The sequence below is a fragment of the Sphaerisporangium sp. NPDC051017 genome (genome assembly GCF_040683095.1).
GTDB lineage: Bacteria > Actinomycetota > Actinomycetes > Streptosporangiales > Streptosporangiaceae > Sphaerisporangium.
On sequence record NZ_JBFBCI010000062.1, the window covers coordinates 1 to 50,053 of the forward strand.

40 protein-coding genes and 1 riboswitch are annotated in these 50,053 nt (G+C 70.0%); of the genes, 23 read left to right on the forward strand and 17 right to left on the reverse strand.

The annotated features are described in order from the left end of the window. Positions 1-33 precede the first annotated feature (33 nt). Positions 34-4,116: a DEAD/DEAH box helicase gene (locus AB0M95_RS33495; RefSeq protein ID WP_363773408.1), complete on the reverse strand. Its 4,083-nt coding sequence runs from the start codon at positions 4,114-4,116 to the stop codon at positions 34-36. Between the two features lie 554 nt (positions 4,117-4,670). On the opposite strand from AB0M95_RS33495, the gene AB0M95_RS33500 reads away from it, so the two are divergent. Next, complete coding sequence (locus AB0M95_RS33500) at positions 4,671-5,198, forward strand: hypothetical protein (RefSeq protein ID WP_363773509.1); 528 nt, start codon at positions 4,671-4,673, stop codon at positions 5,196-5,198. A 124-nt stretch (positions 5,199-5,322) separates the two neighbouring features. Here the strand turns inward: AB0M95_RS33500 and AB0M95_RS33505 are convergent, their stop codons facing one another. Further along, positions 5,323-6,690 carry a helix-turn-helix transcriptional regulator gene (locus tag AB0M95_RS33505; RefSeq protein ID WP_363773411.1) on the reverse strand — a complete coding sequence of 456 codons (1,368 nt, stop codon included), beginning with the start codon at positions 6,688-6,690 and terminating at the stop codon, positions 5,323-5,325. Positions 6,691-7,093: 403 nt separating this feature from the next. Here AB0M95_RS33505 and AB0M95_RS33510 point away from each other — a divergent pair, with 403 nt between their 5' ends. Beyond that, positions 7,094-9,619 (forward strand): DUF262 domain-containing protein, encoded by a 2,526-nt coding sequence (locus tag AB0M95_RS33510; RefSeq protein ID WP_363773414.1) that lies wholly within the window; start codon positions 7,094-7,096, stop codon positions 9,617-9,619. 19 nt (positions 9,620-9,638) lie between these two features. On the opposite strand, the gene AB0M95_RS33515 is transcribed toward AB0M95_RS33510, so the two are convergent. Further along, positions 9,639-10,400 (reverse strand): NUDIX domain-containing protein, encoded by a 762-nt coding sequence (locus AB0M95_RS33515; RefSeq protein WP_363773416.1) that lies wholly within the window; start codon positions 10,398-10,400, stop codon positions 9,639-9,641. Positions 10,401-10,512: 112 nt separating this feature from the next. Here AB0M95_RS33515 and AB0M95_RS33520 point away from each other — a divergent pair, with 112 nt between their 5' ends. Genes AB0M95_RS33520 through AB0M95_RS33530 form a run of 3 tightly spaced genes read left to right on the forward strand, consistent with a single transcriptional unit; the run spans position 10,513 to position 13,870 of the window. Next, positions 10,513-12,225 carry a hypothetical protein gene (locus AB0M95_RS33520; protein WP_363773419.1) on the forward strand — a complete coding sequence of 571 codons (1,713 nt, stop codon included), beginning with the start codon at positions 10,513-10,515 and terminating at the stop codon, positions 12,223-12,225. A gap of 23 nt (positions 12,226-12,248) precedes the next feature. After that, positions 12,249-13,160: a hypothetical protein gene (locus AB0M95_RS33525; RefSeq protein WP_363773422.1), complete on the forward strand. Its 912-nt coding sequence runs from the start codon at positions 12,249-12,251 to the stop codon at positions 13,158-13,160. 38 nt (positions 13,161-13,198) lie between these two features. Continuing rightward, entirely contained in the window at positions 13,199-13,870 is a 672-nt protein-coding gene (locus AB0M95_RS33530) for a hypothetical protein (protein ID WP_363773425.1), read from the forward strand. A 140-nt stretch (positions 13,871-14,010) separates the two neighbouring features. Here the strand turns inward: AB0M95_RS33530 and AB0M95_RS33535 are convergent, their stop codons facing one another. The 3 genes from AB0M95_RS33535 to AB0M95_RS33545 all read right to left on the reverse strand — a co-directional run bounded on the left by AB0M95_RS33535 (position 14,011) and on the right by AB0M95_RS33545 (position 15,372). Beyond that, on the reverse strand, positions 14,011-14,322 hold the full coding sequence (locus AB0M95_RS33535) for a hypothetical protein (protein ID WP_363773428.1): 312 nt from the start codon (positions 14,320-14,322) through the stop codon (positions 14,011-14,013). Between the two features lie 241 nt (positions 14,323-14,563). Then, complete coding sequence (locus AB0M95_RS33540; protein ID WP_363773431.1) at positions 14,564-14,719, reverse strand: hypothetical protein; 156 nt, start codon at positions 14,717-14,719, stop codon at positions 14,564-14,566. A 188-nt stretch (positions 14,720-14,907) separates the two neighbouring features. Then, a complete protein-coding gene (locus AB0M95_RS33545) occupies positions 14,908-15,372 on the reverse strand; it encodes a hypothetical protein (protein WP_363773434.1) in 465 nt (154 codons plus the stop codon). A 261-nt stretch (positions 15,373-15,633) separates the two neighbouring features. Here AB0M95_RS33545 and AB0M95_RS33550 point away from each other — a divergent pair, with 261 nt between their 5' ends. Beyond that, positions 15,634-16,929, forward strand: coding sequence for a SpoIIE family protein phosphatase (locus AB0M95_RS33550; protein WP_363773512.1), 1,296 nt, complete (start codon positions 15,634-15,636; stop codon positions 16,927-16,929). Further along, a complete protein-coding gene (locus AB0M95_RS33555) occupies positions 16,929-17,963 on the forward strand; it encodes a cobalamin B12-binding domain-containing protein (RefSeq protein WP_363773437.1) in 1,035 nt (344 codons plus the stop codon). Before AB0M95_RS33550 ends, AB0M95_RS33555 begins: the two co-directional genes overlap by 1 nt. Before the next feature lie 440 nt (positions 17,964-18,403). On the opposite strand, the gene AB0M95_RS33560 is transcribed toward AB0M95_RS33555, so the two are convergent. The 7 genes from AB0M95_RS33560 to AB0M95_RS33590 all read right to left on the reverse strand — a co-directional run bounded on the left by AB0M95_RS33560 (position 18,404) and on the right by AB0M95_RS33590 (position 25,870). Continuing rightward, complete coding sequence (locus AB0M95_RS33560) at positions 18,404-18,715, reverse strand: hypothetical protein (protein WP_363773440.1); 312 nt, start codon at positions 18,713-18,715, stop codon at positions 18,404-18,406. Between the two features lie 483 nt (positions 18,716-19,198). Next, entirely contained in the window at positions 19,199-19,852 is a 654-nt protein-coding gene (locus AB0M95_RS33565; RefSeq protein ID WP_363773442.1) for an NYN domain-containing protein, read from the reverse strand. Between the two features lie 119 nt (positions 19,853-19,971). Further along, positions 19,972-20,355, reverse strand: a complete 384-nt coding sequence (locus AB0M95_RS33570) for a hypothetical protein (RefSeq protein WP_363773445.1) — start codon at positions 20,353-20,355, stop codon at positions 19,972-19,974. 243 nt (positions 20,356-20,598) lie between these two features. Next, a complete protein-coding gene (locus AB0M95_RS33575) occupies positions 20,599-22,476 on the reverse strand; it encodes a hypothetical protein (protein ID WP_363773448.1) in 1,878 nt (625 codons plus the stop codon). Positions 22,477-22,483: 7 nt separating this feature from the next. Beyond that, a complete protein-coding gene (locus AB0M95_RS33580; protein ID WP_363773451.1) occupies positions 22,484-24,130 on the reverse strand; it encodes a DEAD/DEAH box helicase in 1,647 nt (548 codons plus the stop codon). A gap of 217 nt (positions 24,131-24,347) precedes the next feature. Then, complete coding sequence (locus tag AB0M95_RS33585; RefSeq protein WP_363773454.1) at positions 24,348-24,704, reverse strand: nucleotide pyrophosphohydrolase; 357 nt, start codon at positions 24,702-24,704, stop codon at positions 24,348-24,350. Positions 24,705-24,724: 20 nt separating this feature from the next. Next, a complete protein-coding gene (locus AB0M95_RS33590) occupies positions 24,725-25,870 on the reverse strand; it encodes an ADP-ribosylglycohydrolase family protein (RefSeq protein WP_363773456.1) in 1,146 nt (381 codons plus the stop codon). Between the two features lie 271 nt (positions 25,871-26,141). Between AB0M95_RS33590 and AB0M95_RS33595 the strand changes: the two genes are divergently transcribed. Together AB0M95_RS33595 and AB0M95_RS33600 are read left to right on the forward strand one after the other, a co-directional pair. Next, positions 26,142-26,429, forward strand: a complete 288-nt coding sequence (locus AB0M95_RS33595) for a hypothetical protein (protein ID WP_363773458.1) — start codon at positions 26,142-26,144, stop codon at positions 26,427-26,429. 159 nt (positions 26,430-26,588) lie between these two features. Beyond that, complete coding sequence (locus tag AB0M95_RS33600; RefSeq protein WP_363773459.1) at positions 26,589-26,834, forward strand: hypothetical protein; 246 nt, start codon at positions 26,589-26,591, stop codon at positions 26,832-26,834. Between the two features lie 86 nt (positions 26,835-26,920). Here the strand turns inward: AB0M95_RS33600 and AB0M95_RS33605 are convergent, their stop codons facing one another. Continuing rightward, positions 26,921-30,355: an indolepyruvate ferredoxin oxidoreductase family protein gene (locus AB0M95_RS33605; RefSeq protein ID WP_363773461.1), complete on the reverse strand. Its 3,435-nt coding sequence runs from the start codon at positions 30,353-30,355 to the stop codon at positions 26,921-26,923. Positions 30,356-30,509: 154 nt separating this feature from the next. Between AB0M95_RS33605 and AB0M95_RS33610 the strand changes: the two genes are divergently transcribed. The 4 genes from AB0M95_RS33610 to AB0M95_RS33625 all read left to right on the forward strand — a co-directional run bounded on the left by AB0M95_RS33610 (position 30,510) and on the right by AB0M95_RS33625 (position 35,872). After that, positions 30,510-30,977, forward strand: coding sequence for an Lrp/AsnC family transcriptional regulator (locus AB0M95_RS33610; RefSeq protein WP_358526363.1), 468 nt, complete (start codon positions 30,510-30,512; stop codon positions 30,975-30,977). A gap of 159 nt (positions 30,978-31,136) precedes the next feature. After that, positions 31,137-31,307: riboswitch (M-box (ykoK) riboswitch) on the forward strand. Positions 31,308-31,558: 251 nt separating this feature from the next. Continuing rightward, entirely contained in the window at positions 31,559-31,744 is a 186-nt protein-coding gene (locus tag AB0M95_RS33615) for a hypothetical protein (protein WP_363773464.1), read from the forward strand. Positions 31,745-32,109: 365 nt separating this feature from the next. Then, positions 32,110-33,843: an ABC transporter ATP-binding protein gene (locus AB0M95_RS33620; protein ID WP_363773467.1), complete on the forward strand. Its 1,734-nt coding sequence runs from the start codon at positions 32,110-32,112 to the stop codon at positions 33,841-33,843. Positions 33,844-33,979: 136 nt separating this feature from the next. Then, positions 33,980-35,872: an ABC transporter ATP-binding protein gene (locus tag AB0M95_RS33625; protein ID WP_363773470.1), complete on the forward strand. Its 1,893-nt coding sequence runs from the start codon at positions 33,980-33,982 to the stop codon at positions 35,870-35,872. 369 nt (positions 35,873-36,241) lie between these two features. Here AB0M95_RS33625 and AB0M95_RS33630 read toward each other — a convergent pair whose 3' ends face one another. After that, positions 36,242-37,099: a hypothetical protein gene (locus AB0M95_RS33630; RefSeq protein WP_363773473.1), complete on the reverse strand. Its 858-nt coding sequence runs from the start codon at positions 37,097-37,099 to the stop codon at positions 36,242-36,244. Positions 37,100-37,643: 544 nt separating this feature from the next. Between AB0M95_RS33630 and AB0M95_RS33635 the strand changes: the two genes are divergently transcribed. The 3 genes from AB0M95_RS33635 to AB0M95_RS33645 all read left to right on the forward strand — a co-directional run bounded on the left by AB0M95_RS33635 (position 37,644) and on the right by AB0M95_RS33645 (position 40,979). Continuing rightward, positions 37,644-38,768 (forward strand): glycosyltransferase, encoded by a 1,125-nt coding sequence (locus AB0M95_RS33635; protein ID WP_363773475.1) that lies wholly within the window; start codon positions 37,644-37,646, stop codon positions 38,766-38,768. Next, positions 38,768-39,628 (forward strand): SGNH/GDSL hydrolase family protein, encoded by an 861-nt coding sequence (locus tag AB0M95_RS33640; protein WP_363773478.1) that lies wholly within the window; start codon positions 38,768-38,770, stop codon positions 39,626-39,628. Before AB0M95_RS33635 ends, AB0M95_RS33640 begins: the two co-directional genes overlap by 1 nt. Before the next feature lie 67 nt (positions 39,629-39,695). Further along, positions 39,696-40,979 carry a glycosyltransferase family 1 protein gene (locus tag AB0M95_RS33645; RefSeq protein WP_363773481.1) on the forward strand — a complete coding sequence of 428 codons (1,284 nt, stop codon included), beginning with the start codon at positions 39,696-39,698 and terminating at the stop codon, positions 40,977-40,979. Here the strand turns inward: AB0M95_RS33645 and AB0M95_RS33650 are convergent. Then, positions 40,915-41,763 (reverse strand): NAD(P)H-binding protein, encoded by an 849-nt coding sequence (locus AB0M95_RS33650; protein ID WP_363773484.1) that lies wholly within the window; start codon positions 41,761-41,763, stop codon positions 40,915-40,917. The genes AB0M95_RS33645 and AB0M95_RS33650 overlap by 65 nt on opposite strands. Before the next feature lie 244 nt (positions 41,764-42,007). Here AB0M95_RS33650 and lepB point away from each other — a divergent pair, with 244 nt between their 5' ends. Then, positions 42,008-42,868, forward strand: coding sequence for a signal peptidase I (lepB, locus tag AB0M95_RS33655; protein ID WP_363773486.1), 861 nt, complete (start codon positions 42,008-42,010; stop codon positions 42,866-42,868). A gap of 158 nt (positions 42,869-43,026) precedes the next feature. Here the strand turns inward: lepB and AB0M95_RS33660 are convergent, their stop codons facing one another. Next, positions 43,027-44,112: a hypothetical protein gene (locus tag AB0M95_RS33660; RefSeq protein ID WP_363773489.1), complete on the reverse strand. Its 1,086-nt coding sequence runs from the start codon at positions 44,110-44,112 to the stop codon at positions 43,027-43,029. 100 nt (positions 44,113-44,212) lie between these two features. On the opposite strand from AB0M95_RS33660, the gene AB0M95_RS33665 reads away from it, so the two are divergent. From AB0M95_RS33665 to AB0M95_RS33690, 6 genes are all read left to right on the forward strand, one after another. Next, positions 44,213-45,034, forward strand: a complete 822-nt coding sequence (locus AB0M95_RS33665; RefSeq protein ID WP_363773492.1) for an NAD(P)H-binding protein — start codon at positions 44,213-44,215, stop codon at positions 45,032-45,034. A 625-nt stretch (positions 45,035-45,659) separates the two neighbouring features. After that, positions 45,660-46,733 carry an NrtA/SsuA/CpmA family ABC transporter substrate-binding protein gene (locus AB0M95_RS33670; protein WP_363773494.1) on the forward strand — a complete coding sequence of 358 codons (1,074 nt, stop codon included), beginning with the start codon at positions 45,660-45,662 and terminating at the stop codon, positions 46,731-46,733. A gap of 4 nt (positions 46,734-46,737) precedes the next feature. Beyond that, positions 46,738-47,574: an ATP-binding cassette domain-containing protein gene (locus AB0M95_RS33675; protein ID WP_363773497.1), complete on the forward strand. Its 837-nt coding sequence runs from the start codon at positions 46,738-46,740 to the stop codon at positions 47,572-47,574. Continuing rightward, a complete protein-coding gene (locus tag AB0M95_RS33680) occupies positions 47,571-48,587 on the forward strand; it encodes an ABC transporter substrate-binding protein (protein WP_363773500.1) in 1,017 nt (338 codons plus the stop codon). Before AB0M95_RS33675 ends, AB0M95_RS33680 begins: the two co-directional genes overlap by 4 nt. Continuing rightward, positions 48,584-48,772, forward strand: a complete 189-nt coding sequence (locus tag AB0M95_RS33685; protein WP_363773503.1) for a hypothetical protein — start codon at positions 48,584-48,586, stop codon at positions 48,770-48,772. Before AB0M95_RS33680 ends, AB0M95_RS33685 begins: the two co-directional genes overlap by 4 nt. After that, a complete protein-coding gene (locus tag AB0M95_RS33690; protein ID WP_363773506.1) occupies positions 48,762-49,922 on the forward strand; it encodes an LLM class flavin-dependent oxidoreductase in 1,161 nt (386 codons plus the stop codon). The genes AB0M95_RS33685 and AB0M95_RS33690 overlap by 11 nt, the downstream gene beginning before the upstream one ends. The last annotated feature ends 131 nt before the right edge of the window (positions 49,923-50,053 follow it).

A 50,053-nucleotide genomic window follows, 5' to 3' on the forward strand; every position in this document is an offset into this window, starting at 1 on the left:
GCCATTCGAGGCTCTCGATGAGTACGCAGAGCTTCAGCTGGCCTCGTAAAGTACAATCACAAATTCCGCTGTCCGGAATGATCTCGGCCCCTCAGTGAGCAGCGAGCGGCGTAGGCAGGCCGGCGACAGCAGGTCGGGGCTGACCGAGTGGAACAGCCACATCTGGTCCTTGGCCCGGGAGGCCGCAACGTTGAACCTGCGCCGCCACTCGGTGCTCGTCAAGGCGGATCGCCTCTCGGCGACCACCATCGAGAGGAAGACCACGTCACGCTCGTCGCCTTGGAAGTCCGGGGGCGTGCCAACGCGCAGACGCCGCCTGCTCCACTCCCTGGTGTCCATACGGTCGAGCAGCATGTCGTGGATGAGGTTCACCTGGCCCGACCCCTGGAGCACGACGACCCCGAACGTCCTGCCGCCGTAGGCCGGATCTCCGGCGCACTGGAGGATGTTGGCGACGATGGCCTCGGCCTCCACCCGGTTGCGCAGGCGGGTGTCCGAGCCTTCGGTGTACGCCTCGGTGACCCGGACGACCTTGAGCGGCGGCAGCCGGTCGGCGCCGAACTGGCGAAGGGGCACCAGCGGTTCGCCCGAGTAGAACTGGCGGGACGAGTAGTCAATGATCTCCGGCATGCACCTGAAGTGCTCTTTGAGTGGCAGCACCGACCCGAACCGGATCGCCAGCAGGTCGAATAGGCTCGAGTTCGGGGTGAACGCGCCTCGCAGGTAGGCGGGCATGTCCGGCAGGTAGCTCGAAAGCTTGGCGAAGATCGGGTCCAGCTCGCCATGACTGATGGCCGAAGGCGCGCACTGCTTGTCGTCGCCCACCACGATGACCCGGGGCGCGAGCCACAGCAGGAACAGCGCTTCGATGCTCGCCTGGCTGGCCTCGTCCACGATCACCACGTCGAAGGAGTCGCGGACCGGCGGGATGGTCTCCAGAACCTGCCGCAGCGGCATGATCCAGGCCGGGACCGCGTCCCGCGCGTCGGCCATGGCGTCGCGGGCGTACCCGAGGTACCTGCCGGCGTGCTTGCCGGTTCCCTTGCCGAGCTTGGCCATGTGGTCCTGGTAGGCCTTCAGTGCCGTCGTCTGGCTCGCGTTCATCCTGCCGAGGGCGGCCTCCCATGCCTGCTCGGCCGCGAGTTCCGCGGTGATGCGCATGCCCTGCGCGGTCGCGGCCTCCAGGTCGGCCTCCAGCCGCTGCTCCAGGCCGGGCCGGCGTTGTTCGGTGAAGAACGTCTGCGCCTTGGCCCAGGCCCACGCGCGGTCCCAGGTGGAGAACTCGGGCCGCCAGCCTGCCTGCCGGAGGACATCCAGCAGCGCGGGGTGGGTGGCGCGGAGGAGTCCAGCCAGCTCGTCGCACCGCCGTTGGTCGGCGAGTTCGCGGTGGGCGCTGGCCAGCGCGTTGAGGCACAGCTGATAGGTGGTCGCGTCGCGCGCGGCCACCGCGCGGGCCGCCTCCGACAGCTCCGGTGCCGCGGCGCCGAGCGCGATCTCCTGGTGCAGCCGTGTGTGGAGGGCATCGAGCTCGGCCGTGGCCCGCTCGGCCTCGAGGATCAGCCGCACGGCGCGCAGACCAGAGGTGTAATCCGCCCAGGCCGAGGGCGTGCGCAGCGGCAGGTGGACGCCGGCACGGACGAGTTGCGCCGACGTCTCGGCCACCGCCACCCCGACCTGCCGGATCAGGCCGAGCTTGTCATACGCGTCGGTGAGCTGGGCCACCGCACGCTGAAGCGGGAGATCGGCGCGGACCTCCACGCCGACGAGCGACCAGCCGCGCGACAGCTCGTCGACGGCCGCGCGGCCCTCCAGATCGGCGATGACGAGCGCGAGCAGCTCGGGATTCGACGGCGAGACCCCATCGACCAGCGTGCCGTTCAGCCATGGTTCGGTCTGCTTCTGAACGGCGGGCCGGAAGGGGCCGCGTTTGAGCTGGTGGCCGGCGGCGAGGTGGTCGCGCAGGGCGCGGGCAGAGGGCAAGACGGCGGCGACACTCCCCATCACCTGCGGCGAGGGATAGTCGATCTTCCGGAAGCCGAGCACCTCGACCGCGCGCCGCGCGTCGGCGAGCCGTGCCGCGTGCGCGGCGAGCTGATCCCAGATCGCCGTCTCCCGTCGGGCCAAGACGTCCACCAGCGCGCGGACGAGCCAGTCCCCCGTGTCCCAGTCCTCGACGCTCTCCGGCAGCCCGAGCTCCCGCAGGAGCCGGGTCGCATCACCCGCCACCCGGTCCAGGTGAGCGAGCAACGGGACGTCGAGATCCTCCAGGCGCGCCGAAACCTGCGTCCGGGCCTCACGGGCGGAGGTCTGCGCCGCCTGTTCCGCCGCGATCAGTGCCCTCATCGTTTCCACCGCAGGGAGGGCGGTCGCGTCGGGGATCCGCTGGGCCGGCCGCGCACTTCGCTGAGGTGTCTCCGTCGCCAGCAGCTCGACCAACTCGGCCGCCTCGCCCACCGAGAATGGAGGGACCGCAGGCGCCGTGGCTGGCGGCGGCGGCATCCACGAGCAGTCCGCCTCCTCCTGACCCAGGCGTTCGACGATCGCAGTGAGCGTTCCCGAGTAGCCGGGCGCCACCTCCGGGTGCACATAGGTCTCCGACTCGCGCAGCGAGCGGACGCGCTCGGTGAGGTCGGCGATCCTGCGGCGCGCGGAGTCGAGCTGGTGCCGTTTCTCGGCGATGAGCCTCGCCTGCCGCCCCGGGTCGAAACCCGAGAAGCGGGCGGAAAGCGCCTTGATGCCGCCTTCCAATTCCGGGGAACCGCCCCGGCCGAGGTCGGTCATCGACACGCAAAGCTTGGCGATCTCCTCAGGGAGCTTGTCCCGGAGCACCCGCAGTGCTTGGGCTTTCTGGCTGGTGACCAGCACCCGCTGGCCTTGTGCGAGGAGCGCGGACAGCAGGTTGGCGATGCTGTGCGTCTTGCCCGTTCCCGGTGGTCCCTGGACGACCACGCCGTTGTCTCCGCGCAGTCGTTCCATGATCTTGCGCTGTTCTGGGTTGGCCGACAGCGGGAACAGCGGCTCGTCCCCGATCGATCCGCGAGAGGGGGTTGCGCGCTCGCGCAGGAACGCCATCCGCTCGGCGGGCTCGAGCGCGCTCACCAACTGCGCGAAGCCGAGGGGCGCCTGCGGATCCGGGCCGGTCAATGTGTCCATCATGGCGTCGTAGTAGGAGATCAGAGAGCCGCGGTCACGCCTGCGAAGCATCAGCGCGGGAGCGAGCCGTACCTCTGCCGGGCGGGTGGCCGCCGGCGACGGCTCCCACCCGGCTCGGTATTCAGCCGCCGTCTCCAGTCCGCGGTCGCACCACGACTTCAGTACGTCGACCATCGAGTCTTGTAGCCCGACGCCCTCTCCTTCCCGGACGCGTTGACGCAGGCGTTCGCTGCGATGAAAGGTCACCCCAGGAAGATCGGCGAGCAATTCGCGATCTTGGAGCACGGGGGCCGTTTCGCCGAGCACCACGTCGATACGTTCGGTGTCCGGATCCACGCGCAGATGGACGCGCGTGCGGATCAGATGATTCCGGACGCGGCTGCCGTCTGGAGCGATCCACGACAACAGGCCGACCCCGAGCACGAGTTCCAACTCGTCCTCCATCGGGCTGAGCTGGATGTGGACGGAGTACAGGTCACGGTGCCAGTCCTGCCGACGCCGCCGCTCACGCTCCTGCTCGGCCCATTCCTGCCATCGGGGCAGCCATCTCGTGAACGCCTCGATGACGTCGGGCCGATCCTCCTGCCGCTCCGGCCGGAGCCTCGGCTCCCCGTCGTCGCCGACCTCCGTCACCTTGCCTGGACCGTTTCCGGCCAGCAGCGGTGCTTCCAGTGCGGGATTGGCGACCTCGTCCTGCCGCAGCCATCCGCCGAGCACCTCAGGCGCGGCTGGAGGAAGCACGCTTCGCTCGTGCAGGACAGAGAGCAGCACATCGCCATGTCCGGCTGTCCGGCTGGCCTGGAGGGCCTTCGGCAGGTCGGCCAGCCACAGTACCCGGTCGTGGTCGCGCACATCTCGGACGGGAGGTCGCCGGGCCGTGGCGAGGTTACGGAGGAACTCCACCAGCCGGGTCGTGGCGCCCACGAGCTGCGGGTCACGGGCGCGGGACGCCGAGCTGTTCATGCGGATCCTCCTTCAGGTCGGTGCAGCACATGCCACCTGGGCCGGGATCACCCGGGCGGGGGAACTGCCTGGTCAGGCACTGCGGTGCACAGGTGTCGCGGCGCCCGAAGGTGCGGGAGCCGAGGTCTCGCCGGGAGGCGTCCGGCTCCCGGGACCAAAGGAGCAACGGACGTCCTTCGCCACGAGAATCTCGCTCCCTATCGGCTATGAGCACGCCACAAGAGAAAAGATCCTAGCCCTCAAGCACGAGGTGATGCACTAAAAGGTGCAACGGTTGAATCTCGTACCATTACGACCCGCGCCCGGCAGGCGGTGAGAACTGTCGGCCCCGGGCTTCGAGCGCATACCTTTTGTCGTAAAAACCCCTCAGCCTCAGGTAAACCTGCTGTCACAAAAGTGAGGCCGGCCGAGCGGGAAGCCACGCTGACCGTACCGGCACGTTGTGCGCCGAGCAGGGGTCGACATCATGCGGCACGCGATCGACCTGACCCTGCAGCCGGCCGAACTGCTCGATGCCGTCGAACGGCTTGCTGGATCAACTATTCGATACGGTGATGATCGTGAGCTCGTACCTGCTGATTCTCGGTGAACGTGAGGCCGTCGCCTGGGTGCTCCGGGAGGGCCGGATGGCCTTTCCTCCGACGAGCCGGAGCGAGGTGGGCAAGCTGAAGGTCGGGGACGAGCTCTTCATCCTCACCACGCGCGGTTGCTGGCACAACCCGACGCGGGATCGTACACGGGTGATCGGTACGGCGAAGGTCCTTTCTGATGTCGTGGCGTACGAGGAGCCCGTCACCATCGCGGGGCGTGACTTCACGCGCGGCTGCGAGATCAAGGTGGAGCAGCTCACGCCCTATCTCACCGGAGTCGAACTCGTACCGCTGGTGCCACAGCTTGAGACCTTTCCTGACAAGAGAGCCGGCGCATGGTCGATACGCCTACGACGGCCCCTGCTGGAGATCACCGAAGCCGATGCGCGTCTGCTTCGGGACGCGCTCAGCACCATGAGTGGTGAACCTGCCGATGTCCTTCCCGGCTACCTGGCGAATATCCGGCCGGTAGCACCGCAGACCCGGCGCTGAGCCGTACTCGCCCAGCAGGTCCTGCCGCTCGGGGAGGATTCATGCCCACTCGACCGCGACGCCCGGATATACGGGGCCCGAACGGCTTCGGCGTTGAACTTGTCGGGTTCCCTGAGAGCACCCGTCAGTTGGGGGCCGAGGCGCTGATGGCGGCGCGGTAGTCGCCGAGCGCGGGGAGGGCGGCGCGTTTTTCGAGGGGGACGGTATCGAGGACCATACGAGCGGTGTGCAGGATCATCTGTGAGCGGTAGGCGGGGTCGAGGCCGGCGATGACCTGCGTGGCGAGCTGCAGGGCTTCGTTGTGGCCGCCTTGCTTGCCGATGCCGATGGCTTCGTGCAGCCGGACGTTTGTTCCGTTTTGGTAGGCGGGAGACATGGCGAGAAGGCGGTCGCGGGCCTCGCGCCCGGCCTCCGGCGCGCCATCGTGGGAGAGCACCCACGAAATGGTGAACCACACTTCTGATGGTTGCCAGCCGTACTTCTCGCCCACGACATCGCGAGCGGCCAGTTCCTGGAGGTGACGCAGCCGGTCGCGGGCCTCCTGCTGTCTGCCCAGCACCGCGAACGCCTGCGCTTCTGCCGAAACGGCCTTGATGTGGCCGGTGGTGACCCGGTCACCGGCCAGGGATCGCGCGCTGCGTGCCAAGGTCAGGACGGCCTCGGGTGCACGTGGTGAATAGAGAGCGAACACGGCCTCGGTCCCGCGCACCCAGACCTTCATGTCCGTGTCGCCGGAGGAGTCGGCGGCGTGGCGAGCTGTGGTCCACCAGCGGCGGGCCGCCCCGTACTCGCCGAGCCGGGTGAGAACGTTCGCGTGCAGGGCGGACAGCCATGCCGCAGCCCGCTGTAGATCGGCGGCGCGCTCCGGCGGGATCCTCGCGATCACTTGCTGCAGGGCCGCCAGGTCCAGCACGAGGTCGTCGCGGACCGTCGCGGGGGGACGAGTCAGCACCGCGTGCAGATAATCCGCACAAGTGCGTTGCCAGTCATCGACGGTGAGACTGTCGGCTGTGTTCAGGACTCGTTCGAGCATCTGGCGGACGGGCTCCCCCGCGTTGAACAGGGGGCTTTGCGCGAACAGGCCGAGGCCGGCCAACTGGAAGAGCTGTCGGCGTTCCATATCATCTCCCTGGGGGAGTGCGCTGCTGCCGTATTCACGGTAACCGGCGATAGTGCGATTTGTCGCGGAGGCCAGTTCGTCGAGGGTGCAATGTCCGAGGCGTTGCACCACCGGCCACAGGACTTTCAACTGGCCTTCCGCGCGCAGCGCGTCGTCGATCGCCTGGATGCGAACCCCGGACTCCGGGAGGTTTTGGCCCCGCTCGATGGCTCCGAGCATCGAGGGTGAATAGCCGGTCCTGGCCGCGAGTTGGGCGACGGTCAGCGGCTCGCCGACCCGCAGTTCGTACGAATCGCGCAGATCGCGGATGAGTGCCCCGAAATAGTGGGCCATCGACTTGTAGCGGTCGGTGCTCTTGCGTGGTGCGGGCATGCCTTGCTCACCTCCGGGGGTGACCGAATCGCCAGCCGATCGGCGAAGTGGATCGGCTCTTGCTCCGGGTCCTGACGGGATACCAGCCTGTTGGTAACTCTAAATGATGGAGCGATTGCAGAGCGCTAGTTCTGAAAGTTCGCCTCGATCCGATCAGGAGTGCGATCCATGCCGCATTCCGTGGGCGCTGGCGCATGTCGCAATCTCGATGAAGTCCCGCCATGAGGCATATTCCTGTTATGTGAGATATGCGTGACTGGTATTGAGTTCTCACGTTTGGCGGCATGTGGCGTGCCGGGTGGGCGGATCCGGATAGGTTTTCTGTGCTATCCATTTACGTGGGGGAGTCGCTCATGCAAAGATCGTTGGCCTTGTTCGGTAGTGGCATTGCGAAGGGGTCGGTGTGAAGGCCAACGAGACGACGCTGCGAGGGATCATCGCTGGGGAGCAGCAACTGCTCGTGCCGCTGTACCAGCGGCCGTACTCCTGGGAGCGCGAGCAGTTGTCCACCCTGTGGCGGGACATCGAACTCCAGGCGGACCGCATCGAGCAAGGCAAGGACAACAGCCACTTCCTCGGTTCGGTCGTCCTCGCCCCCGGCCCCAACAACTCGCCGGGAAACCCCGAGTGGCTGGTGGTGGACGGCCAGCAGCGGCTGACGACCCTGATGGTCGCCCTCTGCGCCCTGCGTGATCATCAGGCCGCCGAAGATCCGGTGCATCGGGAGCGGATCAACGAGACCCATCTGATCAACAGATTTCGTCCCGGTGACGCCCGCTACCGGCTGCTGCCCACCCAGGTGGACCGGCAGGCGTTCAAAGACTGCGTCGAAGGTCAGCCATTCGGCGCCACCGGGAGCCTCATCGCGTCCGCATACCAGTTCTTCCGCACCAAGCTCGTCGAGGTCGACGACCCGGCGGACCCGCAAGACATCGCGCGCATCGAGAGCGTCGTGCTCAACCGGCTGAACCTCGTGCAGATCGTCGTAGAGGGCGATGACAACGCCTTCCGGATCTTCGAGTCCATCAACAACACCGGTATGCGGCTCAGCCAGGTCGACCTCATCCGGAACTACGTCTTCATGCACCTGCCCACCAAGGGCCAGTTCGTGTACGACACCTACTGGTTACCCATGCAGGAGAAGCTCGGCGCCAAGGGGATGGATCAGCTGATGTACCTGGCGCTGATCCTCGACCGGGGCGACGAGGCCCAGTACAACGACACCTATCGCGGTCACCAGGACCTGCTCCGCTCCGTGACCATGGACAAGAAGCACGTCGAGGACCGGGTCGAGGCGTACGTCAAGGACCTCGCACGCCGGTCCCGCTACCTCCAGCGCATTCTGGCGCCGACCGGTGAGTCTGAGGTCGACGCGCGCCTGCGGTTCCTGAACGAATGGAAGGGCAACACGGCCTACCCCGTCATCATGCGGCTGCTGGAGCTCCACGAGAGCGGCGAGGCGTCTGAGGACGAGGTGATCGAGGCGCAGCGCTACATCGAGAGCTTCCTGGTCCGCCGTCTCATCGGGGGAGTCACCACCGGCAATCTCAACAAGATCTTCATGCGCCTGACCCCGGAGCTGACCGGCGAGGAGCCGGTGGCCGAGGTCGTGCGTACCGGTCTGTCGTCGGCTCGCCTGTACTGGTCGTCCGACGAGCAGTTCCGTACCGACATCCGGAGCCGGGCGTTTTACTGGCAGGGGCGCACCGCGCAGCAGAAGCTCGTGCTTCGCAGGCTGGAGGAGTCCTACGGCGGGAAGGAACCGGTCGAGCTCTCCGACAAGAAGATCACCATCGAGCATGTGCTGCCGCAGAGCCCGACCGCCGAGTGGCGGGACCAGCTCGCCGCCGACGGGGATGCCGACCGGCTCCACAAGGAACTCGTCCACACCCTGGGCAACCTCACTCTCAGCGGCTACAACTCCGAGCTGAGCAATATGCCGTTCGCGAAGAAGCGTGAATTCCTCGGCCAAAGTGGTCTGGCCATGAACCAGCGGATCGCCAAGCACGAGCGGTGGGGCAAGGCAGAGATCCAGGGCCGTGCCGAGGAGCTGGCCGCACGTGCCATCGAGATTTGGCCGAGTCCGCTGGACCTCGGCCCGGTCGGCCCCTCGCGGGACTGGACCCTGCTGCACTCCGCGCTCGCGGCACTGCCGGCGGGCACGTGGACGACGTATGGAGATCTGGCGGAGCTGATCGGGTCACACGCCGTGCCCGTCGGTGTGCACCTGTCCGCATCGGGCGTGCTCAACGCTCACCGGGTGCTCAACTCGAACGGGCAGGTCTCCAAGGGGTTCCGCTGGGCCGACGAGAACGACGACCGCGACGTACATGAGGTGCTCTGTGCCGAGGGCGTCAGGCTCGACGAGGCCGGCCGCGCGGATCCCGCCCAGCGGATCTCGGCCCGGGAGTTGGCCGAACTGCTGGAGCTTCCGGGGGCGGTGGACCTCAGTGAGGCGGCGCTCGCCCCTGATGAGGACTACTCCCAAGTCGGGGAACACGAACAGCGCTTCTTCCAGCAACTCGGCGAGGCGAAAGGGCCGCAGGCGGCGGGTGCGGTTTCCCGGCTGCTGGATTGGTGGCGCGGCCGCGGTGGCGAGGTGCAGTTCGGCCGGTCGGCAGGCGCTTCGTGTGCGCCCTTCATCAGAATCGGCAGCGAGATCCAGCCCATCGTCCGCTTCTATTCCAAGACGGTCGAGGTACCGTTCGCCACGCACAAGAAGCGCGTCCCGTTCAACGATCCCCTTCTGCGGGACGAGCTGCGCCGGCGACTGAACGAGGCCCCCGGGGTCGAACTGCCCGCGGCGAAACTGGAGCTGTACCCCTCGTTCGACATCGCTTTGATGGCGAACGACGCCGCCTGGGACGTGGTGGTCGCCTCGCTCGACTGGTTCGTGAGCCGCGCCAAGGGGGCGACGGACTCCGAATAGACCTGACCCTTCGCGGTGGCTATACGGAGGGCAGAGGGAAGGGTGCCACGGGCATCGATGACGAACGTGTCACGTCCCCTGACCGCAGGAGCGGGGGGACGAGCAACCGCGCTGGTCCGCGCCGGTACAGCGCGGCCGGGCGGCCTACGTCGGGGTAGCGTCGTCCACCGGTCGGTACCAGGAAGCTCTCGGCGTGGGTGACCTTGCGGCGGAAGTTGCTGGGGTCCAGCGAGAAACCCCAGACGACCTCGTAGATGTGCCGGAGGTCCCCGACCGTGAACGGCTCGGTGCAGAAGACGGCGGCCACGGTGGTGTACTCCAGCTGTGACCTGGCCCTTTCGAGAGCATCGCGCAGGATGACGGAATGGTCGAACGCCAGGGAGGCGGACTCGACGACGGATGCCACAGGCATCCAGTGCGCGGCCCGGGCGTCGGTTCCGGCCACTGGTTGGGGGAGGTCGGGACCGAGGGCGAGGTAAGCCACGGTGATGATCCGACCCCGCGGATCCCGTTCAGGGTCGCTGTAGGCGCGGAGCTGTTCCAGATGCAACCGTCGGCCGTCGACCCCGGTCTCTTCGCTCAGTTCGCGCAGCGCGGCCTGGTCTAGAGTCTCGCCCTCGCGGACGTAACCGCCTGGAAGCGCGGGAAGGCCGAAGTACGGCTCGTTGCCGCGCTCGATGAGCAGCACCTGCAGCGCGTCCTGGCGGACCGTGAAGATCACCAGATCGACGGTCACGAAGATGGGCGCGTGCTTCGACGCCCTTAGCGGGGTTTCGGTCACGACCCTCACCCTAGCTAAAGGTCACCTTGACTCAAAATCTCCGGCAAGTTAAGGTCACTCCTACCTAAACGTTCGAGTGGGGGATCGTCATGGCCGACCGCCGGGAGCCTCGGTGAACGGGGCCTTTCACGAAGAGACGCGTGCCGACGCCGCGACTCGAAACCTTTGCGCCGGTGTCTACCTCGATCGGGACTTCCGATCCACCGTGATCCAGAAGGTGTACAACGACACCCGGCGTCGAGTCCCCCCGTCCTACGGCTTCGATCTCGTCGCCGTCGTCAGGCACGCCTGGCGGGCGTGGGCGCTCGAGGCCATCCAGGATTTCGGCATCCTCGCCACGCTCATCATGGGATTCGCGCTGAACACCCCGGTCACCCTGACGGCGCTCAGCTGGATCACCCTCGGCCACCTGATGCGGACGGCGCTACGCAACGCGCGGGTGCTCGCCCCGTTGAAGACCAAGGAGATGGCAGACCGGTGGCTGCACCGTGGCCGATGGGGGAGTGAGAGGGAGCTTCTCAGGGTGCATACACGGCTCTTGCGGCTCAGCCTCAGGACATCTCTTCCGCTGCTTCTGGTGCCGGTGGTGGCGTCGGGCTTGGGCGGCCGGCCGTTGGGCCAGGTGGTCGAGGGAGCGGTGTGGCTCGCGTCGTTCATCGCCTTCTGGGCAGCAGGGTCGGCCGCCGCCAAGCGGATCGCCATCAACAAGATGCACAACGCCACGTCGCTCCGAGCCGTGCCGCACACCGGGCGGCTCGCAGCGATCCACGCCCAGCAGGAGCATCCCTGCGTGGTGTACTCCCGCCCTCGATCCGCCGAGCCGGATTCAAAGGATCGGGCCGTCCTCACCCCAACCCTGTTCGACGATCTGGACCCTTTCGATAAGCCGAGCCTGTTCGTGGGCAGTGGGCAGCCGATCCACCGATGGCTCCCACCGCTCGCGATCCAGCTACTGCCGAAAGATAAGAATTCCCCGGTCAGCGTCGGCATTCCCTTCGAGGCGCACCAATTGGTGGATCACCTCAAGGAAAATTTGGACGCGATGCGGCCGGAGGAAGATGCCCACCACCCCACCAAGCTCCGAGGTTTCCAGTTCAGGTCCCGGTTATACATCGCGGAGGCGGATGTATCCGCCGCAAACCGGGAATCGCTTCATATTCATCCTGACTCCGAGGACCTCAGGTCGATCATCGACCACCCGAACAAGCTCTACCACCATTTCCTGGAGATCGTCGTCACGGACTCCGGAGAGCTCGTGACGAGCATCTATCTTCGGGTGACGGTCAAGGGGCGCGCCCTCAGCATGGACTTCGCGGCATGTGCGCTGACCCGCACTCCGGAGGAGTACGGCATCTTCGATGCCGGCGGGCGAAGCGGCTGGGTCGCCGTCGTCCGCTCCGCACTGACCGGGTTGCGTGACCTTCCTCTGACGGTCGGCATGGTGTGGCGCCTGGTGGCGGCACCCGAGACGCTCGCACGTGCCGTACGGGCGAACAAAGGCCGTTCTCATTTGCGGCGTCGTGTACCGGGCTTCGGAACGCAACCGAGCATCCGCGAACTGAAATCCATGAAATGGGAGGACGCAACTCTGGACAAGTTCATCATCTTTGACTACATGAAGATCATAGAGCAGCGCCTTTTGAAGGCTGCAGAGAAATTTCTCGACGGCAGAGGGCTCGATACGTCAACGTTCGAGAAGCAGGCGTCCACCATCATCAACAGCGGTGTGCTGAATATGGGCGGAACGACCGAGGTCCACAGCTCCGCCGTCGGTTCCCATTCCCAGGTCAGGATGGACGTCCGAGAGGACGCGAATAGTCAATGATCGCAAACGTTAAGGAGTTCGCCATGGCGGCGCATGTGCGGAACAGCGGGATTCTCACCGCCGGAGGTACCACGACCGTCAGCGGATCGGCGGTCGGGGACAACGCCACCGTCAACGTCACCGGTCCCTCGCTCGTGCCGAATGGTCGCCCGAAGGCCGATGTAGGAGTGATCGCCGTCAAGCCGGTCGAGCTACGCGCGGTCCGGGAAGTCCTTGGCCTCCGTCCGTCGAGCGGCGGCGAACTGCCCTTCCACGAGGGCGAGGTACAGGTCCGGGATCGGATTGCTCGTGTCGCCGCCATACGGACCCTCTCGCAGGGGCAGCGCTCGGCCGTCACCGCGTTCGGAGACCTGCGGCAGCATTACCGGCCGGCGGTCATCGCGCTCGTCGGCATCGGCGGAGGGATTCACACGGATGTCAGCGTCGGAGACGTCGTGATCGGCACGCAGGTCGTGTACTACGACCGGCGCAAGGAGACGCCGGGCAAAGTGTGGCGCAGGGGAGAGGACGTCCCGGCTCCCGCGCCGGTCCTGCGCGCGGTCAATACGTTCTTCGACGACCATGACGAGCCGGCCAGATTTCAGTCACAAGGGTCTGATGGCGTCGTCCGTGATTACCAGGTGCTGCATGGGCCGATCGGTTCCGGCGAAGCCGTCATCGCGGATGCGGCCTCAGAGATACGTGGCTACCTCGCCGCTTACAACGACACCACCCGCGCGGTGGACATGGAGGCAGGTGGGCTCGTCCGCGCCTTCTATGAGCAGTCCGGCGATGGCCGCGTCCAGGGGTGGCTGGTTATTCGCGGCATATCGGATAAGGCGGACCCGGACAAGGGCGACGACCCCCAAGCCGCTGCGGCCTGGCATGCGGCCAAGGTTTTGCGGGCGCTCCTTCCTTACCTGCCGCTCGGTGATTCGACGGACAGTGAGCGCTGAAAGTCCACGGTCACCCTCGATGATCAGGAGCAGAGACCATGGGTACCTTCGTACTCGGTGTGCTGAGCTCCATCCTTGCGACGGCGCTCACCGTGGCGGGAGGGTGGGTCGTCTCCCCCTGGGCGAGGCAACTCCCTGTGGTCCTGCTCTCGCGACTGACCGGGCTGGGAGTCCGTCGCGTCTACGCCCGGCAGAAACTGGCCAATCTCGATTTGCCGGCCGAACTTGCCCGGGCCCGCTGGGTGAAGGTGCTCGCCGGGCGCGGGAACGAGATGACACGTGATGGGTTCGCCGCCGTCTGGGAGAACATCGGCAAGCGGTTGCGATCGGTGGAGATACTGCTACCCGATCCGGATCTCGGCCCGGCGTCCTGGCTTACCGCGAGAGAAGCGGAGTTACTCCGAATCGACCCAGGATTCGCCGTCGGACTGCTGGGGGAGCAGATCCGATTGAACGCCGCGTATATAACTGCGGCGACCTCCGATCGCGAAGACGTCCATCTGCGGTTCTACGATCTGCCCAACCTGCATCGCGTCATTGTGACCGACCGGGTCGCCTACCTCACGGTCTATGGGCCCGCGGAACACGGCCGCAACTCACCATGCCTGGAAGCGCGCCGGCCCGGGTTGGTGTACGAGTACGCACTGCTGTTGTTCGCAACGGCATGGGCACATTCCCGACCGGCATCCGCCCCACCAGTCGAACATTGACCGAAGAGGCGCTGGTCACTCTGTCGCAGTGGGCGGCTCGCCGCGGACAGGGTCTCCTTTGGTGGCTTTTGAAGAAGAAGGGCTCGCCTGGGCTCAGAACACGGAACTCGCGGGACTGGAGGGCCGCCAGAAGTTCGGGTCTACGAGGTGCTTTGGGCAGGTTGTGCCGTGGTTCGGTTCCGGTTGCATTCGTACCCTGCCGCCACGCCACGGAGGTACGCTGCGGCGGCTTGTGCGCTGAAGTCGTCGAGTTCCCAGAGCGCATTCCAGATGCGCTTTGCCGACTCTTGGCAGTCAGCTGTCGGTGAGCAATCCAAGATTTGCGACCACGACGCGTTGCGTTCGACCAGGTAGGCGAGCTGTCGTAGCCATGCTGGACTGATCCGCTGCACGGCGTCGATCGAGGCCTCCTCGAATTGGACCATGATCTCTGAAATGTCATCGTCTTCCATCTCGACACTCCTTGCGTTAGCGGAAATCGGACCATCAATGCTCTTGTGGCATCCGGCTCGGTCGCCGGCGCCATGGCCGGCCGCCAGGAAGGGGCGGAACTGGAAGGATGCACGCCGGGCGTCGCGGGGGAATGGCACCATGCTGACTCGGGTGATGTGAGACGGTGACATCACCATCTGGGAACAGGGTCCGGGAATCGCCGCGCACATGCCTGAGGATGGGCATGTGCGCGGAGTGCTGTCAGCGTCTCCGGTTGTCGGTCTGTTTCGGATGCCCGGTGCCGGCCCGTGTGATCCACAGGGTGCGGTGCTCGTCGTCGATGGCGTACCAGATCCGCCCGCCTGAGGTGGCTTCGTACTGCCACTGCTCCAACGACTCGCCACCCACCTTCACCATGCCAAGTCCACCTCTCAAGGGGTGCTGCCGACCGTCCACATGGCGCGGATCGGCGGTGATCGCGACCCATGCCCGGTCCGGGTTCTCCGCCGTTTGGGCGAGAAGATGGTTCCAGCCCTCGGCTGCTCTGCGGTCGGCGAACCGTACGACCCAAGGCTTGGGGCGGGGCACCTCCTGTGCCCGCCCGGTCACGCCGACTCGCCGAGCGGCCGTGGAACCTCCGCGCCATCGCCGGGGAAGGGCCCTTGGAGGTCCCCGGCGAGCTGGGGGTCGCTCCACGCCACAGCGGTGGAACGCCAGGAAATGAGCGCCCTGCTGAAGGGCACCAGCTCGCCCGTATCGGCTCCGGCCAGCAGATGCCCAAGGAGCTCACGCACACATGCGTGCCGCTCGCTCTCGGGCAGCCAGGTCGTCCACGGCAGTTCCTCGGCCAGGACCTCCTCGGCCAGATCGCTGTTACGCCGGGCGACGATCGCGAGGGCGCGGGCCGCGATGCGCAGCGAGGCCGCACCGGCTTCGAAACGCTCGGCGCGCATGAGGACGAGATTCTCGTCGTCTCTTCGCTCCAGCACGACGTCGGCATCGTCCAGGGAGGGCAGCACCTGAGAAGGCCCACGCAAGAAGGCGCTGTACGGGAAGCTCTTCGTCGCCATGACTTCATGCTATCTGAACTACTTCAGATCACCACTCGGCGCCACCGGTTCAGCGCTCTGGTGCTCCAGCCACCGAGAGGGTCCAACCGCGAGAGGGGCGTCAGGCGACCATGGAGAGGGCCGGCTCGTCGACGGCTACCTTGCGGCGCGGAAGAGCGACCACCGTTGGTTGGGCAAGTCTCGGCAAACTACTTCTATTTCCGTAATGGCCGGCAAAGGGCGGCGGGTAGCGTAGGTGGAGGCCACACGGAAGGCCTGGTGATGGTAGAAGCACAGGCCGAGAGTTGCCGTACCCAATTCCTTCTGGAGATCGGCTCCCGGCTGTCGGCCTCACTGAACACCCGCCGGTGCGCTCATGCCACGGCGGAACTCGCCACGTCGTTCCTCGCCGATGCCGCCACCGTGGTGCTGTCGCCGGACGACCGCCGCAGGGTGAGGTGGCTACGTGCCGTCGCCGAGCGGGCCGCGCCGGAGGAGGGCGAGGTCCCGGCCACGGCCGCCGCCGTGGTGCCCGGTCTCAGGGAGGCGTTGGCAGGCCTGCCGGGGTCCATCCGGTGGCTGGACCCGGGTGACGCGCCTGAGTGGCTGCTGCCCGGCGAATTCGGCCCGCCCCGCCGCCTGCTGGTGGCGGCGCTGCCGGGGAACGCGATATGCACGGGGGCCCTGGTGCTCGCCCGCCGTGCCGACGGCCCCGCGTTCGACGCGGACGCGGAGATGATGGCCTGCGCCCTGGCCGTACGTGCAGGCGCCGCCATCTCCGCAGCCGTGCTGTACGAGAAGCAGAGCTCGATCAATGCGATCCTTACCGCCGACCTGCTGCCGCGGCCCCTGCCGGAGCTGGAAGGGATGGAGCTGGCTGGATCGCTGCGCGCGTCCCAGCAGGCCGGCCAGATCGGGGGCGACTTCTATGATGCCTACCTGCCCGAGCCGGGAGGCGGGCCGGAGCGCGCGGCAATGCTGATCCTCGGTGATGTGTGTGGCAAGGGCGCGCAGGCCGCCGTGTTCGCCGGCCGGGTGCGCCATTGCCTGCGCGCGCTGTTGCTGCTGGAGAGCCGCCCGGAACGACTGGTCGACCTGCTCAACCGGTCCCTGCTGGACTCTCCCGTGCCCTACTCCCAAGTCACGCTGGTCTTGGGTGCGCTGCACCGTGCCGCTCGGGGGCACTTGTGCATCGACCTGGCGGTGGCCGGACATCCGCCGCCGCTGATCCTGCGCCAGGATGGCACTGTGGACGAGGTCGCCTCCACCGGCTGCCTGCTCGGTGTGCTGGAGGAGACCGGTGTGCGCCCGGTCACCGTCGATCTCGCCCCTGGCGAGGTGTGCCTGCTCTACAGCGACGGCATCACCGAGGCCTTCGGCGGCCCCATCGGCCGGGAGATGTACGGCGAGGACCGGCTGAAGAGCGCCCTCGCCAGCTGTGCGGGGATGCCGGCCTCGGCGCTGGTGGAGCGGCTGGAGCAGCTCAGCACCGACTGGCTGGCCGGCGGCGACCACGACGACCAGGCGCTCCTGGCCATCCGGTCCGGTCCGCCTTCCGGCAGGGAAGATCCGATCTGATGAGCGGCCTGATCAGCGTCGCCCTGGACCTGTACCTGGAACGGATCGGCGAGGCCGACGATCAGGGCGCCGTGGACTTGGTCCTCGGCCTTTTGGACGACGGCGTCCCCGCCGAGGACCTGCTGCTGCGGCTGGTCGTCCCTGCCCAGCGCCGGGTCGGCGAGCTATGGGCGGCCAATCAGTGGTCTGTCGCCCGGGAGCACGCCGCCACTGCCGTCAGCGAGGCGGCTGTAGCCGCCGTCGCTGTGCGAGCGTGTCCCCGGCCCACCCGTGGCCGGGTCACGGTGGCCTGCGCCTACGGGGAGTACCACGCGCTGCCCGCCCGGCTCCTGGCCGAGGTACTGCGCCTGCGCGGGTGGCAGGTTGACTTCCTCGGCGCCAGCGTGCCCGGGCCGCATCTGATGACCTACCTGCACCAGACCGGTCCCGACCTGGTCGCCCTGAGCTGCACGCTGCCTACACGCCTGCCCCGCGCGCACTCCGTCCTCACCGCCTGCCGGTCCGCCGGGATGCCCGTACTGGCCGGCGGGACCGGCTTCGGGCTCGACGGGCGTTACGCCCGGCTGCTGGGCGCCGACGTGTGGGCGCCCACCGCGGACGCGGCCGCCGACAACCTCGAGGCCGGCCCCCTGCCGTCGTTCCCCGCCTCTCCGGACGCCCCGGCCCACGTGACCGGCGAGGAGTACACCCAGCTGCTCCAGCGCCGCCCCGATTTGCTGGCCGGCGTGCTGGACGCCCTCACCCGCACCTACCCGCCGATGGCGTCCTACGATGCCCGGCAGATGGAGCGCACCGCCGAGGACCTGGGCCACATCGCCGACTTCCTCTGCGCCGCGCTCTACGTGGACGACGCGGCGATGTTCGGTGAGTTCATCGCCTGGACCTGTGCCGTGTTGCGGGCGCGCGGGGTGCCGGCCGAGGCCGTCGTGACCGGGCTGCGGATCCTGCACGACCGGCTGCGCGACCTGCCCCGCGCCTGCCGGTCACTGACGGAGGGAATCCGGGCGGCGCAGGCCGCCGCCCGCTCCGGCTGAAAGTCAGCGGGTGTCGGATTGCGGATCCACCACCGGCCGGCGTCTTCGCCAACCGGTACGGCAGGGCGTGGGCCGCGCCCGACTCGCGCTTGCCGCTTGAGGAGGAGGTCCTGTCGCGGGCACTCGCCCTCCCGGACGACGAGATTTCGCGTCGCCTCCCGATCCCGGGGAGTTGATGGCGTGGAGTGCCGGGGTGGGTGATCCGGATAGGTTTTCTGTGCTATTCGTTTACGTCGGGGAGTCGTTCATGTAAAGATCGTTGGCCTTGTTCGGTAGTGGCGTTGCGAAGGGGTCGGTGTGAAGGCCAACGAGACGACGGTCACCCCGACGTATGCCTTCATACAGGGAATTATGCATCTCGTTGATCTACCCTGTCACTCGATTGCCGGAGAAGATCGGCCCTGTCGTGTCGGAGCCGTCTCTTGCGGCACCGCATGGATCTACGAGGTGCTTTGGGCAGGTGGTGCCGTGATTCGGTTCCCGTTGCATTCGTACCCTGCCGCCACGCCACGGAGGTACGCTGCGGCGGCTTGTGCGCTGAAGTCGTCGAGTTCCCAGAGAGCATTCCAGATGCGCTGTGCCGATTCTTGGTAGTCGGCTGTCGGTGAGCAACGCAGGATTTCCGACCACGATGCGCCTCGTTCGACCAGGTCGGCGAGCTGTCGTAGCCACACCGGACTGATCCGCTGCACGGCGTCGATCGCGGCCCCCTCGAATCGGGCCATGATCTCTGAAACGTCATCGTCTTCCATCTCGGCACTCCTTTCGTTAGCGGAAAATCGGAACATCAATGCTTTTGTGGCATCCGTCTCGGTCGCCGGCGTGGGCCTGCCGCCGCTGAAGAGGTACGTCGCGCTGAGCAGGGGTCCCTGACGCTGAGTGCCGCTGCGGCCGGGCGCGCCGAGGACTCCGTCAAGCTGCGCTGGTGGGGACAGGTGCAGCCGGGCAAGAACTGCCGCCCCAGCAAGGATGACCCCACCAAGTGCGATCCGTACATCAACCCGCAGACCGGGTCGATCCCGCTGACCCGGGCCCAACCCGGGCCCAGACCGTGGGCTATGGCCGCCGCGGATGTCTAGGCTTGTGGCCTCTTCGTCTGGCTGTGTCGTGACGGACCTTTTCGCGTTGCTCAGAGTGAGTTGACAGACACGGAGACGGGCCTGTTTACTGGCTTCAACAGCGCCACCGAACTCGTGTCGGTGGTTGAAGGCCCCGCCCATTGGACGGGGCCTCACTTATCTCTCCCAGAGTTCAGGGTCCCAGAGTGCGGGGCGTCGGAAGACGCCCTCGTGGTCGTAGAGCTTTTCGGGAAATTGGCAGACCACGAGGGCCTGTTGCTTGATCTGTCGGAAGAATGCCGGCGGGATCTGCCGCAGATGCCAACTGGCGGAGGAGAGCCGGCCGGGGGTGAAGAGCCCGACCGGCACCCGATAGTCGTGGCAGGCCATGCGGATGGGTTCGGCGAGATCCGCGTCATTGCTGATCACGACGGCGAACTCACAGTCATGGGTGAGAGCGTCCGCCATCAGGTACGCGCCGAGATTGACGTCCGTCCCCTTCTCCTCGACCTTGATCACTTCGACAGTGGCCGGGCCCGTGAGGGGCGGTTCGGCCAGGCGCATCCGCGTGCGGCTGACTTGGAACCTGCCCAGATGGACATTGAGGTGGGGGATGGTGGCCAGAGCTCGCAGGTAGAGGTCCTGTCGGTTGTGTTTGTCCGGGTCGTCAGGCCAGGACACGACCTTGGCCGTGAAGTAGCGGATGCGGTGGATCTCGTGATCGGGGAGGAGTCGACGGGCGAGGGCGTCGAGGTTCAGCCACTTGCATGGGCTGCCCTTGAGGCGCCCATAGAAAAGATTGAACCCGTCGACGTAGACATTGGTCAGCACAGGGTAAATGTACCGTCACGATCAGTGAGGTTTTGCAGGTTGCTCGAGCCCCGGCGGGCATGATCTCTTGCGGCGAGCCTTTCGGAGTTTCACCGGCTGCGCAGCGGGCTGCTCGCCGGCTACCTGGCCGCCGTGCGACGCTCGCGGTTCTCGCGGGTGGCGGCGGTGGCGTCCAGGAGTTCGGCCACGCTGCGTGGGGTGGTGTCGCTCTTGGCGCCGGTGTCCGTCTCGCCCTTGAAGCGGCGGAGCAGCTCCATGTGCACCTGCCCGGCGTCACCTCGGGCGGCGCGGAGGAGCAGTGCGTTCTTGTCCTTCTCCGGCAGGTCCGCGATCCACCGGGTCGGCTTCCTTGGATCGTCTCGGCCGCTGGGTGCCTTGGGGCTGGCCGTCGCGGCGGTCGCGAGCAGGTCGGCGTCGAGGCGCAGGAAGTCGGCGAGGGCCTGCTGAGCCGCGGTGAGCGAGCCCAGACCCGCGGGGAGGGGTGGCTCCAGCTCGTCTTCCATGTCGTCGTCGAACGCTTCTTCGTCCCGCTCCCAGGTGCCGACCGCGGCGAGCCAGGCAAGATACAGCGGCCGTAGGTCGCCCGCGGCGAGTTCGGCGCGGATGCCGACGATGCCCGAGAGCCACCCCTCGGGGTCGTCGACCAGGAGAGAACCCCCTCACCTGGTTCGAATCCAGGTAGGCCCAATGGGCCTACTGGCACATCTAGCTCCTGGGCCTTCCTCACGACCGGTCGGCTGCAATCTTCACCAGAGTCGGGTCGAGGACAGTTGGAGTCGGCGGGCCAGGGTCTTGTCGGCGGCTCGGACGGCGTCCTCGGCGACGCGGTACAGTTCGGCGACCTCGTTGTAGTGGCCGCGATCTCCAGCCCGGTAGATCACCATGCGGTCGATCGCGGCCGCGACCGCCTTCGGCTGATGCGTGTGGAACACCGCGTCCTGGTCGGAGATGCGCTGCCAGGCGGTGAGCATCCGCAGGACCAACGGCAGGCCGTGGTAGGGCATTGAGTGTTTCCAGATGAGCCGTTCCACCTGGTCCAGGCCGCGGGGGGCCGGCAGGTTCCGCGTAGCCCGGCCAAGACCTTGCATGAGCATCCAATGCGGGTGCAGTCTGTGGCCCGGTTCGTTGACGTTCGGCAGCAGTTCCTCGGCCAGGGCGGTCGACCCGTCGAGCCGCCAGGTGATCTGGTACCCGTAGAGGTAGTCGCCTTCCCGGACCTGGCCGCTCACCGCCTCCGGTTGCTCGGGGTGCGGCCGGCAGGCTTTCGCCGTGTGGCCCGTCGGGCGTGCCCCCATCCCGAAGAGCGTTTCGGGGCCGTTCACGCCATACAACCGGAACAGGGTCGCGGCCGGAGAGTCGGGCATGAGAAGGCCGCCGAGGGCCGGGTTGCCCCGGACGACCGAGGTCCAGAACTCGCGAGCGAGTTTCTCGCCTGCTTTCGGCGTGGCCTGTGATTTCGCCTTGGGCGGGAGGACCTGCTGCTTCCCGGCGGCTCTGATGGCAGGCGTGGTCGTGGCCGCCTGGGCGGAGATGGATACGGCGGGCTTCGCCGCGACGGGTTCGATCCGCGGAGGCGGCGTCACGGGGTCGGAGGGCTTGGCCAGACAGGACTCGCAGCCCAGCTTGGTCTTCCCGGCGACCAGCGGCTCCGGCGTCCCGCAACTCGGGCAGCGCAGCGCGGCGAACATACCGACCGGGGTCAGGTAGTCGAGTACCAGCGGGTAGCGCCGTGAACCGCGCAGCACGTGAACCGGGAGCCGGATCGCCGGCACCTGCACGACATGCAGCTGGAACGGTCGGATCTCGTGATGGGCCTGGTACTTCTCGGCGATCTCGTCGAGCCGCCGAGTACGTTCTTCCCGTGTGGCCGTGAGTCGCGCGGCCAGGAGCGCGGCCCGCTCCGCGTCGGCGCCGCGGAGCCGGTTCTCGATGGAGGTGATCTGGTCGTCGTAGTAGTCGCGGGCTCGCTGCCGCTCCTGCTCGTACGCCGTTCGGAACTGTCCGGCGAGCGCGTCACGCCTGATGAGCGCGGCCGCCTCGATCATGCGGTGCGTCTCGGTGAGCGCCTCCTCGACCCCGCTCGGCAGGTCCGCCCGTGGCTGGGCGGGCGGGAGCCGCAGGAGCTTGGGCATCCACTCGCCCGGCAGCGGCAGCCGGGACCGGATGTCCAGCCAGCACTCCGCTCGTTCCTGGAAGTGGTCCTCCGACGACAGCGCGTAGGTGATCAGAACGCCCGCCCGGAGCATCGGGCGGACCGTCGCCACGGTGGAGCCGGCGGGGTCGATCCTGCCGTGGTCGACGGGGAACTGGTCGCGGGCCTTGGCCAGCAGTACGTCGGCGCTGGGTGGTACGGACGCCGGTGGAGCGAGTGCCACGATCCCGGCGTCCCCTCGCGTCAGCACCAGGTCGGCGGCCCGGCTGAGCGCGGGGTGGCCGGTGGCCATGAAGGTCAGGCCGTCCTCGCGAGCCGCTTCGGGGTCGGAGGTCACGGTGAGTTCGGCGGGCAGGTCGAACTCCTGCGCCAGGGCGGGTGGCAGCAACACCAGGTTGCCGTCCGTCACGGGCTCGGCCAGCCCGCCTTCGGCCTCGACGTAGCGCAACCAGAAACGCAGTGCCGGATCCATTGTCTCCTCAGTCGTCACCGACCAGGGCGTCGATCGCGCCCCGGCCGGCAAGATAATCGGTGCGGGCCCGGGCCAGATCGTCACCCAGTGACTCCAGCCGGTCTCCGAAGTCGTCGTCGTCTCCGGCCGAGACGAAGGCGTCGAAGACGGACTCCTCGAAGTCGAAGTCGTCGTCGACCCGGCCGAGGATCATGTCGAGCTCCCCGACCACCAGCTCGAACAGGTTGATCTTCTTTTCCAGGACATGCAGGATGCGCTGTTCGATCGTGCCGCGAGCGACCAGGTTGGTGAGGAGCACGTCGTGGGTCTGGCCGACCCGGTGCAACCGGCCCAGCCGCTGTTCGATCTGCATCGGGTTCCACGGCAGGTCCATGTTGACCATCACGTGGCAGAACTGCAGGTTGCGCCCCTCGCCCGCCGACTCGGTCGACAGCAGCACCGGCACCTCGTCCTGGAATGAGGCGACCGCCTTGTCCTTGTCGTGCCGGGACAGACTGCCGTGGTACACGGCGGCGGGGATTCCTTCCTTCTCCAGGGCCTGGGCGAGGCTGTCCAGGGTCTGGCGGTAGGCGGTGAAGACGAGGACCTTCTCCTCCCGTTCGACGAACGGCTTCAGGCGGTGCACCAGCTCGGCCGTCTTCTCATGTCGCTGTACGGCTCGCGCCGCCGACGCGAGCTCATCCCAGCCGATCTTGGCCAACGTGGGCGCGGCCGCCGCAGGACTGGAACCGGCCAGCTTGGCGAGCGCGCGTAGCGTGAACCGGTGGCTGTGCGGAGCGTCGCCGGCCTCGGCACGGATCCGCCGCAGCAGAGCGGAGTAGAACGCCGCCTCCTCCTCGGCCGGCGCGACCAGGACGGTCTCGGCCAACCGCTGTGGCAGCAGCACCGAGACCTCGCTGCGGCGGTGCCGCACCATGACCTCACGGGTCCGGGCTCGAAGCTCGGCGGGGTCACGCGGACTGTGCGGGCCGCTGCCGTGCCTGGACTTGAACTGAGCCGCAGTGCCGAGCAGGCCGGGTGAGACGATGCTGACCAGCTCATAGAGGTCCTGCAGCTTGTTCTCGACGGGGGTGGCGGTGAGCAGCAGGTAGTAGCGGCCGCGCAACTCCCTGGCCAGCTTTCCCGAGGCGCTGCGTACGCCGCGTACGCGGTGCGCCTCGTCGATGATCACCAAGTCCCATGGTTCGGCGGTGAGCCTGGAACGCAGCGGATCGCGTCGGCCGGTGGCCAGTGAGGCGACCACGACGGCTCCGTCCTCGTCCCAGCCCTTGCCGGTGGCCACGGTGGTGGGCAGTCCGAACTTACGGCCGAGCTCCTCGCACCACTGGCCGACCAGCCCCGTAGGGGTGACGACGAGTGAACGAGCGGCGAGGCCCCGGGCGCGCAACTCCGACAGCACAAGCCCGGCCTCGATGGTCTTGCCCAGGCCGACCTCGTCGGCCAGGATGGCCCGCCCTCGCATGCGGCGCAGCACCGTCTTCGCGGCGGAGACCTGGTAGTCGAAGGGCTCGAAACCCAGCCTGGGCAGGGACAGGAACGTGTCGAAGCCGGGCCTGCTCCACACATCCGCGGCATCCCGCACGAGCGACGCCCGCCATGGCTCCACGGGACGATTGAGCTGGCCGAGCAACGACCCATAAACGCTGAGTGACATGGCTGAGTCTCATGGAGTGACGGAGAAGGCGGGCCGCCATCCTAGCGGGCGGCCGGGCCTGGTGTCCGCCGGTTCTCTTGAGGCTTGCCTCGAACAGCCGTAGCCCAGCCCGCCAGGTGCGCGTCTCCTTCCCGGATGAGGCCGGCGGGGGCGCTCACCTCGTGATACGTGTTCGGGTAGGTCGCCGTACGACGAGGGCTCCCGGCCCGTGCGCTTCTCAGGTGAGCGGTGGGGCCTTTCGCGCGGAGCCTCGGTAGTGTTCGACCGTGTAGCGCTTCTCGCTCTCGTCCAGTTTCGTGTGTGCTGCTTGGACGAGGTCGATCTGGAGGGTGTCGGACAGGCGGAGCAGGAAGATCATCACGTCGCCGACTTCTGAGCGGACGCGCGCGGACGCCTCAGGATCGTCCATGACCGCGGAGGATTCCGCGGGCGTCAGCCACTGGAACTCGGCGAGCAGTTCCCCGACCTCCCCTGCCAGCGCCATCGCCAGGTTCTTCGGTGTGTGGAACTGCTCCCAGTCCCGGGCCTGGGCGAAGCGCCGCAGCCGTTCGGCCAGTTCGTCGAGCTCGCTCATGGCAGCAAGCTACCCACTGCTCAGGAGCCGGGGTACCTGCCCCGGGGGAGATCTCCGCCGGAGAACCAGGTGGTGAAATCGTCGGCGAGTTCGGTGATGGTGTCGCGGCCTTCCAGTCGCGAGAGCCAGTGCCGGGGCAGGGCCGTCTCGCCGTGGCTGGCTCCGAGGATGTTGCCGCAGATGGCACCGGTCGAGTCGCTGTCGCCGGAGTGGTTGACGGCCAGCAGCAGCGCGCGCTCGACATCGTGTACGTGGACCAGGGCGCAGTAGACGGCGATCGCGAGCGCCTCTTCGGCGACCCAGGCGCCGCCGAGCGTTTCCACCGCCTCGGGCGTCGGGTCATTCTCCGAGGCCAGGGCGACCGCGGCCTGGATCGCGGCGGTGGTCTCTTCGTGTCCGGGGTGCCCGGAGAGCAGGTCGAGGGCCTCTTGGACGGCGTCCGCCAGCGTGTGGCCCTGAGCGAGGAAGAACACGAGCGCCGCGAAGGCCCCCGCGGCGAGGTAGCCGGTCGGATGGCCGTGGGTGATCTGGGCGCAGGCCGCCGCCAGGCGGAAGGCGTCGCGTGGTTCGCGGCACGCCAGGCCGAACGGGGCCGAGCGCATGACCGTGCCGCACCCCTTGGAATCGGGGTTGACCGTGCCGGCCGCGCCCGCCACGGCCGGAGGGCCGGGTTCGTGGCGCAGGCCGGACAGGCAGGCGTTGCCCGGCGCACGGCGGTCGTAGAGCCAGGTCTGCCCGCGCAGCCGGCCGCTGCGGACGAGCCCGTCCTCGGGCGGCGGGGACTTGTGCTGCTGGGTGTCGAGCCAGCGAAGGTACGCGTTACGCACGACGTCCACCTCGGCGCAGAAGCCTCGTTCCCGTGCACGGACGCCCGCACGGATCAGGCCCTCGACGGTGAACAGCGTCATCTGGGTGTCGTCGGTGATCAGGCCGATCTCGCCGCGCCGATCGGGAACGAGGTCGCTCAGCCCCGCATCCCCGTGCCGGTGACGGATGGCGGCGATGGAGTCGAACTCGATGGGCGCCCCGAGCGCGTCACCGATCGCCCCGCCGAGAAGGCAGCCGCGTACCCTGCTCCCGAACGTCACGTCGCTGTGCCCGGCCTCGCGCATGATGGTGATCTCCTTCGCACGGATGACCCTGACCGTACCGGCAGCAGCCGCCACGTCGCGCTCGATCTCTGCTGATTCACGGGCTTTTGCGTAGCACTGTTCTGTCTCTTGGAGGGGCGCGTCGAAGCCGAAATCCCTGGCCAGACCGTCCCAAGGGAGGCGGCGCGGTTCGGCGGCGGCTTCGGGGTGGATGAGCGGGGTGGGGCGCCCGGCCCCGTGTGAACGATGTCTCGCGCGACTACGTTGAGGGAGGCGGATCGTCAAGCGGCGTGCCGGTCGGTGAAGCTTTACCTTGCACCGGGCGTGATGTGAGGAGAGCAGGCACATGAGTGTTGCAGGTGGCGCGGCCACGAGTTCCAGCGTCGCCGAGCGGATCCGCGGCCGCATGGGACAGCTGTCGGCCGGGGAGCGCAAGGTCGCGCGGGCTCTGCTGGCGCACTATCCGTCGGCGGGTCTGGGATCCACCCACGAGCTCGCGCAACGTGCCGGCGTCAGCGCGCCGACCGTCGTGGTTCGCCCTCGTGGTGGCCTTCACCGCGGTGGCGTCGGCGTTCGCGAGCCCGCTGTCCTCCTCTGCGGCCGCCGCCCGCATGCTCTTCGCTCTCTCCCGTGACGTTTTCGGGCCGAAGGCTCTCTCCCGCGTCGACCCTCGCACCGGTCTCCCCGCGCCGCCCTGGTCGCCGTCGCCCTCGTCACGCTCGTCCTCGACGTCGTCGTCTGGGCGGCCGGGGTCGGTGCCCTCGACGCCCACTACTGGTTCGCCACCCTCGGCGTGCTGCGCGTCCTCGTCGCGTACGCCGTGGCAGGCGTCGGCGTCATCGCCTTCACCTTCTCCGGCCGCTCCGCCATCCCTCGCTGGGAGGTGGTGCTGCCGGTGGCCGGCATCGCATGGCTGGTGATCGGCACGCTGGTACGGGCCGGACTGCGGGGCATCGCCGCCGGATACCCCGAGCCGACGGTGTGGCCGGAGAACAGCACCGAGGCCGAGTTGTCGGGCGTGCCCCGCCTGCCCGCATGAGTAGGGCGGATCTCCGGCACCGTCCGGGGTGATACCCCGGACGCCGGGACGAACCGCCGCGTGCAGGACGCATCGACGGTCACGGTCTACTCCTGGGGGCGGTTCGTACGGGTCACCGCCGGGCGCTCGGCGCTCAACTGGGCCAGAGCGGTGGCGGCGCGGTCGCGGAACTCGGTGACGCGGGCGAGCTTGATGTCCTCGTAGCCGCGGATCACCTCCGGCAGGGCCGCGAGGGTGGCGACGTCGTCGGCGGTGCCCGGCGTGAGCCGGTCCAGTCCCTCGCGCACCATCTCCCGGTACTCACCGACGAGTTCGCGTTCGACCCGGCGTACCCGTGCGTAGCCGAAGACGTCGAGAGCGGTGCCGCGCAGCACGCGGGCCGCGCGCAGCACGCGGAACAACGCCCCGGCGCTACGGCGCAGCCTGATCTTGCGTTTCATGCCCATGGCGCGCAGCAGCGGCGGGTGCAGCAGCACCGACACGACGGCGTCCGGACCGAACTCGTGGTCGCGCCAGGCTCGCTCGGCCGGGTCGAGGTGCAGCCGGGCGACCTCGTACTCGTCCTTGTAGGCCATGAGCTTGTGCAGGCCGCGGGCATAGGCCAGGCCGATGCGCGTGCCGGCTTCCTCCCCTGCGCGTTCGGCGGCGAGCGCGGCGACGCGGCGCACGTCTTCGGCGTACGAGTCGGCGTAGGCCGAGTTCTGGTAGCCGGTCAGGTCGGCGATCCGCACGGCCAGCACGTCCGACAGGGCCTCGCCGGTGGAGGCGGAGACCGCCGCCGAAGGGTCGGCGGCCCGGAGCACCGCCTCGCGGTCCACGACGGCGGCGCGGCCCCAGCGGAAGGCCGCCAGGTTCTGGTCGGCGGCGGCCTTGTTGAGCCGGATGGCACGCTCGATGGCCTCGGCTGAAACGGGCAGGCAACCGTGCTGGTACGCGGCGCCGAGCAGGAGCATGTTGGCGGGCATGTGGTCGGCGAACAGCGCCTCGGCCAGGCCGTGGGCGTCGAGGTAGAGGTTGTCGGCGGACCGGGTGGCCGACTCGATGCGGACGATCGCGTCGGCGGGCGAGCCGGGCATCGCGGCGCGGCCGGTGACCATGGCGGCGGTGGGGACCACGGCGGTGCTGACGACGGCGATCGTGTGCTCGGGAGACGCGACGGCGAGGTTGCCGTCGGCGGCGGCGCCGAGCAGGTCGAACCCGATCAGCACGTCGGCTGCGCCGTGGGAGGCCCGCACCGCGCCGGCGACGGGCCGCGGCGAGATGCGCACGTCGCTGACGACGGGACCCCCCTTCTGCGCGAGCCCCGTCTGCTCCAGCCCGGCCGCGTGCAGGCCTTCGAGGTGCGCGGCCATCTGCAGGATCTGCGAGACCGTGACGACGCCGGTGCCGCCGATGCCGGGTATCCGCAGCAGCACCGGCCTGCCGGGGAACCTCGGTGCCGGTTCGGTGAGTTCCACCGGCAGCGGCGGCACCTGCCGGGCGCGGCGGGTGCCCGGCTCCACGAGCAGGAACGACGGGCAGTCTCCCTTGAGGCAGCTCAGATCGGAGTTGCACGATGACTGGTGGATGTGGGTCTTGCGGCCGAATTCGGTCTCCACCGGCTGCACCGACAGGCAGGACGAGACGTCTCCGCAGTCGCCGCAGCCTTCGCAGACCCGCTTGTTGACGACGACCTTGGCCGTCGGGGTGGGCAGCTTGCCACGCTTGCGCAGCCGGCGCTCCTCGGCCGCGCAGCGGTCGTCATGGATGAGCACGGTCACCCCGTCGAGCCCGGCGAGTTCCTTCTCCACGGCGGGGAGGTCGTCGCGGTGCCGCACGCCGGCGATCGGCGCCAGCCGGACGCCCCGGTAGGTCTGCGGTTCCGCCGTCGTGACGATGATGCGGCGGACCCCCTCGGCGGCCAGCGCCCGGGTCAGCGCGGGCACGTCGAGGCGGCCCTCGGCGCGCTGGCCTCCGGTCATGGCCACGGCGTCGTTGTAGAGCAGCTTGTACGTGATCGGCACACCGGCGGCGACGGCGGCGCGGATGGCCAGGGAGCCCGAATGATGGAAGGTGCCGTCGCCGAGGTTCTGCACGAAGTGCCGGTCATCGGTGAACGGCGCCAGGCCGATCCACTGCGCGCCCTCGCCGCCCATCTGGGTGATGCCGATCTGGGTGCCGCGCCCGTGTCCGTCGAGAGCGATCATGATGTGGCAGCCGATGCCGACACCGACCAGCGTGTCGTCGGCGGTGCGAGTGGAGGCGTTGTGCGGGCAGCCGGAGCAGAAGTAGGGGGTGCGCGCGGCGACGATCGGCAGGAGGCCGCGTGAGCGCTTCGGGCGGGACAGGCGGACGGCCGCCCTGGGCAGCCTGTCCGCCCCGACGCACGCGGCCAGCGCCTTGGCGATGTCGTCGGCGCCGAGGGTGCCGCGGGTGGTCAGCAGCTCCCGGCCCACCACGACCGGCGTGCGCTCCCCGCCGTACAGCGCCTGCTTCAGCTGGCCCTCCAGGAACGGCACCTTGTCCTCCACCACGAGCACGCGCTCAAGGTCGGCGGTCATGGCGGCCAGGTCGCCGTGGTCGAGGGGGAACGGCATCGCGAGCTTGATGAGCCGCAGCCCGAGGTCGTCCATCGCCGCCTCGTCCAGGCCGAGGTCTTCCAGGGCGCGCTGAACCACCGCGTAGGCGGTGCCGGAGGCGAGGATGCCGAGCCGGGCACGCCGCGCGGCGAACGTCACCTTGTTCAGGCCGTTCGCGCGGGCGTAGGCACGGGCGAGGTCGAGCCTGCGCGTCAGCATGTCGTGTTCGGCGTCCAGCGAGGCCGGGCCGACCAGGACGGATGACGGGCCCCGGTCGGCGGGCACGGGGGCGGGGACACCGTCGCGAAGCCGGTCGAGGTCGACGGTGGCCGACGCGTCGGCGACGTCAGCGATGATCTTCAGGCCGGTCCACAGACCGGTGGCCCTCGACAGGGCCACGGCGTGCAGCCCGAACTCGATGATCTCCGCCACGGAGCCGGGAGCGAGCAGGGGCATCGACAGGCTCTGGCACATCGGTTCGCACGAGCTGGGCACGGTCGAGGACTTGCTGCCCGGGTCGTCACCGATCCAGGCCACCGCGCCGCCGAGTGCTGAGGTGCCCGCCAGGTTGCCGTGCCGGATCGCGTCGGCGGCTCGGTCCAGGCCCGGGTTCTTGCCGTACCAGAAGCCCGTCACCCCTTCGTGCCGCCGCCCGGGCACCTGGTCGAGCAACTGGGTGCCGGCCACCGCGGTCGCCGCCAGCTCCTCGTTCAGCCCGGGTTGGAACACCACGCCCGCCGGGTCCAGGAACCTCGCGGCCCGGCCCATCTCCATGTCCACTCCGGCCAGGGGCGAGCCCTGGTAGCCCGAGACGAAGACCTGCGTGTTCAGGCCATGCTCCTGGTCCAGGCGGCGCTGCTCCAGCGTGAGGCGGACCAGGGCCTGGATACCAGAGATGAGAACACGACCGGCCGTGGCCGTGTACTTGTCGTCAAGCGACACTGTGGCGGGACCCACGCTCACGCGAACCTCCTGGCTTGGTAAGGGCACCCCAAGCACAGCAACGCGGTTGACCTGCACGCAAGTATCGGCGGACAAAAGCGCAATAACACGCAAACCCTTTGCGCCATTGCTTGGAATGGATAGTGTTCTTTGCGCGATAGAGAGGGGCTCCACCATGCCTGACCTGGACGACATCGATCACCGGGTGCTGCGACTGCTGCGCGAGGACGGGCGGCGGACCTTCTCCGAGATGGCCACCGAGATCGGGCTGTCGGTGGCCGCGGTCAAGAGGCGCGTGGACCGGCTGCGGGAAATCGGCGTGATCACCGGCTTCTCCGTGCAGATCGACTACGCCAAGCTCGGCTGGGGCATCGAAGCCTTCACCGAGCTTCGCTACCCCGGCACCACCCCGGTCGGCCAGATCGTCCGCACGGCCGCCGACGCGCCGGAGGTGCAGGCGGTCTACACGATCGCCGGCGATCCCGACGCGCTCATCCAGGTCCGCGTCCGCGACCTCGGCCACCTCCAGCAGGTCATCGATCGGCTCCGCCGGGCCGGGGACGTCACCGGCACCAAGACGCTGCTGGTCCTGGGCTCCTGGACCCGCGACACCCTCACCCCGCCGGCGCGCCGCACCGCGTGAACCGCCCCGCTCGCCACCGGCATCCCACCCGGGGCAGGAAAGGGCTCGTGCGGAGGCGCGGTGACGGGCGATCCTCCTGGTCCTGGATGTCCGCCACATCCAGGGAGATCTTCCGCGCCGCGCTTGACGGTGGTGGGGGGAAGGGGGTGTCCTGGATAGGTGGCACCTCGTTCGGTGAGGCGTCCGCGCGGACACAGGCCACTGACCCCACGACATCGAGAGATGCCCAGGGTCAGGACAGGTTTCCCCGGCTTAAGGGGTGACCCCAGGTGGCTTCCCATCAAGGGATCACGCCGCGCAGTGCCGAAGCTCTTACATGAGGGGTGCTGGTCATTCATCGGTCCGCCGTCGAGACGGCGCGTGCGCGGGCGCCGAGGCGTGCCCGCGGGCGGTGTGAGGACGAGGAGGTGAAGCGAAATGGATGGCGATTGCCATAGTCGACCGTCCCGTTCCGTGACACCCCGCACCCATCGCCCGCGTCGGCACGGCTGAGGTAGAGCCCGCCACGGTCTCCACCGCGTGCAGCGTGCGGCGGTGCTTCCGCGGGGCGTTCCCCCTTGCGCAAGCAGAGGAGGTCCGCCATGACCATCACGATCACGCTGCCCCGGCTGCTGGTGAGCACCGACGTGCAGCGACTCCTGCGTGCCCTGTGGCCGCTGGCGGCCGTCGCGCTGCCCGTGGTCGCGGAGGCCGTCGGGGCGTCCTTCGTCGTATGCCTGGCCGTGGAGATCGCCGTACGGATGGCCGACCAGGCCGTGAGTGCGTAGACCACCCGGGAGCGGTACCGGGACGGCGTCCGCCCGGTGGCCTCGTCAGGCCGCCGGGCGCTCGCCGTCGAACCGGCGGCGGAGCCGGTCCAGGTCTGCCTTGTGGCCCAGTCGAACGCCACGATGACCTCCGGCTCGTACAGGAGGCCGATCGCGTCGCCGTAGACGGGATGCGGCATCTGGACGGCGCCGCCGTCGAGCCGCCCGCAGCCTTCTGCCCCCTGTGACAAACGTATCGGCACGCGAGGCGGTTCGTCCTGCCATTCCGCCGGGGGAAAAATCCCAGGTGCGTGAGCTACGTGCTCCTATAGCGTGTTCCGCGTGATTTCGACACCCCACCGCGCCGTCTCCACGAGGGCGCACCCATGTTGAGCCGCCTGCTGCGCATCCACCTGAGGCCCTACTCGGCGGCGCTGGCCGCCGTCGTGCTGTTCCAGCTGGTGGGCACCATCGCGTCGTTGTACCTGCCGAGCCTGAACGCCGACATCATCGACCATGGCGTCGCCGCCGGGGACACCGGCTACATCCTGTCCGCCGGTGGGTGGATGCTCGCTGTGTCGCTGGTGCAGATCGCCTGTTCGGTGGCAGCCGTCTACTACGGGGCCAAGGTGGCGGCCGGATTCGGGCGCGACGTCCGGTCGGCGGTGTTCCACCGGGTGCTCGGGTTCTCCACCCGGGAGGTCTCGCAGTTCGGGGCGCCGTCCCTGATCACCCGGACGACCAACGACGTGCAGCAGGTCCAGATGCTCGTCGTCATGACGTGCACCATGCTGGTGGCCGCGCCGATCATGGGGCTCGGCGGCATCATCATGGCGCTGAAGCAGGACATCGGGCTGTCGTGGCTGATGCTAGTGTGCGTCCCGGCGCTGCTCATCGCGATCGGGCTGATCGTCTCCCGCATGGTCCCCCAGTTCCGGTCGATGCAGACGCGCATCGACGCGGTCAACCAGGTGCTGCGCGAGCAGTTGACCGGCATCCGCGTCGTGCGGGCGTTCGTCCGGGAACGTGAGGAGACGCGCAGGTTCGCCCAGGCGAACGACGACCTGACCGGGACGGCGCTGATCGTGGGACGGCTGACCGTGCTGATCTTCCCCACCGTGATGCTGATCTTCAACGCCTCCAGCGTCGCCGTCCTGTGGTTCGGCGCCGCCCGGGTGGACAACGGGGAGATGCAGATCGGCGCCCTCACCGCGTTCCTCATGTACCTGATGCAGATCCTGATGTCGATGATGATGGCCACCTTCATCTCGATCATGATCCCGCGCGCCGCCGTCTGCGCCGAGCGCATCGGCGAGGTCCTGGACACCGAGTCGTCCGTACGCCCGGCCGAGCGGCCGGTACGGCAGGTGGGCACGCGCGCCGAGCTGGAGATGCGCGACGTCGAGTTCCGCTACCCGGGCGCGGCGGCGCCGGTGCTGTCGGGCATCTCGTTCCGCGCCGCCGCGGGGCAGACCACCGCCGTCATCGGCAGCACCGGCTCGGGCAAGACCACGCTCGTCTCGCTGGTGCCGCGGCTGTTCGACGCCACGGCCGGGGCCGTCCTGGTCGACGGCGTCGACGTCCGGGAGCTGGAACCCCAGATGCTGTGGACGCGCATCGGCCTGGTGCCCCAGAAGCCGTACCTGTTCACCGGCACCGTCGCGAGCAACCTGCGGTACGGCAACCCGAACGCCACCGACGAGGAACTGTGGGAGGCGCTGGAGGTCGCCCAGGCGCGCGACTTCGTCGAGGCGATGCCCGAGGGCCTGGAGGCGCCGATCTCGCAGGGCGGCACGAACGTGTCCGGCGGGCAGCGGCAGCGGCTCTCGATAGCCCGGGCGCTGGTCAGCAAGCCCGAGATCTACCTGTTCGACGACTCGTTCTCGGCCCTGGACCTGGCCACCGACGCCCGGCTGCGCGCGGCCCTGCGTCCGCACACGGCCGAGGCCGCCGTCGTCATCGTCGGCCAGCGGGTGTCCACCATCGCCGACGCCGACCAGATCATCGTCCTGGACGACGGCGTGATCGCCGGCATCGGGACGCACGAGCAACTACTGGAGACCTGCCCGACCTACGTCGAGATCGTGGAGTCCCAGGTGACCGCCGGGAGCGCAGTATGAGCCGGATGCACACCGGCCGCGAAGAGGGGGCGAAATGAGCGACCGGACCGCGGCGCCCGCGCGTCCACGGCCGCCCGCAGGGGGTGGCCCGTTCGGGCGGGGGCCCTTCGGGGGCGGGATGCCCGCGGAGAAGTCGATGAACTTCGGGCCCTCGGCCCGGCGGCTGATCGGCCGGCTGCGCCCCGAACGTGCGAGGATCATCGCCGTCATCGCCCTCGCCGTGATCAGCGTGGTCTTCGCCGTCATCGGCCCGAAGATCCTCGGCCGCGCGACGGACCTCATCTTCAGCGGCATCGTCAGCAGGCAGTTGCCCGCTGGGACGACCCCCGAGCAGGCGGTCGAGGCCGCCCGCGCGTCCGGCAACGGCAACTTCGCCGACATGCTCGCCCGGATGGACCTCGTCCCCGGCCAGGGCATCGACTTCGGCGCGCTCGGCACGGCGCTGGTCTGGGCGCTGGTGCTGTTCGTCGCGGCGTCGCTGTTCATGTGGCTGCAGGGCTACCTGCTCAACGACGTCACGCAGCGGACGGTGTACCGGCTGCGGTCGGACGTCGAGGACAAGATGAACCGGCTGCCCCTGAAGTTCTTCGACGGCCAGCCGCGCGGCGAGCTGCTCAGCCGCGTCACCAACGACATCGACAACGTGTCCCAGACCCTGCAGCAGACGCTGAGCCAGCTTCTCACCTCGCTGCTGACCGTGATCGGCGTGCTGGCGATGATGATCTTCATCTCGCCGCTGCTCGCGCTGATCGCCCTGGTGACGATCCCGCTGTCGATGATCGTCACCGCGCTCGTCGCCAAGCGCTCGCAGAAACTCTTCGTCGCACAGTGGGCGCACACCGGCACCCTCAACGCCCACATCGAGGAGGCGTTCACCGGCCACGAACTGGTCAAGGTGTTCGGACGCGGGCCCGAGGTCGAAGAGGTGTTCGGGGAGCGCAACGAGCAGTTGTACAAGGCCGGGTTCGGCGCCCAGTTCATCTCCGGCATCGTCATGCCGATGATGATGTTCATCGGCAACCTCAACTACGTCGCCATCGCCGTCGTCGGAGGGCTGCGGGTCGCCACCGGGACGATGAGCCTCGGCGACGTCCAGGCGTTCATCCAGTACTCCCGGCAGTTCACCCAGCCGCTGACCCAGGTCGCCTCGATGACCAACCTGCTGCAGTCCGGCGTGGCGTCGGCCGAGCGGGTCTTCGAGCTGCTGGACGCCGAGGAACAGACCCCCGACCCCGCCGACCCGGCGCTGCCCGCCGCCCGGCGCGGGCGCGTCGAGTTCGAGCACGTGTCCTTCCGCTACGACCCGGAGCAGCCCCTCATCGAGGACCTGTCCCTGGTGGCGGACCCCGGGCACACGATCGCCATCGTCGGCCCGACCGGCGCGGGGAAGACCACCCTGGTCAACCTCATCATGCGCTTCTACGAACTGGACGGCGGGCGCATCACGCTGGACGGCGTCGACATCACGGCGATGCGCCGCGAGGACCTGCGTTCGCACATCGGCATGGTGCTCCAGGACACGTGGCTGTTCGGCGGGACGATCCGCGACAACATCGCCTACGGCAACCCGGACGCCACCGACGAGCAGGTGCACGCGGCGGCGCGGGCGACGTACGTCGACCGGTTCGTCCGCACCCTGCCCGACGGCTACGACACGGTGATCGACGAGGAGGGCGGCAACGTCAGCGCCGGCGAGAAGCAGCTTCTCACCATCGCCCGCGCCTTCCTCGCCAACCCGTCCCTGCTGATCCTCGACGAGGCCACCAGCTCGGTCGACACGCGCACGGAGGTGCTGGTCCAGCACGCCATGGCCGCCCTGCGCACCGACCGCACGAGCTTCGTCATCGCCCACCGGCTGTCGACGATCCGCGACGCCGACCTCATCCTGGTGATGGAGGCGGGCCGCATCGTCGAGCACGGCACGCACGAGGAACTGCTGGAGGCCCGCGGCGCCTACCACCGCCTGTACTCCGCCCAGTTCAGCGGCGCCCTTGTCTCAGCGGACGGCGACGCGCCCGCCGCGACCTGACGAACCGCGGGGACGAATCCTGCCACGGGAGGGCGAACCCGTGGCAGGAGGACGACGGACCCGCGGCCGGGCCGGTCACACGGCTCAGCCCGGGGTCTGGGCGGTCTCCAGCCTCCGGATGATCGGGCTCAGCGGGGCGTTCAGCTCTCTGATGGGTACTCGTCTGGACGTCGGCGCGGGTATGCCCCGCGCGCGCCGTCTCGCCTTCCCATCCTGTGAACCGCCGACGAGCCTGGACCGTCTGTATCAGCGTGACGCGACGTTCGAACCCTGACCGTGCCGAGCCGTCACCGATGACCAGGCTCCGGGCCGTCACCGGCGGGGCTCCCGGGACGTCACCCACGGTCCGGAGCCCGGGCCGTGGTTCCGTCAGCGCCCGGCCGAGCTCCGGGCCTCCGCTGCCGCGTCCAGTAGTTCGGCCACCGTACGGCGGGTGAGAGTGTCGGCGGGGGGCTCGGCTGTGTTGTGGAAGCGGCGGAGTAGTTCCAGGCGGGCGGATCCGGCCTCGCCGCCGGTGACGCGTAGCAGCAGCGCGTCCTTCTCGCTCGCAGGCAGAGCCGCGATCCACTCGGCCAGTTTCCCGGGGTCGGCGGTGCGTTCGGGGGCGCTGGCGGTGGCGGCCGTCGCGAGCAGGTCGGGGTCCAGGCGCAGGAACGCGGCGAGCGCCTGCTGGGACGGGGTCGGGGAGGCCAGGCCGGCGGGGACGGGCGGTTCGGTCTCGTCCTCGAATTCCTCGTCGAAGGCGTTCTCGTCGCGCTCCCACGTGCCGACCGCCGCCAGCCAGGCGATGTAGAGGGGACGCAGGTCGCCGGAGGCCAGGTCGGCGCGCACCTCGGCGATGAGCGCCAGCGAGCCGTCGTCGTCATCGTCCTCGCCGTCGCCCTCCTCGCTCAGCAGTTCGATGACGAGGTGGTCGCCCGAGCCCGAGACCCACGCCTCGACCTGCTCGTCGAGCAGGTAGGGCTCGGCGGCGCCGAGGTCGAGGGCCTCCGTCGGCAGCCGCAGCATCACCTGGCGGGTGCCGGAGCCGTCGGCGTACAGGTGAGCGTCGTAGTAGCGCTCAATCATCGCGGCAGGGTCGCCGCCGAAGTCGTCGGACTTGTACTCGCCGGTGAAGGCGGTCGCGGTGACGTCCGCCTCGGCGGACAGGGCGCGGACCTCGGACTGCTCGCCGGGGGTCAGCGGGCGGTCCAGCGCGAGGAATTCGTAGTACCGGTAGTCGCTCATCTGTCCACTCGTCCGGTGCCGATGGGTGCTGCCCTTACCCGTTGGGAGAGGCCGCGTGCGCGTGATCCCGCCGCCCGTGCCCGGATCCGTACGGGCGCCCGTTGCGGGCCGGTCGGTCGCGATCACCGCGCGATGAGCATAGTGGAGGTGAAGTTCTGATGCGGTGCGCTCCCCCGGATCCGCCGGACGGCCCCGCCGCGGCGCGCGGACGGGCACGTGGTCCCGGCGCGGATTCCAGGTCCCCGGTCCTGTCCCCGAGTCCCGGTCCGCGGTCCCGTCCCCGAATCCTCGTCCCCGGTCTCGTCCCTGAACCCTGGTCCGCGGTCCCGGCTCCGGCTTCCTAGCCCAACCCCGTTCCGCGGTCCCGGTCCCGGCCCCTGGGTCGAACCTTGGCCCGGGAGACCTGGCGTGCGGCGGGAAAAGCGACCGGCACGGGTACTTTGGACAAGGTTCTTAATTACGCCATATCCGGTTATCTCTCCTGGTGGGCGGCAAGCTCATCATTCCATCCCGTAGGCATCGAAGAGGTGTTCCGGGATGGCACATGAGGATCGTCCGGCTGGCCAATTTCGTCGCCCCACGCTCCGGCGGGCTCCGCACCGCCCTGAACGAGCTCGGCTCCGGCTACCGCGCCGCAGGACATGAGCCGATCCTGGTGATCCCCGGCCCGGGCCACGACGTGCGCGAGACCCCCGCCGGGAAGATCATCACGATTCCCGGACCCGTCGTTCCCGGCACGGGCGGGTACCGCGTCATCACCGCGCGCCGGTCCCTGCGCCGCCTGCTCGACGAGCTGCGCCCCGACAGCCTGGAGGTGTCGGACCGCACGACGCTGCGCTGGACGGGCCGGTGGGCGCGCTCGCGCGGCGTGCGGTCGGTCATGGTGTCGCACGAGAGCCTCGACGGCCTGCTGCGCCTGTTCGTCCCCGGCCGCGTGCCCGCCCGCGCGCTCGCCGACCGGCTCAACCGCGCGACCGCGCGCGACTTCGACGTGGTCGTCTGCACGACCGCGTGGGCCGCCGCGGAGTTCGCACGGCTCGGCGTGCCGAACCTGCGGCGGGTGCCGCTCGGGGTGGACCTCGCCCGCTTCGCCCCCGAGCGCCGCGACCCCGCGCTGCGCGCCACCCTGGCCGGGCCGGACGAGCCGCTGCTCGTCCACTGCAGCCGCCTGTCGTCGGAGAAGCATCCCGACCGGCCCATCGCCGCGCTGGCCGAGCTGCGCCGCCGGGGCGTGCCCGCCCGGCTCGTCGTGGCCGGGGACGGGCCCCGCCGCCGGGCGCTGGAGGAGCGGGCCGCGGGGCTGCCCGTCCGGTTCCTCGGCCACGTCTCCGATCGCGATCTGGTGGCGCGGCTGCTGGCCACCGCGGACGTCGCCGTCGCGCCGGGCCCGGTCGAGACGTTCGGCCTGGCCGCGCTCGAAGCGCTCGCCGGCGGCACCCCCGTCGTCGTGTCCCGCGCGAGCGCCCTGCCGGAGGTGATCGGGGACGCCGGCGCCGCCGTCGGCGACGACCCCCGCGCGTACGCCGACGCGATCCAGGAGCTTCTCGCCCGCGACGAGCGGAGCCGGCGCCGGGCGGCCCGCGCGCAGGCGGAACGGTTCGGCTGGCCGGCGTCGGTCGGCGGTTTCCTCGTGGCCCACGGGCTGCCCGGACTGATAGGAGCGCGGTGATGACCGTACGACTCGTGGCGCTCGGCGACTCGGTCACCGTCGGCATGGGCGACCCGCTGCCCGGTGGCGGCTGGCGCGGATGGGCGGCCCTGCTGGCGGAGTCGCTCGCCCCCGAGGGTGAGGTGCGGTTCAGCAACCTCGCCGACAGCGGGGCGACGGCCGTCGACCTCGCCGCCGACCAGCTCCCGAAGGCTCTGGCGCTGCGGCCGACGCTGGCGTCGGTGCTGGCGGGCGTCAACGACACGCTGCGCGGCAGGTTCGACCTGGCCGGCATCGCCACCGCCCTGGAGGAGGTCGTCGGCGGGTTGCGCGGCGCGGGCGCGACCGTGCTCACCGCGCGCCTGCCCGACCCGGGGCTGATGCTCGGCATCCCCGGCTTCGTGCGCCGCCCGCTCACCCGCCGGGTCCACGGGATCAACGCCGTCCTCGACCACCTCGCCGTCAGGTACGACACCGTCCACATCGACCTGGGCGCGGCCCCGGCGCTGTACGAGCGGCAGATGTGGGGGGTGGACCGGCTGCACCCGAGCGAACGCGGCCACCGCCTGATGGCCCGCCTGTTCGCGGCCGGTCTCGCCGAGCGCGGCCTCGCCCGGCCCACGCCGCCGAGCGCCGAGCCGACCGGGCGCGAGCCGTCGGCGTGGGCGAGCGCGCGCTGGATGGCGATCGAAGGGACCGGCTGGGTGGTGCGCCGGTCGCGGGACTTCCTCCCGCAGTTCTGCGGCCTCGTCGTCAGCGAGGCGTGGCACGAGGTCCGCGGCAGGACCGAAACCCTCGACGAACTGCTGCACGCCGAGCTCGACGTCATCCTGCGGCACCTCGGCGCGTCCAGTGGCCCCGCCGCCGCCACCGGCGCGTGAAGCAGGCCGCGCCGCCCCCGCGTACCGCGCTCCCCGCGTCGCCGAAGCAGCGAGAGAAGTGAGACCCATGAGAGTCGCCATCGTCTCCGAGTCCTTCCTACCCCAGGTCAACGGCGTGACGAACTCACTTGTCCGTCTGCTGCGACACCTCGCGGACCAGGGGCACGACGCGATGGTCGTGGCGCCGAACCCCGGCCCGAAGACCTACGCCGGGTTCCCGGTCCACTCGACGCCCGCGTTCCGCCTGCTGCCGTTCTACCGGTCGTTCCGCGTGGGCCTGCCGAGCCGCGGCATCGGCCGGGCGATCGAGGAGTTCAAGCCCGACGTCGTGCACCTCGCCTCGCCCACCGTGGTCGGGGCGGCGGGGCTGACGGCGGCGCTGCGGCTCGGCGTGCCCGCGGTGGCGGTGTTCCAGACCGACCTCGCCGGCTTCGCACGCCAGTACGGCCTGCGCGGCACCGACGCGCTGATCTGGGCCTGGCTGCGCCACATCCACGGGCGGGCCGCGCTCACCCTCGCGCCCTCGACGGCGACGATGGCCGAGCTGCGCGACCACGGCATCCCCCGGGTGTCGCTGTGGGGCCGGGGCGTCGACCTCGACCAGTTCGATCCGCGTCACCGCTCCGCAGAGCTGCGGCGATCGTTCGCCCCGGACGGCGAGGTCGTCATCGGTTACGTCGGGCGGCTGGCCGCCGACAAGCGCGTGCACCTGCTCGCCGAGCTGGCCGGCATCCCGGGGACGCGGCTCGTGATCGTGGGCGACGGCCCCGCCGAGCCCCGGCTGCGCAAGCTGCTCCCGGACGCGGTGTTCTGCGGCCTGCGCACCGGAGAGGACCTTTCGCGGATCCTCGCGTCGTTCGACGTCTTCGTGCACACGGGCCGGAACGAGACGTACTGCCAGGCCGTCCAGGAGGCGCTGGCGGCCGGCGTGCCCGTCGTCGCGGCGGCGGCGGGCGGGCCGCTCGACCTCGTGCGACCGGAGGTGAACGGCCTGCTCTTCCCGCCGGACGAGCCCGCCGAGATGCGCCGCGCCGTCGCCCGCCTCGCCGGAGACTCCGTCGCCCGCCTCCGCATGGGGTCGAACGCCCGCGATTCCGTCCTCGGCCGCGGCTGGACGGCGCTATGCCACCAGCTCTTCGGCTACTACCAGTCCGTCGTGGAGGGGGCGGACCGGGCGCCCGTCCGCGTGCCGCCCGTCACCGGTCCGGAGGCCGGGGCGTCGCCCGTCCGCGTGCCGCCCGTCGCCGCTCCGGAGGCCGGGGCGTCGCCCGTCGCGGCGGGGGCGGTCAGCGGAAGTCGCGGGCGTGGTCCCGCGCCCACTGGTGGAAGGTGGTCGCCGGGGCGCCCGTGACGTCCTCCACCGTGGTGGTGACCGGCTCGGGGGACGCCGCCAGCGCCGCCTGCCCGGCGATGATGGCGTCCACCATCTCGGGCGGCAGGCCAGCGGCCAGCATGGGTTCGCGCAGGGACGCGGGCGGCACCTCCTCCCAGCGGACCGGGCGGCCGATCGCCTCGCCGATGGCGGCCACCTGCTCGACCTGGGTGAGCGACCGCGGGCCGGTCAGGACGTGCCTGGCGCCCGCGTGACCGTCCTCCAGCATCGCGCGGACCCCCACGGCGGCGATGTCGCGCTCGTGGATCAGCGACCGCCGCGCCTGCCCGTAGGCCCAGCGGACGGTCCCGGTCTCGCGGATCTGCCCGGCCCACTGAAGGGTGTTGGTCGCGAACCCGGACGGGCGCAGGAACGTCCACTCGGCGCCGGAGTCCTCGATCAGGTGCTCCATGCGGGCGTGCGAGCCCATGATGGACCCCTGCCGCGTCTCCCGGTCCTCGGGTACGCCCCGGGCGGACAGGTACACGATGCGGCGGACCCGCGCGGCGATCGCGGCGACGGTCTCGGACGCGGCGTGGTCGCCGGAGACCGTGGGCCAGACCAGCAGCACCGCCTCCACGCCGTCCAGCGCGGCCTTCAGCGAGCCCGGGTCGGTCAGGTCGCCGCCGACGACCTCGGCGCCGTCCGGCAGGCGGGCCGAGCCGGGGTCGCGGGTCAGCGCGCGGACGTCGGCGCCCTCCTTCAGCAGTGCGGAAACCGCGTGCCGGCCGACGTTTCCGGTGGCCCCCGTTACGAGGAACATACGTTCTCCTTAGTACTTTCGAGTGCGGCTGCCATCGTGGAACGTCAACCTTGGTTGAGGTCAAGCCGCCCGCGGGTGCGGGGATCACGTGAGGGCGGGGAGAATGATCCCGCGGGCGCAGGGGAGGATTGAGCACGATGCCCGAGTCCGGCGATGCCCGCCCCGGGGATCCTTCGCGTGTGCGGCGAAGATCGGTGATGATGGATGAAGACGGTGCCGCCGCGCGCCGCCGGCCGAGGACGAGGTGAACGTGGTCGCCGAAGACACGAAGACTCCCGCCAGGAGCGGCAAGCGGAAGAAGGGCTCGTTCTGGCGGGAGCTGCCCGTTCTCGTGGTCGTCGCCCTGCTGCTGGCGCTCGCCATCAAAACGTTCGTCGTGCAGGCCTTCTACATCCCCTCCGGGTCGATGGAGAACACGCTGCTGCTGAACGACCGCGTCCTGGTCAACAAGCTCGTGTACCACACGCGCGACGTCGAGCGCGGCGACGTGATCGTCTTCTCCGGCGTCGACTCCTGGAAGGGCGAGGTGGACGTGCCGCCGCCGTCCAACCCGGTCGCCGCGTTCTTCCGCTGGGTCGGCACGGCCTTCGGCGTGGTCCCCGGCGAGAAGGACTACATCAAGCGGGTCATCGGCGTCGGCGGCGACACGGTGAAGTGTTGTGACGACCAGGGGCGCGTCACCGTCAACGGCGTGCCGCTCAAGGAGGACGCCTACCTGTACCCGGGCAACGCGCCGTCGGACAAGTCGTTCGAGGTCAAGGTGCAGCCCGGCCGCCTGTGGGTGATGGGCGACCACCGGCAGATCTCCTACGACTCCCGCATGCACATGGGCGACAAGGGGGACGGCGCGATCCCGGTGGACACCGTCGTCGGCCGCGCGTTCGTCATCGTGTGGCCGCTGTCCCGGGCGGGCACGCTGCCCATCCCCGACACCTTCGTCCAGCCCGCGCTCAAGGCGGCCGCCGCGCTCGGCGGGGCCACGCCGCTGGCGGCCGGGTTCGCCGGGGCGGTGCCCCTGATGTGGTGGCGGCGGCGCGCGCTGACCAGGCCGTACCACGACCGCCGGAGGGGGCTCGCGGCCCCCGTGTCCGTTCTCGGCCGGTGAGGGGCCGGACCACGGCCTGAACCTCGGCGGCTACAAGATCGCGGCGCTGGCGACGGGCATGGGCCGGGGCAGGAGGGAGAAGCGGCTCGCCGAGGTGCGCGCCGCGCTCGCCTTCTACGCCGGCCGCCGCTTTGCCCGAACGTGTGAGAAGACGGGCGTCAGCCGGGGGCGCCCCAGTCGCGGCGGTACCCGTCCCAGTCGGCCGCGGTGGCCGTGAAGTCGACGTACACGGCGACGCCGAAGGACGGCCGCGGGTCGCCGCCGATCCCGAGGCGCACCCCGCGGATGGACGCCCTCATGGTCTCGGCCGACGGGTGGTGCGTCCAGGTCGGCTCGTGATACGCGGGCACGCCGATCAGCAGTGTCGTGCTCGGCGGCACGGCGGCCAGGGCGAGCGCGGTCTGGCGGCGCACGTACCCGCTGAACAGGGCCTGCGTCGGCTGCGCCGTGTCATACGTCATGATCGCCACCTGGTCGAGGCGGCGCGCGACCTCGCGCAGGTAGCCGGCCGTCCACAGCGCGGCGCGTCCGAGCACGAGTTCGCTCGCGGTGCTCAGCCCGGGCAGCGGTTCGAGCTGGTGCACCGACAGCGACAGCAGCCTCCCGCGCGGCAGGACCGCGCGCGTGCGGTCCAGGACGTCCAGCAACCCGACGTCCCCGCTGTCCAGCGGCTCGAAGTTGTAGTGGACGCCGTCGAAGCCGGCCGTCATGACCTGCGCGGCCGTCCGCACGATGTTGTCCCGCGTCCGCGCGGACGACAGGTCCATCAGGCCGGGGTCCAGGCGCTGCCCGAGCCACGCGTGCACCCGCACCCCTGGCAGGGCCTGGCGCAGCGCGTCGGCCGCCCAGCCCGCGCGCGGATACAGGGAGGTGGGCAGGGTGCCGTCCACCTGGAACGGGCCCGTGTGGACGTACAGGTCGCTCACCCCGGTCCCCCTGAGCCGGGCGGCGAGGGCGGCCACCTGCGCGTCGCCGTTGCGCCCGTCCACCCACGCGTGCCCGAGCCACACCGCGTCCCGGCCGCGCGTGACCGCGCCAGGGGACGGAGTACCGAGACCGTACAGGTACAGGGCGATCCCGCTGACGGCGAGCACCAGCACGGGCAGGGAGACCAGGATGACGACCACCTGAGACGCGCGGCGCCACGACCGGCGGCGTGACGGAGTTCCCCCGGGTTCCGGGGCCGCGTCGCGGGCGGGTAGCCGGTCTTCGCGGTGCGGCTGGTCTTCACGGTGCGGCTGCATCGGCGTCGGCCCCCCGGGCGGAAAATGCGAGGCGGATCGGAGGGAGACGTCGGTACGCTCACCACGCTTTTCCCCCGAACACTCTTGAAATGGACTCTACGTGACGAAGATCGCTGTTACCGGTGTCACCGGAAACCTCGGCAGAATCGCGGTCGACGACCTGCTCGGCAGGGTGAGTCCCGCCGACGTCGTGGCGCTGGCCCGCACCCCCGAGAAGGCCGCGCCTCTGGCCGCGCGCGGCGTCGAGGTGCGCCACGGCGACTACGACCGCCCTGACACCCTCGACGGCGCGCTCGCCGGTGTGGAGGTCCTGCTGCTGGTGTCCGGCCCCGACCTCACGCCCGGGGTGCGCGTCGCGCAGCACGAGGCGGTGATCGAGCGCGCGGTCCGGGCCGGGGTGCGGCGGATCGTCTACACCAGCGGCCTCGGCGCGGACTCCGGCCAGGGCTTCGCGGCCGACCACGGCCTCACCGAGAAGGCGATCGCCGCCTCCGGCCTGAGCCACACCTTCCTGCGCAACGCGCTGTACTCGGAGGCGTTCCTCGGGGCGGCGCTGGCGGAGGCCCGGCAGAAGGGGACGGTGACATCCTCGACGGGCGGGCGTCCGCTCAACACGGCGCGGCTGCGCGACCTGGCCCTGGCCGCGTCGGCGGCGCTCACCGGGACCGGGCACGAGAACGCCACCTACGAGCTGCGCGGCCCCCTGTGGACGTACCCCAGGCTCGCCGAGGCGCTGGCGGCGGCGCTGGGCGTCCCGGTCGAGTACCGCGAGGTCGACGACGCGGAGGCCGGGTGGCTCGGCTCGCTCGGCCCGGCGGTCCGCGCGGGGGCCTTCGCCGAGACCGGGCCCGACCTGGAGCGTCTCCTCGGTCGTCCCGCGACCGATCTGGCCGGGACGGTCGAGGCCCTGCTCGCCCGCTGACGACGTGGGCCCCCGCTGGTGTGGCGGGGGATGTTTTTCGCAGGTAGGACGGGCGTACGCGCGAGCGCGTGCGCCCGTCCGGGGTTTGGTATGTCTCGCGATGCGAGATATACCTTGACTTTCCCTATTACCTACCTGAAATATAGGCATTGTGCCGATTGTGAACTTGACCGTCCGGCGCGCGATCGAGCACGTGGACAGCAGCGTCTCTGATTGGCTTAGCGATCCTGTGTGTTACACACAGAATCAAGGCACAACGAGCTGCCCGGTATTCACCAATCGTCTTCGTGCCCTGGTGCCGGCAACTGGAGCCGCCGGCCCGTCGAGCACGTCCCTCCGGACGCTGACCGGTCAGGCGTGCACAGCCTGACCGGGGAGGGTGCCCGACGTCGCCTGGGCGCCGGGCGTGCTGGTAACAATATGCCACGACATAACTACGATTCGTTAATCGAATCAGAAAGCCTCTGTCAGTGAACGTGATCCGTCTCGCGCGGTCCTCGCGCTGGTAGACGACGTCTCCCCTCTGCCCGACCCCCGCGCCCCCCGCCATGGGGGCCTCTCACCATGCCCTGCGGCCGGTCGCCGCCGGTATCGCCTTCCTCTCACGTGTTAGGGGCTCGTCATCATGTGGAAAATCCGCGCGCCGTTTCCGCGTGGCCGGTCCGGCCGCCCGTACGGACGGGTCGCCGCCGTCGCGCTCGCCGTCTCCGTCCTCGGCCTGGCCGCCGCGTGCGGCACCTCGTCCGCCGACGGCGGCGCCTCGTCCTCCTCGGGCGGCGGGGCGGTCCTGAAGCTCCAGGATCCCGGCAACTCCGGGCCGCTCGCCTACGCCAAGCGCGAGGGCATCCTGGAGAAACGGCTCAAGGCGGTCGGCGCGACGGTCGAGTGGGGCGGTTCGTACGCCTCCTTCACGGCGACCGTGGACGCGGTGCACTCCGGCTCGGTCAACGTCCTCGCCGGAGCCATCTCGCCCGCCATCGGCTACCTGGCGAACAGCCCCGACATCAAGATCTTCTCGGTGACCGACCCCATCACCGACGCCGCCGCGCCGCAGACCGACGGGCTCGTCGTGAAGCCCGACAGCCCGATCAAGTCCGTGAAGGACCTGGTGGGCAAGCAGGTGGCGGTCAACAAGGGCGAGTACCTGCTACTGCTCGCGCTGGAGGAGGCCGGCGTGCCCGTCGACCAGGTCGAACGCGTCTACCTCAACCCCGACCAGGGCGCCGCCGCCTTCGCCGCCGGCAAGGTGGACGCCTGGTGGGCCATCGTCAAGGCGTACCCGGAGGCCGTGGCCAAGGGCGCGCGGGTGCTCGTCCACGGCCGCGACCTGGACGACAAGGACCTCACGATCCTCGCCGCGCGCAACGAGCTGCTGGAACGGCATCCCGAGGCGGTCCGCGTCTACCTGGAGGTGCTCCAGGAGCTGACCGAGGAGGCCAAGAAGACGCCCGAGAAGTTCGAGAACGTCTTCCTCACGCAGGGCCCGACCGCCGTCACCGGCGCGCGGCTCGACCTGGACATCGCCACCGCCCGGTACGCCAACATCCCCCGGTACGTCACCAAGGACGACGGCGCCAACATCCGGGCGGTGTCCGGCCTCTTCCGGAAGTACGGGGTCGTGACCGGGGACATCAACCCCGACGACGTGCTGTTCGACCTCAAGGCGTCGGCCGGCGCGTCCCCCGCCGCGTCGGGGTGACGCCGTGACCGTGGAGAATCTGCGCGAATCCAGCGAGACGGCCGCCGGCCGTCCCACCCCTCCGGCGGACCGTGTGGACGCCGTGGCCGTGGACCGTACGGACGGTGTGAGACACGCGGGCGGCACGGACGGCACGAAGGGTGCGAATGGTGCGGACGAGGCCGAGGCGCGCGGCCTGGAGACGCCGAGGTTCCTCGGGGCCCGCCGCCGGCCAGCCGCGCTGTCGGCCGGGCCGCGCGTCGCGGTGCCGCTGCTGCTGCTCGCCGCCTGGTGGTACGGCACCGCGAGCGGCCGCATCCCCCCGGACGTCCTCGCCGCCCGCAGGCGCACGACCGTGTACCAGGAGCCCCGGCTGATCCCGGCCAGGCGCGTCCTCGCCAACGTCACCCTCGGCCTGCCCTCCGCCGCGCGCGAGGCCGGCCGCCGGGCCCTGGCCGAGGTCGGGCTGGACGGGTACGGCCGGGCGTGGCCGGCGACGCTGTCCGGCGGGGAGGCGCAGCGCGTCGCCCTGGCCCGGGCGCTGGTCCGCGACCCCGAGGTGCTGCTGCTGGACGAGCCGTTCGCCGCGCTCGACGCCCTGACCCGGCTCCAGATGCAGGAACTGGTCGCCGAGCTGTGCGCGCGGCACCGCCCGGCGGTCGTCCTGGTCACCCACGACGTGGACGAGGCGGTCCGGCTGGCCGACCGCGTGGTGGTGCTGCGCGACGGCGCGCTCGCCGTGGACCAGGCCATCGACCTGCCCCGCCCCCGCGACCGGGACACCCCCGGCTTCGCCGGCCACCGCCGCCTGTTCCTGTCCCACCTCGGCATCGCCGCCGCCCACTCCGAAGGAGTCGCATGACATCCGTGGACAAGCTTTGGTACACCCGCTGCCCCGTGCCCACCGCCAGCGGCCTGGCGCACAACCAGGGGTGGCTCGCCGAGGAGTTCCGGCTCGCCGGGCTGGACATCGGGATCCTGCAGGACGCCGGACTCGAACTGGCCGAACGCCACTTCGACCATCGCCTGCTCGGGCTGTTCCGGGAGGGCGGCAACGTGCCCGCGCTGGCCGCGCGGTCCGCGGGCGCGCCGACCCGGCTGATCGGCCTGACCTGGATCGAGGAGTGGCAGTCCATCCTGGTCCGGGCCGACTCCGGGATCACGGACGCCGCCGGGCTGGCCGGCGCCCGGGTCGCGCTGCCCGCCTGGGCCGAGACCCGGGCCAAGAGCTTCCCGCGGGCGATGGCCCTGCACGGCTTCAAGGGCGCGCTGTCCCAGGCCGGGCTCACCCTGGACGCCGTCACGTTCGTCGAGGTCGCCGCGCAGGCCAAACCGTCGGTCGGCCGGGACGCGGGCGCACGGGCGTTCTCCTGGCCGGGCATCGCCGAACTCGCCCGGGGCGAGGTGGACGCGGTGTACGCCAAGGGCGCGCGGGCGGCCGAGCAGGCGGCCGAGATCGGCGCGGTCGTCGCCGTCGACCTGGACGCCCACCCCGACCCCCGCACGCGCGTCAACAACGGCACCCCGCGGCCGATCACCGTGCACGCGCGGCTGCTCGACGAGCGGCCCGACCTGGTCACCGGGTTCCTGGCGCAGACGCTGCGCGCCGCCGACTGGGCCCGGGGCGACCTCGGCCGGGTGCGGGAGATCCTGTCCGCCGAGACCCGGTCCGGCGCGGACGCCGTGGCCACCGCCTACCGGGCCGCCGGGTCGCGTACGGCCTGCGCGTGCCCGTCCTGGCCCGCGAGGACGAGGACGAGGCGTGGGCCGAGGTCCGCAGGCTGTGGGCCCTCGCCGTGCTCACCGGCCAGGGCGCCCCCGGCGAGCCGCCCGCCCCCGACCCCCGTACGGGGCTGTGGCCGGGCTTCGACGTGATCGCCGGGACCGGCCCCCTGGGGTTCGCCGGGTCGTACGAGACCGTCGCAGCCGGGATACGCGCCCACCTCGACCAGGGCGTCACGACGTTCGTGCTGGACGCGCGGCCCGCCGTCGAGGAGACCTACCGGCCGGGCGAGCGGTTGCTGCCGCTGTTCGCGAAGGAGATCGAGCGTGTCCATTGACATCTACTGGCGCATCGGCACCCACGGCGACCAGCCGTCGCTGCGCCGCCGGGTGAGCAGCAGAGGAGAGTGGGCGCCGGTCGCCCCCGGCAGCCTGGCCCCCGGGGTGCGGGACGGCCGCCGCGACGGGTACTCCTATGTCGAGCACATGGCCGACGTCGCCCGCGCCTCGGAGAGCTCCGGCTTCGTCGGAGGCCTGCTGCCGTCGTTCCCGTTCACCGGCGACCCGTGGGCCACGGCCGCCGCCCTCGCCCGTGAGACCACGACGTACCGCTTCATGATCGCCTACCAGCCGGGCTTCCTGCACCCGGTGCAGGCGGCGCGGATGTCCGCGACCCTCCAGCGCGCCACCGGCGGCCGGGTCGTCTACAACATCATCTCCGGCGGCGGCGGGCCCGCCCAGCTCTGGTGGGGCGACCGCGTCGACCACGACGACCGGTACGCGCGCACCTCCGAGTTCCTGGACGTGCTCAAGGGCGTCTGGGGCGGCGGGCCGTTCGACTACGAGGGCCGATTCTACCGGGTCGAGGGCGCCGGGCTGCCCGAGCCGCTCGCCCGGCAGCCGTTCCCGGAGATCTACTTCTCCGGGTCCTCCCGCGCCGCGATCGAGGCGGCCGGGCGCCACGCCGACTACTACCTGTCGTGGCTGGAGCCGTTCCCCGACCTCGCCGCCAAGTTCGCGCAGGTCCGCGAGCACAGCGCCGCCATCGGGCGCGCCCCCAGGTTCGCGGTGCGCATCGACGTGCTCGCCCGCGACACCGAGGAGGCCGCCTGGGACGAGATCCGGCGCGGCTGGGAGCACGTCGACCCGTCCGCGCTGAGCAGCCCCGACGGCGACTCGGTCGGATGGCTGCGCAGCCAGTCGTTCGTCTCCTGGCCGGTGCGCCACCACCGCGAGCTGGAGGTGTCGCCCAACGTCTGGGGCGGCTTCCACCTGCTGCGCGGCGGGCCCGCCTTCGGGCTCGTCGGCAGCTACGAGCAGGTCGCCGAGCGGCTCGACGAGCTGATCGGCATCGGCGTGGACGCCTTCATCCTCGCGGGCGTCCCGCACCTGGAGGAGGCCTACCGCGTCGGCGAAGAGGTGCTGCCTCTCCTTAAGGGCTCTGTTCATGGCCGCGCCTCCGGCACGGCGGTTCGGGGCGCACTTTAGGCGGCGTTCTTCCGTCGTCACTCGGAAGGGCTCGTTCCTCACCCTTCCTCCCTCCTCCTCCAGAACACCGCCGCGCCCCCCAACAGGGCCGGGGGGCGCCCGGCGGGGGGCGGGTGGGGGGGGGGAAACAC

Coding starts and splice junctions, on each gene's coding strand:
- AB0M95_RS33495 (WP_363773408.1), bottom strand. CDS start 4,116: ATGAACAGCTCGGCGTCCCGCGCCCGTGACCCGCAGCTCGTGGGCGCC.
- AB0M95_RS33500 (WP_363773509.1), top strand. CDS start 4,671: ATGATCGTGAGCTCGTACCTGCTGATTCTCGGTGAACGTGAGGCCGTC.
- AB0M95_RS33505 (WP_363773411.1), bottom strand. CDS start 6,690: ATGCCCGCACCACGCAAGAGCACCGACCGCTACAAGTCGATGGCCCAC.
- AB0M95_RS33525 (WP_363773422.1), top strand. CDS start 12,249: ATGGCGGCGCATGTGCGGAACAGCGGGATTCTCACCGCCGGAGGTACC.
- AB0M95_RS33530 (WP_363773425.1), top strand. CDS start 13,199: ATGGGTACCTTCGTACTCGGTGTGCTGAGCTCCATCCTTGCGACGGCG.
- AB0M95_RS33535 (WP_363773428.1), bottom strand. CDS start 14,322: ATGGAAGACGATGACATTTCAGAGATCATGGTCCAATTCGAGGAGGCC.
- AB0M95_RS33540 (WP_363773431.1), bottom strand. CDS start 14,719: ATGGTGAAGGTGGGTGGCGAGTCGTTGGAGCAGTGGCAGTACGAAGCC.
- AB0M95_RS33545 (WP_363773434.1), bottom strand. CDS start 15,372: ATGGCGACGAAGAGCTTCCCGTACAGCGCCTTCTTGCGTGGGCCTTCT.
- AB0M95_RS33550 (WP_363773512.1), top strand. CDS start 15,634: ATGGTAGAAGCACAGGCCGAGAGTTGCCGTACCCAATTCCTTCTGGAG.
- AB0M95_RS33555 (WP_363773437.1), top strand. CDS start 16,929: ATGAGCGGCCTGATCAGCGTCGCCCTGGACCTGTACCTGGAACGGATC.
- AB0M95_RS33560 (WP_363773440.1), bottom strand. CDS start 18,715: ATGGAAGACGATGACGTTTCAGAGATCATGGCCCGATTCGAGGGGGCC.
- AB0M95_RS33570 (WP_363773445.1), bottom strand. CDS start 20,355: ATGGAAGACGAGCTGGAGCCACCCCTCCCCGCGGGTCTGGGCTCGCTC.
- AB0M95_RS33575 (WP_363773448.1), bottom strand. CDS start 22,476: ATGGATCCGGCACTGCGTTTCTGGTTGCGCTACGTCGAGGCCGAAGGC.
- AB0M95_RS33580 (WP_363773451.1), bottom strand. CDS start 24,130: ATGTCACTCAGCGTTTATGGGTCGTTGCTCGGCCAGCTCAATCGTCCC.
- AB0M95_RS33585 (WP_363773454.1), bottom strand. CDS start 24,704: ATGAGCGAGCTCGACGAACTGGCCGAACGGCTGCGGCGCTTCGCCCAG.
- AB0M95_RS33595 (WP_363773458.1), top strand. CDS start 26,142: ATGAGTGTTGCAGGTGGCGCGGCCACGAGTTCCAGCGTCGCCGAGCGG.
- AB0M95_RS33610 (WP_358526363.1), top strand. CDS start 30,510: ATGCCTGACCTGGACGACATCGATCACCGGGTGCTGCGACTGCTGCGC.
- AB0M95_RS33615 (WP_363773464.1), top strand. CDS start 31,559: ATGACCATCACGATCACGCTGCCCCGGCTGCTGGTGAGCACCGACGTG.
- AB0M95_RS33620 (WP_363773467.1), top strand. CDS start 32,110: ATGTTGAGCCGCCTGCTGCGCATCCACCTGAGGCCCTACTCGGCGGCG.
- AB0M95_RS33625 (WP_363773470.1), top strand. CDS start 33,980: ATGAACTTCGGGCCCTCGGCCCGGCGGCTGATCGGCCGGCTGCGCCCC.
- AB0M95_RS33630 (WP_363773473.1), bottom strand. CDS start 37,099: ATGAGCGACTACCGGTACTACGAATTCCTCGCGCTGGACCGCCCGCTG.
- AB0M95_RS33635 (WP_363773475.1), top strand. CDS start 37,644: ATGAGGATCGTCCGGCTGGCCAATTTCGTCGCCCCACGCTCCGGCGGG.
- AB0M95_RS33640 (WP_363773478.1), top strand. CDS start 38,768: ATGACCGTACGACTCGTGGCGCTCGGCGACTCGGTCACCGTCGGCATG.
- AB0M95_RS33645 (WP_363773481.1), top strand. CDS start 39,696: ATGAGAGTCGCCATCGTCTCCGAGTCCTTCCTACCCCAGGTCAACGGC.
- AB0M95_RS33650 (WP_363773484.1), bottom strand. CDS start 41,763: ATGTTCCTCGTAACGGGGGCCACCGGAAACGTCGGCCGGCACGCGGTT.
- AB0M95_RS33660 (WP_363773489.1), bottom strand. CDS start 44,112: ATGCAGCCGCACCGTGAAGACCAGCCGCACCGCGAAGACCGGCTACCC.
- AB0M95_RS33670 (WP_363773494.1), top strand. CDS start 45,660: ATGTGGAAAATCCGCGCGCCGTTTCCGCGTGGCCGGTCCGGCCGCCCG.
- AB0M95_RS33680 (WP_363773500.1), top strand. CDS start 47,571: ATGACATCCGTGGACAAGCTTTGGTACACCCGCTGCCCCGTGCCCACC.